General features: G+C 59.8%; 49 protein-coding genes, 1 tRNA gene and 1 pseudogene (1 of these 51 running past the window's edge). 18 read left to right on the plus strand and 33 right to left on the minus strand.

Annotation, left to right across the window (positions count from 1 at the left end; genetic code table 11):
* Positions 1-708 carry the 5' portion of a multidrug efflux RND transporter permease subunit gene (locus tag BFP89_RS11620; protein ID WP_065885650.1) on the minus strand. 2,433 nt of this gene lie to the left of the window's left edge, so the window shows 708 of its 3,141 coding nt (coding positions 1-708); the start codon lies at positions 706-708; its stop codon lies off the left edge, out of view.
* 15 nt (positions 709-723) lie between these two features.
* On the minus strand, positions 724-1,770 hold the full coding sequence (locus BFP89_RS11625) for an efflux RND transporter periplasmic adaptor subunit (RefSeq protein WP_256097346.1): 1,047 nt from the start codon (positions 1,768-1,770) through the stop codon (positions 724-726).
* A 459-nt stretch (positions 1,771-2,229) separates the two neighbouring features.
* Between BFP89_RS11625 and BFP89_RS27410 the strand changes: the two genes are divergently transcribed.
* A complete protein-coding gene (locus BFP89_RS27410) occupies positions 2,230-3,180 on the plus strand; it encodes a helix-turn-helix domain-containing protein (RefSeq protein ID WP_141689079.1) in 951 nt (316 codons plus the stop codon).
* Positions 3,181-3,257: 77 nt separating this feature from the next.
* On the opposite strand, the gene BFP89_RS11635 is transcribed toward BFP89_RS27410, so the two are convergent.
* The 4 genes from BFP89_RS11635 to BFP89_RS11650 all read right to left on the minus strand — a co-directional run bounded on the left by BFP89_RS11635 (position 3,258) and on the right by BFP89_RS11650 (position 7,553).
* Positions 3,258-4,208, minus strand: coding sequence for an HlyD family secretion protein (locus BFP89_RS11635; RefSeq protein ID WP_065885653.1), 951 nt, complete (start codon positions 4,206-4,208; stop codon positions 3,258-3,260).
* A complete protein-coding gene (locus BFP89_RS11640; protein ID WP_256097347.1) occupies positions 4,205-4,882 on the minus strand; it encodes an ABC transporter ATP-binding protein in 678 nt (225 codons plus the stop codon). Before BFP89_RS11640 ends, BFP89_RS11635 begins: the two co-directional genes overlap by 4 nt.
* 80 nt (positions 4,883-4,962) lie before the next feature.
* Positions 4,963-6,093 carry an ABC transporter permease gene (locus BFP89_RS11645; protein WP_065885655.1) on the minus strand — a complete coding sequence of 377 codons (1,131 nt, stop codon included), beginning with the start codon at positions 6,091-6,093 and terminating at the stop codon, positions 4,963-4,965.
* Positions 6,093-7,553: an efflux transporter outer membrane subunit gene (locus BFP89_RS11650; RefSeq protein WP_065885656.1), complete on the minus strand. Its 1,461-nt coding sequence runs from the start codon at positions 7,551-7,553 to the stop codon at positions 6,093-6,095. The genes BFP89_RS11645 and BFP89_RS11650 overlap by 1 nt, the downstream gene beginning before the upstream one ends.
* Positions 7,554-7,830: 277 nt before the next feature.
* On the opposite strand from BFP89_RS11650, the gene BFP89_RS11655 reads away from it, so the two are divergent.
* Complete coding sequence (locus tag BFP89_RS11655; RefSeq protein WP_065885657.1) at positions 7,831-8,424, plus strand: GNAT family N-acetyltransferase; 594 nt, start codon at positions 7,831-7,833, stop codon at positions 8,422-8,424.
* 76 nt (positions 8,425-8,500) lie between these two features.
* On the opposite strand, the gene BFP89_RS11660 is transcribed toward BFP89_RS11655, so the two are convergent.
* Positions 8,501-8,677 carry a DUF3606 domain-containing protein gene (locus tag BFP89_RS11660; protein ID WP_065885692.1) on the minus strand — a complete coding sequence of 59 codons (177 nt, stop codon included), beginning with the start codon at positions 8,675-8,677 and terminating at the stop codon, positions 8,501-8,503.
* A 415-nt stretch (positions 8,678-9,092) separates the two neighbouring features.
* On the opposite strand from BFP89_RS11660, the gene BFP89_RS28485 reads away from it, so the two are divergent.
* Positions 9,093-9,293, plus strand: coding sequence for a hypothetical protein (locus BFP89_RS28485; RefSeq protein ID WP_141689080.1), 201 nt, complete (start codon positions 9,093-9,095; stop codon positions 9,291-9,293).
* A 78-nt stretch (positions 9,294-9,371) separates the two neighbouring features.
* Positions 9,372-10,115 (plus strand): hypothetical protein, encoded by a 744-nt coding sequence (locus tag BFP89_RS29705; protein ID WP_370671213.1) that lies wholly within the window; start codon positions 9,372-9,374, stop codon positions 10,113-10,115.
* Between the two features lie 158 nt (positions 10,116-10,273).
* Here BFP89_RS29705 and BFP89_RS11670 read toward each other — a convergent pair.
* Both BFP89_RS11670 and BFP89_RS11675 read right to left on the minus strand, forming a co-directional pair.
* Positions 10,274-10,360 (minus strand) — tRNA-Leu (locus BFP89_RS11670).
* A 105-nt stretch (positions 10,361-10,465) separates the two neighbouring features.
* Positions 10,466-11,023 (minus strand): DinB family protein, encoded by a 558-nt coding sequence (locus BFP89_RS11675; RefSeq protein WP_065885658.1) that lies wholly within the window; start codon positions 11,021-11,023, stop codon positions 10,466-10,468.
* 123 nt (positions 11,024-11,146) lie between these two features.
* On the opposite strand from BFP89_RS11675, the gene BFP89_RS11680 reads away from it, so the two are divergent.
* Positions 11,147-11,836: a tellurite resistance TerB family protein gene (locus BFP89_RS11680; RefSeq protein WP_065885659.1), complete on the plus strand. Its 690-nt coding sequence runs from the start codon at positions 11,147-11,149 to the stop codon at positions 11,834-11,836.
* Between the two features lie 82 nt (positions 11,837-11,918).
* Here the strand turns inward: BFP89_RS11680 and BFP89_RS11685 are convergent.
* From BFP89_RS11685 to BFP89_RS11705, 5 genes and pseudogenes are all read right to left on the minus strand, one after another.
* Positions 11,919-12,227: pseudogene (locus tag BFP89_RS11685) on the minus strand (hypothetical protein); the annotation flags it as partial.
* A gap of 19 nt (positions 12,228-12,246) precedes the next feature.
* The gene (locus BFP89_RS11690) at positions 12,247-12,594 is read right to left on the minus strand and encodes a DUF2493 domain-containing protein (protein WP_065885660.1); all 348 of its coding nucleotides are present in this window, start codon (positions 12,592-12,594) and stop codon (positions 12,247-12,249) included.
* A gap of 61 nt (positions 12,595-12,655) precedes the next feature.
* Entirely contained in the window at positions 12,656-15,373 is a 2,718-nt protein-coding gene (gene mgtA / locus BFP89_RS11695) for a magnesium-translocating P-type ATPase (protein ID WP_065885661.1), read from the minus strand.
* A gap of 234 nt (positions 15,374-15,607) precedes the next feature.
* Positions 15,608-15,901 carry a hypothetical protein gene (locus BFP89_RS11700; protein ID WP_065885662.1) on the minus strand — a complete coding sequence of 98 codons (294 nt, stop codon included), beginning with the start codon at positions 15,899-15,901 and terminating at the stop codon, positions 15,608-15,610.
* 474 nt (positions 15,902-16,375) lie between these two features.
* Entirely contained in the window at positions 16,376-17,659 is a 1,284-nt protein-coding gene (locus BFP89_RS11705; RefSeq protein ID WP_065885663.1) for an arsenic transporter, read from the minus strand.
* A gap of 348 nt (positions 17,660-18,007) precedes the next feature.
* Between BFP89_RS11705 and BFP89_RS11710 the strand changes: the two genes are divergently transcribed.
* The 4 genes from BFP89_RS11710 (at position 18,008) to BFP89_RS11725 (ending at position 19,823) form a co-directional block, all read left to right on the plus strand.
* Positions 18,008-18,223 (plus strand): hypothetical protein, encoded by a 216-nt coding sequence (locus tag BFP89_RS11710; RefSeq protein ID WP_065885664.1) that lies wholly within the window; start codon positions 18,008-18,010, stop codon positions 18,221-18,223.
* Between the two features lie 71 nt (positions 18,224-18,294).
* Positions 18,295-18,990 (plus strand): AzlC family ABC transporter permease, encoded by a 696-nt coding sequence (locus BFP89_RS11715; RefSeq protein ID WP_065885665.1) that lies wholly within the window; start codon positions 18,295-18,297, stop codon positions 18,988-18,990.
* On the plus strand, positions 18,987-19,298 hold the full coding sequence (locus BFP89_RS11720) for an AzlD domain-containing protein (protein WP_057722326.1): 312 nt from the start codon (positions 18,987-18,989) through the stop codon (positions 19,296-19,298). Before BFP89_RS11715 ends, BFP89_RS11720 begins: the two co-directional genes overlap by 4 nt.
* A gap of 171 nt (positions 19,299-19,469) precedes the next feature.
* Positions 19,470-19,823 (plus strand): hypothetical protein, encoded by a 354-nt coding sequence (locus tag BFP89_RS11725; protein ID WP_065885666.1) that lies wholly within the window; start codon positions 19,470-19,472, stop codon positions 19,821-19,823.
* A 155-nt stretch (positions 19,824-19,978) separates the two neighbouring features.
* Here BFP89_RS11725 and BFP89_RS11730 read toward each other — a convergent pair whose 3' ends face one another.
* From BFP89_RS11730 to BFP89_RS11775, 11 genes are all read right to left on the minus strand, one after another.
* The gene (locus BFP89_RS11730; RefSeq protein ID WP_065885667.1) at positions 19,979-20,683 is read right to left on the minus strand and encodes a YoaK family protein; all 705 of its coding nucleotides are present in this window, start codon (positions 20,681-20,683) and stop codon (positions 19,979-19,981) included.
* 66 nt (positions 20,684-20,749) lie between these two features.
* A complete protein-coding gene (locus tag BFP89_RS11735; protein ID WP_065885668.1) occupies positions 20,750-22,384 on the minus strand; it encodes an ATP-binding cassette domain-containing protein in 1,635 nt (544 codons plus the stop codon).
* Positions 22,385-22,508: 124 nt separating this feature from the next.
* Positions 22,509-23,558, minus strand: coding sequence for a DNA topoisomerase IB (locus BFP89_RS11740; protein WP_065885669.1), 1,050 nt, complete (start codon positions 23,556-23,558; stop codon positions 22,509-22,511).
* A 75-nt stretch (positions 23,559-23,633) separates the two neighbouring features.
* A complete protein-coding gene (modC, locus tag BFP89_RS11745; RefSeq protein WP_065885670.1) occupies positions 23,634-24,713 on the minus strand; it encodes a molybdenum ABC transporter ATP-binding protein in 1,080 nt (359 codons plus the stop codon).
* 5 nt (positions 24,714-24,718) lie between these two features.
* Positions 24,719-25,399 carry a molybdate ABC transporter permease subunit gene (modB, locus tag BFP89_RS11750; protein ID WP_065885671.1) on the minus strand — a complete coding sequence of 227 codons (681 nt, stop codon included), beginning with the start codon at positions 25,397-25,399 and terminating at the stop codon, positions 24,719-24,721.
* The gene (modA, locus tag BFP89_RS11755; RefSeq protein ID WP_065885672.1) at positions 25,400-26,152 is read right to left on the minus strand and encodes a molybdate ABC transporter substrate-binding protein; all 753 of its coding nucleotides are present in this window, start codon (positions 26,150-26,152) and stop codon (positions 25,400-25,402) included. It abuts the gene before it with no gap.
* Positions 26,153-26,257: 105 nt separating this feature from the next.
* Positions 26,258-27,316, minus strand: a complete 1,059-nt coding sequence (locus BFP89_RS11760; protein WP_065885673.1) for an NAD(P)H-dependent flavin oxidoreductase — start codon at positions 27,314-27,316, stop codon at positions 26,258-26,260.
* A gap of 109 nt (positions 27,317-27,425) precedes the next feature.
* On the minus strand, positions 27,426-28,472 hold the full coding sequence (gene ada, locus BFP89_RS11765) for a bifunctional DNA-binding transcriptional regulator/O6-methylguanine-DNA methyltransferase Ada (protein WP_065885674.1): 1,047 nt from the start codon (positions 28,470-28,472) through the stop codon (positions 27,426-27,428).
* Positions 28,473-28,547: 75 nt separating this feature from the next.
* Positions 28,548-29,213, minus strand: coding sequence for a DNA oxidative demethylase AlkB (alkB, locus tag BFP89_RS11770; protein WP_065885675.1), 666 nt, complete (start codon positions 29,211-29,213; stop codon positions 28,548-28,550).
* Positions 29,214-29,216: 3 nt separating this feature from the next.
* Positions 29,217-29,381, minus strand: a complete 165-nt coding sequence (locus BFP89_RS28930; protein WP_163001619.1) for a hypothetical protein — start codon at positions 29,379-29,381, stop codon at positions 29,217-29,219.
* 30 nt (positions 29,382-29,411) lie between these two features.
* On the minus strand, positions 29,412-29,714 hold the full coding sequence (locus BFP89_RS11775) for a DUF1883 domain-containing protein (RefSeq protein ID WP_003173824.1): 303 nt from the start codon (positions 29,712-29,714) through the stop codon (positions 29,412-29,414).
* Between the two features lie 213 nt (positions 29,715-29,927).
* Here BFP89_RS11775 and BFP89_RS11780 point away from each other — a divergent pair, with 213 nt between their 5' ends.
* Positions 29,928-30,278 (plus strand): hypothetical protein, encoded by a 351-nt coding sequence (locus tag BFP89_RS11780; RefSeq protein ID WP_065885676.1) that lies wholly within the window; start codon positions 29,928-29,930, stop codon positions 30,276-30,278.
* 245 nt (positions 30,279-30,523) lie between these two features.
* Positions 30,524-30,754: a hypothetical protein gene (locus tag BFP89_RS11785; protein WP_065885677.1), complete on the plus strand. Its 231-nt coding sequence runs from the start codon at positions 30,524-30,526 to the stop codon at positions 30,752-30,754.
* A gap of 9 nt (positions 30,755-30,763) precedes the next feature.
* On the opposite strand, the gene BFP89_RS11790 is transcribed toward BFP89_RS11785, so the two are convergent.
* Both BFP89_RS11790 and BFP89_RS11795 read right to left on the minus strand, forming a co-directional pair.
* Complete coding sequence (locus tag BFP89_RS11790; RefSeq protein ID WP_065885694.1) at positions 30,764-31,045, minus strand: hypothetical protein; 282 nt, start codon at positions 31,043-31,045, stop codon at positions 30,764-30,766.
* Between the two features lie 162 nt (positions 31,046-31,207).
* Entirely contained in the window at positions 31,208-31,393 is a 186-nt protein-coding gene (locus BFP89_RS11795; protein WP_003173828.1) for a hypothetical protein, read from the minus strand.
* A 299-nt stretch (positions 31,394-31,692) separates the two neighbouring features.
* Between BFP89_RS11795 and galU the strand changes: the two genes are divergently transcribed.
* Together galU and gorA are read left to right on the plus strand one after the other, a co-directional pair.
* Positions 31,693-32,532, plus strand: a complete 840-nt coding sequence (galU, locus tag BFP89_RS11800) for a UTP--glucose-1-phosphate uridylyltransferase GalU (protein WP_003230743.1) — start codon at positions 31,693-31,695, stop codon at positions 32,530-32,532.
* A gap of 106 nt (positions 32,533-32,638) precedes the next feature.
* On the plus strand, positions 32,639-33,997 hold the full coding sequence (gene gorA / locus BFP89_RS11805) for a glutathione-disulfide reductase (RefSeq protein ID WP_065885678.1): 1,359 nt from the start codon (positions 32,639-32,641) through the stop codon (positions 33,995-33,997).
* Here the strand turns inward: gorA and BFP89_RS11810 are convergent, their stop codons facing one another.
* The gene (locus tag BFP89_RS11810; protein ID WP_065885679.1) at positions 33,998-35,005 is read right to left on the minus strand and encodes a DNA-binding protein; all 1,008 of its coding nucleotides are present in this window, start codon (positions 35,003-35,005) and stop codon (positions 33,998-34,000) included.
* A 171-nt stretch (positions 35,006-35,176) separates the two neighbouring features.
* On the opposite strand from BFP89_RS11810, the gene BFP89_RS11815 reads away from it, so the two are divergent.
* The 3 genes from BFP89_RS11815 to ahpF all read left to right on the plus strand — a co-directional run bounded on the left by BFP89_RS11815 (position 35,177) and on the right by ahpF (position 38,506).
* Positions 35,177-36,109: a site-specific integrase gene (locus BFP89_RS11815; RefSeq protein WP_065885680.1), complete on the plus strand. Its 933-nt coding sequence runs from the start codon at positions 35,177-35,179 to the stop codon at positions 36,107-36,109.
* Between the two features lie 145 nt (positions 36,110-36,254).
* Complete coding sequence (gene ahpC, locus BFP89_RS11820; protein ID WP_005788226.1) at positions 36,255-36,818, plus strand: alkyl hydroperoxide reductase subunit C; 564 nt, start codon at positions 36,255-36,257, stop codon at positions 36,816-36,818.
* 122 nt (positions 36,819-36,940) lie between these two features.
* Complete coding sequence (gene ahpF / locus BFP89_RS11825) at positions 36,941-38,506, plus strand: alkyl hydroperoxide reductase subunit F (protein WP_065885681.1); 1,566 nt, start codon at positions 36,941-36,943, stop codon at positions 38,504-38,506.
* A gap of 108 nt (positions 38,507-38,614) precedes the next feature.
* Here the strand turns inward: ahpF and gloA are convergent, their stop codons facing one another.
* Positions 38,615-39,136 carry a lactoylglutathione lyase gene (gloA, locus tag BFP89_RS11830; protein WP_065885682.1) on the minus strand — a complete coding sequence of 174 codons (522 nt, stop codon included), beginning with the start codon at positions 39,134-39,136 and terminating at the stop codon, positions 38,615-38,617.
* Positions 39,137-39,315: 179 nt separating this feature from the next.
* Here gloA and BFP89_RS11835 point away from each other — a divergent pair, with 179 nt between their 5' ends.
* The gene (locus BFP89_RS11835; protein WP_065885695.1) at positions 39,316-39,846 is read left to right on the plus strand and encodes a DUF4946 domain-containing protein; all 531 of its coding nucleotides are present in this window, start codon (positions 39,316-39,318) and stop codon (positions 39,844-39,846) included.
* A 102-nt stretch (positions 39,847-39,948) separates the two neighbouring features.
* Here the strand turns inward: BFP89_RS11835 and BFP89_RS11840 are convergent, their stop codons facing one another.
* On the minus strand, positions 39,949-40,314 hold the full coding sequence (locus BFP89_RS11840; RefSeq protein WP_065885683.1) for a histone-like nucleoid-structuring protein, MvaT/MvaU family: 366 nt from the start codon (positions 40,312-40,314) through the stop codon (positions 39,949-39,951).
* A gap of 199 nt (positions 40,315-40,513) precedes the next feature.
* A complete protein-coding gene (locus BFP89_RS11845) occupies positions 40,514-42,055 on the minus strand; it encodes an EAL domain-containing protein (RefSeq protein ID WP_065885684.1) in 1,542 nt (513 codons plus the stop codon).
* Between the two features lie 395 nt (positions 42,056-42,450).
* Between BFP89_RS11845 and hppD the strand changes: the two genes are divergently transcribed.
* Positions 42,451-43,527 (plus strand): 4-hydroxyphenylpyruvate dioxygenase, encoded by a 1,077-nt coding sequence (gene hppD / locus BFP89_RS11850; protein WP_065885685.1) that lies wholly within the window; start codon positions 42,451-42,453, stop codon positions 43,525-43,527.
* Between the two features lie 47 nt (positions 43,528-43,574).
* Here hppD and rarD read toward each other — a convergent pair whose 3' ends face one another.
* Both rarD and BFP89_RS11860 read right to left on the minus strand, forming a co-directional pair.
* The gene (gene rarD / locus BFP89_RS11855; protein ID WP_065885686.1) at positions 43,575-44,456 is read right to left on the minus strand and encodes an EamA family transporter RarD; all 882 of its coding nucleotides are present in this window, start codon (positions 44,454-44,456) and stop codon (positions 43,575-43,577) included.
* Positions 44,457-44,604: 148 nt separating this feature from the next.
* Positions 44,605-45,615, minus strand: coding sequence for an aldo/keto reductase (locus BFP89_RS11860; RefSeq protein ID WP_065885687.1), 1,011 nt, complete (start codon positions 45,613-45,615; stop codon positions 44,605-44,607).
* Positions 45,616-45,916 lie beyond the last annotated feature (301 nt).

Raw genomic sequence — 45,916 nt, forward strand, 5'->3', positions numbered from 1 at the left:
CACGGTCAACGGGATCGTCAGGCGCTGGCCGGGCAGTGTGGGTTCGTCACCCAATCGACCCGGGGCGATCTGCGCATTCTGCTGCTCGACTGCCTGGGCCACATCACTCATGGTCAAGCCGAACGCCGTCAGCTTGGCGGGCTCCACCCAGATACGCATGGCCTGCTCAGCGCCGAATAACTGCACGCGACCCACGCCTTTGATCCGTCTCAGCTCCTGCACCACGTTGCGCGCCAGGTAATCGTTGAGCGCGAGTTCACCGAAGCGCAAGTCGGGCGATGTCATGCCGATCATCATCAGGAAACCCGACGCCGCCGACTCGACCTGCATGCCGTTCTGACGCACCACCTGCGGCAGGCGTGTTTCCACCGCCTTGACGCGATTTTGTACATCGATCTGGGCCATTTCGGGGTTGGTGCCAGGCACAAAAGTGGCGCTGATCTGCGCGGTGCCCGATGCGTCGACGGCGGATTCGAAGTACAGCAGATTCTTCACGCCTGATAGCTCACGTTCAATCAGGCTGACGACCGAGTCGTTAAGCGTTTGCGGCGAAGCCCCCGGATAACTGGCCGTCAGGCTGACTGACGGAGGCGCTACCGAGGGGTAACGCGCGATCGGCAGTTGCGGAATGGCAATAAGGCCGAACAATACAATGAACAACGCGATCACCCAGGCGAACACCGGGCGATTGATGAAAAACTGAGACATCACGGGGTTCTCTGCCTAACGCGCAGTGGCGTTGAGTGGGAGCGCAGCGGCATTCGCCTGCCAGGAGGCGGCGCTGACTTGCGCGTTTTCGGTCAGGCGCTCCAGACCCTCGATGACAACAAGCTGTCCAGCGCTGAGCCCGGACACGACGCGGTAGCGGCGATCGACCAGTTCCCCCAGTTCGATTGCGACAGCGTGTGCCTGCTCCTTGGCATCTATCACCCACACGCGTGCCTGGCCGCCGCTACGCAGTACGGCTTGCTGCGGTACGCTCAGCGCCTGCGGATAATCGGCCAGTGGCACCCGCGCTTGTACAAACAGGCCTGGCAGCAGCTGACGGTGGGGGTTGTCGACCAGTATGCGGAGCAACACGTCTCCGGTACCCGCATCTACGTTGATCCCGGAGAACAGGATGCTGCCGTTGAGGCCGGTGGGGTTGCCGGAACTGTCGAGAATCTCTACGGGCAAGCCAGGCGCGCGTTGACCGTCCTGGGCGCTGAGTGATTCACGCAGCGAGCGCAGTGTCGATGCGGTTTGACGAACATCGACATACACTTGGTCAATCTGCTGGATTCTCGCCATCGGTGCGCTGTCAGTTGATGATACAAGCGCGCCTTCGCTCACCAGGGTCTGGTCAATGCGTCCGGCAATCGGCGCGTCGACTGTCGCGAACCTCAGGTCCAGCCGGCGTCGAGCCAGGGTTGCCTTGGACTGGGCAACATCCGCCTCGGCCTGATCGCGCAGTGATATGGCATCGTCGTAGGTTTGGCGGCTGACTGCCTCGGCGTGCATCAAAGGCGAAAGCCGTTCGGCCTGGATACGTGCGCGTTTCAATGCGGCCTGCGCTTTGAGCACCAGCGCTGCGGCGCTATCGACTTCGGCTTTGAAGGGGGCCGGGTTAATCTGAAACAAGGCCGTGCCGGCAGTCACTTCAACGCCCTGATCAAATAGACGCTTGTGCACGATGCCGCTGATCTGCGCGCGAATGTCGGCAGTGCGAACTGCCGAAACACGGCCAGGCAGTACCTCGCTGACTTTTATGGAAGCGGGTTCAAGGGGCATTACGGAAACCTGTGGGATAGGCACGTCGTCGGCGACTTGCCCCTCGGGGTGACACCCGGTTAAGGCGAACATAAAAAGCCCGATCCATAAGGGACACGGTCGCCCGGATCTGAAAGACATACCTGAATAACCTCATTAAAAATATTGCCAGGCTCAAGGCCGTGGCGCTCGAATGGAATGTTCAACTAAAAGAGTCGGGATTCATTCGACGTTATGTGTAGGTAGTGTGGATTTTGAAACTAACGTGGCGGGCGGTAATGATGTTCGGAGTATCCGAAAACAGTAGCGTGGTTCAATCTCCATCAAAACTCCATCGTTTCTCCACACGGTCTTGGCATTGTTCATGGAGCATGCGTTATATATAAAGAGCCCCTGAAAACCTGGCGCTGAATCGATCTGGGTGTTCACAATAATGGTTGAGTCAGGGTGCGCAGAGGCAAGTTGGCACAGGTCGATATAATGAAATTTGATGGTTTTAATCAGCGGCTTAGACAGGCGATTGGCGATGCAACAATCTATTCATTCGCGAAGAAAAGTGGTGTTTCCGAACCCTTGTTGCGCAAATACTTGAGTGGTGAATCTGTCCCGAGTCTGGAAAAAGCCTGGAAAATGGCCGTCACGGCCAATGTCTCGCTTGATTGGTTGGCGGGGAAGGGAGACCCGCACGTTATCCAGCAATCAAGCAGTACAGTATCCCTGAATCACAACTCACAACGTTTGAGCATTCCTCCTGGCGACGGCGCTGTCAAAGAGTTTGGCGGGTTCAGCGCACGCTTGAAAAAAGCGCTGGGCGGTGAAACACCCCACGCATTTTCAAATAAATGCGGATTCGCTAACAGTTCGCTATACAGTTATCTAAAAGGACGGGTCGTACCTAATATTGAAAGGGCCTGGAAAATGGCTGTCGTCGCCAACGTATCACTTGATTGGTTGGCGGGTGGGCGCTGTAAGGAGAGTCAGCCCGATCAAAATGGAGCAGGCAGTGGGGATAACGACGCCTACGTCTATATTCCACTTTACGAACCTGTTTTGCATGGCCGTAAGGGTCCAGGAAATCTCAGCGCAAACGTTCTCACCCACCTGGTGTTCCCCGCTGACTCATTGCACAAACAGAAACTGTGCCCGCAGCAGCTTCTAGCGATTCCAGTAATGGGTGATTCGATGGCTGGAATATTGAATGCGGGCGATATCGTAATGATTGACCTGGAACGCAACCAGCTCGATGCCGATGCCCTCTATGTGATTCGTTTGAACGACCAGTTGTATGCCAAGCGGCTGCAGCGACTTTCGGACGGTTCGGCATGCATCATTAATGAAAACAAGGCATACCGCGATGTGCTCGTAACAAAGGCTCAGGTCAATGATATTGACATCATGGGCCGTGTGATATGGACCTCCAGCTGGATGTAGGCGCTCAATGTTGGGAAGCCTGCGCAGCGGCGTTGGCGCACAAGCGACACGCCGCAGTAAAGTCAGAAGCGAGTGCGTTATTCCGCATCAGCGGGAAAAGGGCTATGGAAGCGTTTGCGCTGGCTGCGATCAACGCCAAAATGTACCAACATCCTTTGTCCTATACGTACGGAAGCGGGCACCGCCTGATCGAGCACCAATATGCATTCGACGGTACGCAGATTACCGCGTGTCTGCGGATCGTCCTCAAGCGTGCTATTACCAAACACAGGGCTGACACGCAGTACATGGGCAGATATGGCCGGTAGTCCGCTGCCGGTATCATCGGTGACTTGTGCCTTCATACCCGGGACAACGATGCCGATAAATGACTCGTTCAACTCGGCCCGTATGATGCGCTCTGTAGTGGGCAATAATATGAATGCGGGTCCTGATGACGCGGAGAGGGACGCGCCCAGTTGAACAAAACTACGAACAATCTGCGCATCCGCGGGTGAAACAATATTGCGCTGTTCCAGTTCATAGCGCGCACTGGCCAGTTTTCTCCTGGTGACGGCTGCGTCCGCGTCATTATCTTCAATTCGATCGTGCAACTGCTGCGCAGCTTCACGCGCATCGTCAGCACTCTGTTGATCGCCGGCGCCGACGCTTGCAGCGGTCGTCAACCGTTTGGCCTTTAGGTCAGCGGCCTTGAAGTGTCTGGCCAATTGCTTGGCGCGAACCTCGAGTTGTTGTTGCTCGGCCTGCGCCGCACTGACGGCCAGTTGCGCAAGTTCGCTGTCCAGGGAGGCTAGCAATTGGCCTTTACGTACCTGATCGCCCTCGCTTACCCCGATTTTTTTCACGACTCCCTCTCGCTGCGTGCCAAGCTTCAAGACCCCGCCTTCAACATCGAGACGGCCGCGCGCGATGGCCAGGTAGGGAGGGGCGGCAGGCACTGCGCCTGAAGAGGTGTCTTCCATACCGCAGCCGGTAAGACCCAGGGCGAGAACCAGTGCCAGCAATGGCCGAAACGAACCCGGATTCATAACACATGTTCCTTTTTACTGGCGATGTTGATTGCGTGGGAGAAAGAGGCGTGGTCAGCCAGGATTCGACCGTCTTCAATGGTCAAGACACGGTCGCTATGATTTATCAGTCGTGGGTCATGGCTTACGCACAACACCGTTGTGCCTCGATTGCGCGCAATCTTGTGCAGTATGTCGATAATGATCTGGCCGTTGGCCGCATCCAATGCGCTGGTGGGTTCGTCGGCGAACAGCAGTTCAGGTTCCTTTGCCACGGCTCGCGCAATGGCGACGCGCTGCTTTTCACCGCCGGACAACTCGGAAGGACGCAGGTGCATGCGCGGCCCCAGGCCAACGTCTTCCAGGGCTTGGGTAGCACGTCTGGTGACGTCCCTGGCCGAGAGCCCGAGGTAGCTCAGGGGCAGCTCGACCTGTTGCAGCGCATTCAAGGCAGGAAACAGATTGAAACCCTGGAAAATAAATCCCGTGTGTTGCAGGCGAAATTTTTCCAGCTCATGGGTATCGAGTTTCCCAAGGTCATGCCCCAGCGCGGTAACGCGGCCTTGTTCCGGCCGTTGCAAGCCGCTGAGAATTGCCAGTAACGTACTCTTGCCACAGCCGGACGGTCCTGAGATCAACGTCAGCTCGCCTGGCCTTATCGCCAGATTGACATCATGCAGCACAGCCGTAGTCACGCCACCCGCTATAAAGGATTTGCGAATATTGCTTGCCTGAAGTGTGGCTGGAATTGCTGATCTTAACGGTTTCATAAGGCCTATCTCAGAAGACTCGCCGGATCGGCTTGACGTAAGGTTCGAATGGCTGCCAGTCCGGATACCAGCGCCAGAATCATGCTTAGCAGCAGGCAAGCCCCCACCGCAGCGGGTGAAATTTCCACGGGAACGTTGAAATGCCAGGCGATGGCGAACAGTCCGCAAGCCAGGATGCTGCTGCCCAACAGGCCGATCGCCCCGACCCAGAACGCCTGCTCCATCACTACTTTGCGCAGCGCGTTCACGCCGACGCCAAGGGCGTTCAAGGTCGCGTATTCACGAATGGAACCGGCCACGGCGGCCACCAGGGTTTGGCTGGTAATCACCGCACCGACCAAAAATACGATGGCGGCCATGAACAACACCCCAGCCCCGGCCCCGGTATCGAAAATCCAATACATCTGTGAGCGATGAGCAAATTGCTCTGCAGTCCAGACCGCGTAGCTGCCGAACGCCGTCGCCCCTTCGAGACGACCGGCAACCGCATCCGCCTGGGCCGGATCGCGCACTTTGGCCACCAGGTAGGTGGTGCGGTCACTGGCGATGGCGGTATCGAGTAGCCGGGCGGTGGACAACGACGTCAGCACATTCACACCCCCCAACGCCCGCAAGCCGCCGGTGATGCCCACGACGTGTACGCGACGGCCGTTAATGGTGGCCACGTCCCCCAGATTGACGCCCAGGGTGACCAGGTCGGCGCGGTCGACGATGACGGCTCCCGGCTCGTTCAAAAGTGCGCGTAGCGGCGTAGCCAGTAGTTGCTGAAACATCAATCCACGTGGCCCAGCCTCAATACCAGAGACAAATACCGAGACACCGCCGGTATCGCGTGCGCCTCGCCAATCGGCATCCAGCCATTGAAATTGTTCAACCCTGGTGATGTCGGGATCCATGCGCAGACGCATCTCCACGCCGGCGTCTATCGTTCGGCCCAGGTTGACGCTTTGAGTGCCTGGGAATCCCACCCAGACATCGGCGGCGGAGCGGGTGATATAAACACTGGCACTACTGAAGATTCCCGTCACCAGACCCACTTGGAGCAATTGCAGCAATCCGGCAAAACCCACCGCAATGATTGCGGGAAGGAACCGGCGCCATTCGTAGAGGAGCGTTTGACGCGCAAGGGCAACCATCAGTCAATGTCCTTCAGGGTATCTGCCGGCAATGGCGCACCGCCTAATGCTTTGTACAACGTGATATAGGCGATACCTCGCTCGGCGTTGGCGCGAGCCACCTGTTGCTGGGCGTTCAGCTTCTCAATCCGGGCATCGTCGATGTCCAGTTCACTCAGCAAACCCAATCGGGCGCGTTGCTCCAGCGCGTCAAGGTAAGCTTGAGATTCGGTCAACGCGTGCAGGGACGACTGTTCATACACACGCAACTGTTCGAGGTCTCCCAACGCGGTTTCGGTTTCAGCGACGCCCTGTAATACGGATTGTTGATAGGCCAGGACTGCGGCCTGCAGTTGATGGTCCTTGGCCTGTGCATTGGCCAATCGCTGACCCCAGTCGAACAACGGGATACTTATCCCGGGTCCGGCCGAGAAGATGCTGTCGCCACTACGCGTTCGTTTGCGGTTGCTGGCAATATTGACTGACCACTGCAATGACGCACCCAAACTGATACGCGGATAGATATCGGCCCGACTCATACCCAGTTCGCCCGCTGCAATGAGTACCTGAGCTTCGGCAATACTGATCTCAGGCCGCGTTCGCAACAGGTCAGCCGGTAAGCTGGTCAGTTGCCAAGGCCCCAGTTTTGGTGGGGGGCCGGGCTGCAGCCACAGCGGATCCGGCTCGCTTTGTCCGACCAGTAGCGCTAACTGTTGCGCGCTTCGGTTTATGGTTTGTCGTGGTGCATTCAGCGCCATTGCGCAACGCGCCAGTTCGGCCCGAGCCTTTGCAATTTCAGTCGAGGCGGTGAGATTCAGGTGCTCGCGAACAAGCAATAATTCCAGCTTTTTACGTTGCACTTGCTCAATGGCGCTCAAGGTGGCTTCAAGCTGCTGCGCCGCGCGCAGTTCAATCCAACGACTGCTCACTTCTGCGACCAATGACACGCGTACCGTGCGTAAGTCGCCCGTCATCAGCGCTTCATGGCCATGGGCAAGACGATCGGCACTCTGTTTTGCCCCAAACAACGGGAGTTCCCATTGTGCGTCGAGCCCCAGGAGCAAGTAAGAGGTGCTGGTGTCGGGGCTGACGGCATCGGTGGTCTTTATTCCCAGTGCGGGCAAGTAGGGCGACTGCGCGCGTCGACTGAGTATTCGTGTTGCCCGTAATCGCTCTGTTGCCTCGGCAACATCCAGGTTTTTCTGTAAGGCGCGAATCACCAATGCGTCCAGCTCGGGATCACCGAACGCATGCCACCACTGCTTGAACTCCGGGTGTGCAGGCGCGGTATAGGCGCGTGAATTACGCCATGCGTCAGGTGCCGCCGGGTTCAGCGGAGGCAGCGGCGCCACGGAGCAACCGGCAAGCACCAATAGCACTATTAGCGAAAGAGCCAACCTAGTCCTACTTGTTCTAAGTCTGATAAAAGGCTTGATGTTCTTCACCTGGTAGTAAATGGCTGTTCGAGGCTTTAGGGGCATGTGGTTAATTGCAAGAACCGCATCGTAGGCTGCGGTTCTGTATGGTTATTTTATTTTTTCAATAAGGATGGATCTTGTGAGCGCAGAGGTAGGGTTTTGCCCGCATGCTGATAGTTGGGTTTTAAACATCATATTTGGAAATGGCGGATACCCCGCAGCGGATGCAATGGTACTCACCCAATGTGTGCTTTTGCCCAAGGGTTGATGGAGAGTTTGTGGAGAAAGCGCTTTTGATTAGCGAGACGGTGTAGTGATATGGGTATTACGGGAAACCGGCATGGAGCCGCGTCAGAAAAAAGTGAGCCATAAATTGCCTGAAGAATTTCCAGAATTCTCGCTCAGGAGAATCAAACTGAGAAAAGTCCGCCCTGGGGATGTTGCCTCTGTTTACGCAGGACTGTCGGATCCCCGTGTGGTCGCGCAGTACGGTGTTTCCTATACAAGCCTGGCTGCTACCGATGAGCAGATGAGGTGGTTTGAGCACATAGTCGTGCAGAAGACAGGAATATGGTGGGCTATCGCCCTGAATACCGATGACTCAATGATCGGAGCATGCGGCCTGAATGATTGGTGCCACAAGCACCGCAAGGCTGAAATCGGCTATTGGTTGATGCCAGAGCACTGGCGACAAGGCCTTTTGACTGAAGCTCTGCCGTCAGTTGTGCGGTACGGCTTGCGCAATATGGGACTCCATCGTATCCACGCAGACGTAGAGCCCGATAACGAGCCCAGCTGCGCGCTTTTGAAAAAACTTGGATTTCACCTTGAAGGAACGCTTCGTGACGTTGAGCTGAAGGAGGGCAAGTTTTTAAGCCTCCACCAGTTCAGCTTGCTTGCATCAGACGCGGGTGCAGGGCGGTTCCTCTTTTAATTGGCGAGACGGGTTATGGTGGGTGAAATTGGGTTTGCCTAAAAAGCCCCGCAAAAAGGGCGGGGCGTTACCATTTTCATTTACCGAGTTTTTTACGCACGTCGGCGACCATTGGGCCAACAGCCTTCACTGCATCCTTGAGCTGTTGCTCAGTCACGCCAAACTCTTTCGTCCAATGCTTCAGCTCCCAGGCTTCGGAGGTATTTACTCGAGCACGGTCTTGCGGGCCACGGTTGTTCAGATCGTCAGACATATTCAGCTCCCTGCGGGTTGACCTGGAAACGTCCAGGAGTCTTTCGATAGAGCGTTGGTAGAGGTGGGTAGTTCGGTCGGAATACAGCGGTGGGGATTTCGTTCGGCAGAACGCCGCAGCGGGCCCATCTTTCCTGGCCATGATTCGATCAATCACAACCTTCAGCTCAGCCGTTATCTCAATTCTCCTGCATGCGTCTTGCCTTGCTTTACGGACACCCCGTTGTCGCGGATGTCTCGCTCATCCATTTTCACGGTGTCAGCGATGCGCCGCCCGGTCAGGTGGAACAAATCGAGCGCATCCCGTAGCGGCTGTTCAGCGTGCTTATACACCAGGCATAAGGGATCCGCGCAGGCTGGCGTGATTCGTTTAAGTAGGTGATATGCTTTGCTGCTTTTCAAACAAGGAGGTGGTGATGGCTGGTAAAAAGCTTGAAGCGTTCCGCGAGTGGTTCACGCCGCGTAAGCGGTTATGGGCAAGTGTGTCTTTCCTTGTGGTCGGTGCATTCGGGCCGTTTTTCTATCCAAGTACAAATGGTTATTGGGCTTGCTTGATTGGTCCTGGGGCCATACTTCTCGGCAGCACATGGAATCCCAATCCTCACGATAAGCGCTGAACTCCTCGCCGGCTGGCGCTGTTCAGTGACATAGGGTATTACGGGTGACCGGCATGGAGCCAGCCCACGGGGGCGAAAATGAAGCTTGGTTTTGAAGAGTTTAGCGGCGTCAAATGTTGGCTGTCTGCCTCCAAGAAAGGCGATAACCCATGGCGCGGCGAGGCAAACGTGCGAATAAAGGTAGGAGCCGAATATGGACAAAAAACCATCTCTGCGCCTGAAACCTTTCGAACCGGAGAGGAAGCCATGGACGGCGCGAGACAGATGTTGCAGGCGCTTTGCTTGAGTGGCGCCCTTCGCAATATGCTGCCAAACGCCTACGAAGTGATTGAAGGGGAAAACGGTTCCAAACCCGCAAATGCCGGGTGGTCTCCCGGCAAACCAGGGACGAAAACGATGAGATTGATTGTTGTGATGCTGCTAATGGTTAGCGGCTATGCCTTTGCCGGCTGCGACAGCATTGGCGATTCGGACCAGCGTGCTTACTGCAAAGCCAAGGAAGGCCGTGGTAATTGCGGTTCGATCAACGATAGGGACTTGCGCTATGCCTGCAATGCGCAAACCAATGGAGGCAGTTGCAATAGCATTGACGACCGCGACCAGCGCTATCTATGTAATGCAAGAACCAACCGTGGCAGTTGCGGTTCGATCGACGATAGGGACTTGCGCTATGCCTGCAATGCGGAAACCAACGGAGGCAGTTGCAATAGTATTGACGACCGCGATCAGCGCTATCTGTGTAACGCAAGAACCAACAACGGTAGTTGCGGTTCGATCAACGATCGGGACCTACGTGCACAGTGTGATGCTTTGAAACACTGATTGAAGATGAAGAGCGCGGTTTTTCTTCGTGAAAAAGATGGCTTGGGAGACAGGTCGGCAGGACGCCGAAAGAAGGTAATTGCGCAGCGAATTCTAAAATTACGGAGCAAAAACGATAAGGGCCTGCCCAGGTTTCCCCGGCAAGCCCTTGATATCTATGGTGCCCGAACCCGGAATCGAACCGGGACGCCCTTACGAGCGGGGGATTTTAAGTCCCATGCGTCTACCAGTTTCGCCATTCGGGCGGTAGCGCGGTGCAGCAGGGTTGCGAATATATAGATCCAGACGCTTCGGTGCAACCTCGATGCATCCTTTCCTGCACAAACACAGGTCTGAAAAAACCTGCCAGATCAGTGATCTACGCTGCGGGGCAGGCTCCGCTCAGTCATCAGCGCGAGCAGGTCGGTATCACCCACGTCCACGCCGGCCTGACTCAATAATGTGGTCACCTGGCCGCGATGATGGGTCTGATGGTTGAAGAAGTGCATCAGCAGGCCGAAAAACGGTTTTTCAGACGCTACGCCGCCCATGGTGTGATAACTCAATCGCAGGTCCAGGTGGGCGTCGTGCAAGCTGTGGGCCCAATCGAGGATGAGTTGATCCAGCCAGGCCCGATGGGTTGAGAGTTCACGGATGTCTGCGAACGCCAATTGCCTGAGGTCGCCGGGTGTGGCGATGGCGTTCAAGGGCGCCAACGCGCTGAATCCCGCCGGGTGCTGGGCAAAGCGTTTGAGCCAGACGGTGTCGCCCAGCGCCAGGTGATTGAGGGTGCCGAGGATCGAGCCGAAAAATGCCTGGCGGTCCGCAGTCAACGCTGCGTCTGTGAGCGTGCCGGCAGCCTCATAGACCTTGCGATTCATCCATTGATTGTAGTTGGCCATCAACCCGATGTGCTCGATGCGGTTCACCTGGGTTCTCCCTTGAGGTTGTTGTGGCGCCATCATAAAGCTTGCCCGCCCGGCGGTCATGGTGTTCCATCAAGGGCGGACTAAGGTTGATTAACGCCACTACGTACCTGGGAGGGCGACACCATGAATACCGGCGATTTACTGGAGCAACTGTTGCGCGGCGCAGGGCAGGGCGGCGCTTCTTCGAGCGGCGGTTTGGGCGGGGTGCTTGGAGGACTGCTCAAGGGCAACCGCGCCGGTAATGCTTCGGGCGGGGGCCTCGGCGATTTGTTGGGTGGGCTCGGCGGCATGCTGGGCGGTGGCGCGGCTACGCGTCCAACACAAGGGCGCGCGGGCGGGATGAACTATGCCGCGTTGGCGTCTCTCGGGATGATGGCCTACAAAGCGTATCAGGCCTGGCAGAGCCAGCAGGCGAGCCAGGCACAACCAGCGTTCCAGACGGCCGACCAGCTCTCGGGCGCGCAAGTCGAAGCGCACAGCCATGCAGTGCTGCGCGCACTGATCGCTGCCGCCAAGGCCGATGGCCACATTGATGAAAAAGAGCAGCAGCTGATTTCCAATGAGCTGGGCAAGCATACTGACGACCCGCAATTGCAGCAGTGGCTCGACGCTGAAGTCGCCAAGCCGCTGGATGCTGCGGATTTCGCCGAGTTTGCCGCAGACCCGGCGGTGGCGGCCGAGGTGTATCTGGCCAGTGTCCTGTTGGTCGATGACCAGCAGGATGCAGAGCGCAATTACCTGGACGACCTGGCGGGGCAGCTGCACATCGATCCGCAGTTGCAACTGCACCTGGAGCAGCAGGCCAAGGCTTAAAACCTCAGGGTTGCCGCCGTGGTCAGCCACTGGTCACGCTCACCGATCAGGCTGCGCCCGAGTACCAGGTCCACGTCGACACGCTTGCCGACGTGGAATGGGTACCGCCAGCGTGGCGGTTGGCGGTGTGCCAGGCGTCGACGTTGCATTCGCCCGGGGCATTGATGGCGCCATCGTCGACCACATAGGCGCCGCCTGCCGCATGAGCCTTGGCAAAAAACACCATGAGCAGGACAACGCCCAGGCTCAGCCCGATAAATATCAGATTGCGCTGCAGCGCCCGGCGCCTGGCCGGCGGCAACAGCAGCAGGCTGGAACGTACGGGGCGCGAGTGACGCGCGCGGTATTTGGCAAACCCGTCCGCCTGCTTTGGTTTGTGAGGGTTGTGCATGATGCACCTCGCTTGAATTTCAGCTTTCTACGCTCAGCGCCGAAATGCCGCTGGCTTTGGCCTGGCAGACCAGCTCCGAGGTGTCATCACCGCCCGGCAGGGCGATGATTACGTCGGGGCGGCTGTCGGCCAGCATGAAGTGATTGCGCTGGCGTTCCGCCTGCTTGCCGTGGCGTTGCCAATTCGGCGGATAGCGCACCACGTCAATCGCGTTTTCGCGGGCCCATTCCTCGATGTCGCTGCCCAGGAACTGGTTGCCCCCATGGATCAGCACCTGCACCGGGCGCAGGCGGTGGTAAGCGTCCAGCACCTGGCGGGACTTTTTGCCGTCGGCGTAATGCCGACCTGCACAGATCAACACGCGCATGAGTAAATCCTTGTGTTGCACGGTGAGGGCCGGGCGGCCTTCACCGTTTGAACGGAGGGGGTCAGTACCACTGCTTGAAGCGGCGGATGTAGATCGTCTTCATCAGTTGGGCGACGCAGCAGTAGGCGAGCAGGGTGCCCACCAGCCATGGGAAGTACGCCAGCGGCAGCGGTTGCAGGCCCACCAGGGTGCCCAGGGGCGAGAACGGTACGTAGATGCCCAGGGCAATGACGATGCAGGTCATCATCAATACCGGCCAGGCGGCCGTGCTCTGGAAGAACGGGACCTTGCGGGTGCGCAGCATATGCACCACCAGGGTTTGCGAGAGCAGGCCCTCGATAAACCAGCCGGACTGGAACAGGGTCTGCATTTCCACGCTGTTGGCCGAGAACACGTACCACATCAGGGCAAAGGTGGTGATGTCGAAGATCGACGAGGTTGGTCCGATCCAGATCATGAAGCGGCCGATGTTCTTCGCATCCCATTTACGTGGCTTGGCCAGGTATTCCTTGTCCATCTTGTCCCACGGCAGGGCCAGCTGGGAGATGTCGTACATCAGGTTTTGCAGCAACAGGTGAATCGCCAGCATCGGCATGAACGGAATGAACGCACTGGCCACCAGCACCGAGAACACGTTGCCGAAGTTGGAGCTGGCGGTCATGTTCAGGTACTTCATGATATTGCCGAAGGTCTCGCGGCCCTTGAGCACGCCTTCTTCGAGCACCATCAGGCTCTTTTCCAGCAGGATGATATCGGCCGACTCCTTGGCGATATCCGTGCCGCTGTCCACCGAAATGCCTACGTCGGCATCGCGCAGGGCGGGCGCATCGTTGATCCCGTCGCCGAGGAAGCCGACGGTGTGGCCGTTGGCTTGCAGCGCCTTGAGCACCCGCGATTTCTGCAGCGGCGTGAGCTTGGCAAACACCGTGCGTTGTTCCACGCAGCGCAGCAGCGTCGCGTCGTCCATCGCCTCGATTTGCGGACCCAGCAGCGGTTGACCGGGTTCGAGGCCGACCTGGCGGCAGATCTTGCTGGTCACGACCGCGTTGTCGCCGGTCAGCACTTTGATCGCCACACCGATTTGTTGCAGCGCTGCAATCGCCGGGCCGGCGGTTTCCTTGGGTGGATCAAGGAACGTCAGGAAGCCATGGATCACCAGGTTGCGTTCATCGGCGGTGGTGTACTGCTGGCGCGCCAGCGCTGCAGGGATAGTGCGGGTGGCGACGACCAGTACGCGAAAGCCGTCTTCGTTGTAGTCATTGGCGATCGCCAGCAACTGCTCGCGGCGGCGCTCATCCAGCGGTACGGCGGCGCCGTTTTCCAGGGTGTGGGTGGAAATGCTCAGCATCTCTTCCACGGCGCCCTTGCACACCAGCAGATGATCGCCGGCGGCGTCCTTGACCATGATCGACAGGCGCCGGCGGACGAAATCGAACGGCAATTCATCGACCTTGCTGTAGGCAAACGGCACTTCGAACCTGGGATTCTGCGCAGCGAACTGCACCACGGCCTGATCCATCAGGTTCTTCATGCCGCTCTGGTGAAAGCTGTTGAGCCAGGCCAGGGACAGCACCGCATCATCGCGCTGGCCGCAGGCGTTGACGTGATGCTCGAGGATAATCTTGTCCTGGGTCAGGGTGCCGGTCTTGTCGGTGCACAGCACATCCATCGAGCCGAAGTTCTGGATCGCATTGAGGCGCTTGACCACCACTTTGCGCCGGGCCATGGCCGTGGCGCCCTTGGCCAGGTTGGCGCTGACAATCATCGGCAGCATTTCCGGGGTGAGGCCTACGGCAACGGCAAGGGCGAACAGGAAGGCATCGCCCCAATCGCCTTTGGAGAAGCCGTTGAGCAAGAACACAATCGGCACCATCACCAGCATGAAGCGGATCAGCAGCCAACTGACGCTGTTCACGCCACGGTCGAACGCGGTTTGCACCCTTGAGCCGACAATCGCCTTGGCCAGCGAGCCGAAATACGTGCGCGGCCCGGTGGCGACCACCACGGCTGTCGCCCGGCCGCTGACCACATTGGTGCCCATGAAGCAGATGTTCGGCAGGTCCAGCAGGTTGTCCGGGTCGGCAGACAACGGGGACGCGGACTTTTGCGTGACATCGCCCAGGGTGTCGTATTTTTCCACCGGCAAGGCTTCGCCGGTGAGCACTGCCTGGCTGATAAACAGGTCGCGGGATTCGATCAGGCGGATGTCGGCGGGGATCATGTCGCCGGCCGACAGGTGCACGATGTCACCGGCGACCAGCTCGCGCATCGGCACTTCGCGCAGGGTCGGCCGGGCGCCCACCTGTTCGCGGCGCAGCACCGTGGCGGTGGTGCGCACCATGGCCTTGAGCGCCTCGGCGGACTTGGCCGAGCGGTGTTCCTGCCAGAAACGCAGCAGGCTGCTGAGCAGCACCATGGTCATGATAATGATGACCTTGGTCGGGTCGGCTGCTTCGCCGTCCTGCATCGGCAGCCAGCAATCGGTGATGAAACTGATGCCGCCCAGGGTCAGCAATACATAGATAAACGGATTGTTCAGTGCCTGCAGGAACTGGACGAGGGCGTGAGGCGGCTTGTCATGGGCCACTTCGTTGTAGCCTTCGCGATGCAGGCGCGCCGAGGCGTCCAGCTCGGTCAGGCCATCCTGGGTGGCGCGCACGTTGGCCAGGGTGGCGGACAGGCCGTTGCGGGCCTCACGGGCGGCGCGCATCGACAGTTTGGGGGTGCTGCCGTCGCTGCCTTTTTTGTGCTGCAGTGGCGTGTTTTTTACGGCGCTCATGGTGTGTACTCCTGTCGCCAACTCTCGACGCAACATGCCCGGTACTTGCCTGATAACAGGCGAGCGAAAGCACGCCGAGCCGCGAATTTTGCGATCGGTTTAAATAGGATCTGGATAATCCATAACAGTGAATACTGACGGCGCGCTGATTAACGTGCGCGCAGCCATCCACGACTGGGAAAGTTCATAAGGAACTCCAGTGCGTCAATAAGAAAGTTGCTGTTTCCAGTCAGGTCAGGCGGCGCGAGCGCTCAAGTAAAAACCGAGCATCACGGCAGCCTGGGCCAGGCTGGAAACGATCGGTCTCTGCGGGTCCTGAGGGTCTGCGTGATCCCACTGCTGCACCAATTGGCCGCTTTGCGGGCAGACACGCCAATGCGCCAGCGGACGGGCCGGACGCACTTGGAGGGAGGATGAATCAAAGGCCGCGCGGGCAGGGCGCAAGCCGGTGGGCGCACGACGCAGCTTGGCGCGCAGGGCCGCGGCCAGGGTGCATACATCAGGTAAAACAAGGGTTTGCAAGGTCATAACACACCTCGGGACCGGACACGCGACCGGCGAGGCAGTTACGGTGGAGCATCAAGCTCTAGCGCAGCTTACCGGGCCTGGAGGGCAAGTCCCGTCATGTTCTGGATTTGGCGCCCGACGCCCGCTGAGGCGGTGCTCGGACAGCGACTAGATACTGTGTCCATTGGCTTCTTTTGTGAGGTTTAAAAAAGGCCCCTGTTGCGGGCAGGGGCAATTTACTCAGGCAGTTACAGAATGTCAACGCATGGTTAATTAAATGATCGGGTATTCAGAGTTGGTTCAGATAAGTGCGCGCTCATTTAACTTCAAATATCGCGTGCTGCAATCGGCCCATTGAATGAGTGCCGCACTCTGTGGGAGGGGGCTTGCTCCCGATAGCGATATATCAGTCAAGTATGTGTACCTGATGCACCGCCATCGGGAGCAAGCCCCCTTCCACATTTTCAAGCTTCACCCACAGCCTTACAGCATTCCTCAGACACTCAGGCGCAAGGCGAGGGCGGCGAGGGTGATCAACAGCACCGGCACGGTCAGCACAATCCCGACCTTGAAGTAGTAGCCCCAGGTGATGGTGATGCCCTTGCGTGCCAGGATATGCAGCCACAGCAGGGTGGCGAGGCTGCCGATAGGGGTGATTTTCGGGCCCAGGTCGCTGCCGATCACGTTGGCGTAGATCATCGCGTCCTTGACCACGCCCACGGCATGGCTGGACTCGATGGACAGCGCGCCGATCAACACCGTTGGCAGGTTGTTCATCGCCGAGGACAACAGCGCGGTCAGCACGCCGGTGCCCATGGCCGCGCCCCACACGCCGTGGGCGGCGAAGGTGTCGAGCCAGGTGGCCAGGTAATCGGTCAGGCCGGCGTTACGCAAGCCGTACACCACCAGGTACATGCCCAGGGAAAAGACCACGATTTGCCATGGCGCGTCTTTCAAGACCTTGCGCGTGGAAATCGTGTGGCCCTTGGCGGCGATCACCAGCAACAGCACGGCGCAGACCGCGGAAATCGCGCTGATGGGAATGCCCAGGGGCTCCAGCGCGAAGCAGCCGACCAGCAGAATACCCAGCACCCACCAGCCGGCGCGAAACGTCGCACGATCGTGGATGGCACTGTCGGGTTGTTCCAGGTCGGCCGGGTCGTAGCTCTGCGGAATATCGCGGCGGAAAAACCACAGCAGCACCGCCAGGGTCGCGGCGACGCTGACCAGGTTCACCGGCACCATCACGGCGGCATATTCGTTGAAGCCGATCTTGAAATAATCCGCCGAGACGATATTCACCAGGTTCGACACCACCAGCGGCAGGCTCGCCGTGTCGGCGATAAAGCCTGCGCCCATGACGAATGCCAGCGTCGCCGCCGGAGAAAAACGCAGGGCCAGCAGCATCGACATCACAATCGGGGTGAGTATCAACGCCGCGCCGTCGTTGGCGAACAGCGCCGACACCAGTGCGCCGAGCAGCACCATATAGGCAAACAGGCGCCGGCCTCGGCCACGCCCCCAGCGCGCCACATGCAGCGCGGTCCAGGCAAAGAACCCGGCTTCATCCAGCAACAGGCTGATGATGATCAAGGCAACAAAGGTACCGGTGGCGTTCCAGATGATGTGCCATACCACCGGGATGTCCGCCAGGCTGATTACCCCGCAGCCCAGGGCCAGGATCGCGCCCAGGCTGGCGCTCCAGCCCACGCCCAGGCCCTTGGGTTGCCAGATGACCAGCACGATGGTGACAAGGAAAATCGCAATTGCGACAAGCATGAATTAACGCTCCGATGGCTCAGCAGCAAGTGCTGGCCGGTTATGGTCTGTCGCCCAGTGCATCCGGACGCGGCGCGTCGTTCTGCCAGCAGGGCCGGCTGTCATCCAAGGCATGGATCAGTTCGCCTGCGTAAAGTTCGCGCACGCGCAGGATTAATAGCGTCAGCCGTGCCCGGGCGGCAGCGGCCAGCATTTGAACAGGATTGCGGATAAAGGGCCACGTAGGTCAAATCCTGATTTCGTTTGACGTGGATCAACTGTCCGATGATCGACCACAAGTGATTGAAATTAAAATGAAACATCAATGTCCTAAAGTGCCCGCCCATTGCTGATGAAGGAAGCTCCCGCGTGACCCGAGCCACTCGTAACCTGCGCAAAACCCTGGATTCCGTCGCGGATAATAACGAAACCGCGGCGTTTGACCTGATGCGTGCCGTCGAAAAACTCGGCGATGAAGTGCTGCGCCAGCGCCTGCTCAACACCATCCACCGGTTGAACCAGGACGCCTACGAACTGCGCGAAGCGCGCGACTCGGTGGAGATGGTCTCGGTAAAACTGGCCTGAGCAAGATCGTTCAAGACAAGCCCCCGCGTGCACCGGCATGCTGGCCGACTGTTTGTCGACGAGCCCCGTCCATGCCTGCTGCCCTCCCTTATGACGCGTTCACACGTGGCGCAATTGCTGTCATTCCGTTATCCCTGGCCTGCGCCCCCTGGGGGTTGCTCGCCGGCTCCATGGCCATCGATGCGCAGTTCACGCCGCTGCAAGCCCAGGGTCTGTCCGCCATCGTGTTTGCCGGCGCGGCCCAACTGGTGGCGATCGGCATGGTCAAAAGCGGCGCCAGCCTGATCTCCATCGTGCTGACCACCTTGCTGCTGACTTCCCAGCATTTGCTCTACGGCATGCACATGCGCCCGACGCTGTCCTCGCTCAACACCCGCTGGCGCATGAGCCTGGGTTTTCTGTTGACCGACGAGTTCTTTGCCCTGGTCAACCACTATGACCGCCAGACCTTCAATCGCTGGTATGCCCTGGGTGTGGGCCTCACGTTCTATATCATCTGGAACCTGTTCACCCTGGCCGGCATTGTGCTGGGCAAAAGTATTCCCGGCCTCGACCAACTGGGGCTGGAGTTTTCGATTGCCGCGACCTTTATCGCGCTGATCACGCCGGTGGTGCGCGACGTGCCAACGGTGGTCTGCGTCGCCGTCTCGCTGTTGTGCTCGGTGTGGCTCAGTTACCTGCACTGGGAATCGGCGGTGGTGGTCTCGGGCATATTGGGGATGAGTGCAGGGTTCGCCTGCAAACGCCTGGGAGTCGGGCAGCGATGATCTACCTGATGATTGTGGCAATGGCGCTGGTGGTGTTTTTCAACCGCTACCTGTTTATCGAGCCGCGCCTGCCGGTACGGCTCAATCGGGGGACGCGTGAGTTCCTCGGGTTTGCCGTACCGGGCATGCTCACCGCGATTTGCGGGCCGATTATTTTCATCAAAGACCACCAGCTCAACCTGAGCCCGAGCAACCCCTACCTGCTGGCCGGGATCTGCGCCGTGGGGTTGATGCTGTGGACGCGCAGCGTGCTGGTCACGGTGCTGTCGAGCATGGCGCTGTTTTATCTGCTGCGCTGGTGGTTGTGAACCGCAGGCGAAAAAAAGCCCGCGGGAGGGCGGGCAGAAGGGAGGCTTCTAAAAATGAGCGTGACCACTATAAGCGGCCGGCTTTGCCTTTACAGTGAAACAAAGTTCATGGGCGCGTCAGTTGGCGGCGGCGCAATGGTAGAGTCACGTTTTTTCCAAGGAAGCACAGGCATGTACAAAGTGGTGATAGGCGCGGTGGTACTGGCGACGCTGGCCGGCTGCGCGGGTTCGAAGATGAAGGAGGCGCGCGCGGGCAGCCCTTACAAGACCATGGCGTCGGACAAGGCCACTCTGGTGGTCGCCCAATGCATTCAATACGGCTGGCAGGACGAAGGCGTGTTCGGCGTCGATGCCGGCGGCTTCAAGGAAGCCACCGAGGCCGGGGGCTTTACGGTGTACACCACGGGCGGTGATTACTTTGTGGATGTGCTGAGCACGGGCGCAGGTTCTACCGTCAAGTATTACGCTGCAGACGACACGATGCCCGCCAAACGTCGTCTGGCTGCGCTCGCCACTTGTCTGTAATACCTTGCCTTAGTCATATTCAGAAACGCCCGGCGGGACAGCCGTCGGGCATTGGCTTATTATTCACCGGCTCGCCCGACGTGATGGCTCTTTACCGGTACACGGATGTCGAGGCCGAAACGTCGGGCGGGCACCTTTTTCCCATACCCTGCTGTTCAGCGTGGCATGAAACCCAACTGCCAGCGCCGGGGTATCGCCAGGGTCGCCAGGCCCAGTGACCCCGCCAGCGCGCCACTGACCCACAGCGCGCGCAGCCCGATCTGCTGTTCCAGCAGCGCCCCGATCACCGCGCCGACAAACATCCCTGCCCACGGCACCAGCTGCATGCGCCAGCCACTGCGGCGTTCGCCCATCAACCAGCGGCCCAGCCCGCGACCGAAGCGTGAGAGCGCCCCGGTGACATAGGTCAGCCCCACGGGCACGCCATTGACTTGCTCGACAGCCGCGTTAAGCATGCCCATGGCGATAATCGCCGCCAACAGCGCGGGCAGCGTATCGGACCATGGCAGCAGTGCCGCACCGCAGAGCAGGGCGCCGATGCTGAGCAACAGGGGCAGCGCGTGGCGCTTGCTCAAGCGGCTGATAATCACCCCCAACGCGTTGCCGATGATGAACGTGGCAACCAGCAATACCAGGCGTGCGGTCAGCCCCCCGTCGCCTGCACTGATCGCGACCGCCAGGCGCGTGGTGTTGCCGCTCATGAACGAGACAAAATCGCCGCTGGCCATGAAACCAATGGCATCGGTCATGCCGGCAAGTACCGACAAACCAGCCACCAGCAGCAGGCCCACGCGTCCACGCCAGCGTTGTCGATGGGCGAGCGCGGCATTGGCGTAAGGCTTGACGGGTGAAGGCAGCATCGGCCGGTTTCCAGTGAGATTATCCGGCCACTACCCTAGGACGCTTTGCGACGGCGTGCAATCAGATCACACAGGCTCCAGGCGCCACCCGGTGCTGTACCAGCGCAAGTAATGGCTGGGTTTGATCGCCTGCAGGAACGCCTCGTCGTGGGACACCGCCATCAGCGCGCCAGTAAATCCCTGCAAGGCCTGTTCAAAGGCCATCAACGTCTCCAGGTCCAGGTGATTGGTCGGTTCGTCCAACAGCAACAGTTGCGCCGGTGCCCCGCGCCATAAAGCGATCGCCATCGCCGCCTTCAACCGCTCGCCACCGCTGAGTTGCCCGGCGGGTTGGGTCACGCGCCGGGCATCCAGCTGCAGCAAGGCCAGGCGTGTGCGCAGTTCGGCTTCCATCAGCGGCGTGTCGAGCAGGTTGAGCTGTTCGACGATGCTGCGCTGGTCGTCCAGCAGCGTCAGGTGCTGGTCGATATAAGCGCAGGGCACCGTGACCGCGCAGGTGCCACTGACGGCGTGCCATTGCCCGGCAAGCAACTTGAGCAAAGTGGATTTGCCGCAACCGTTCGGCCCACGCACTGCCACGCGCACCGGTCCGGTCAGGTCCAGGCTCAGGTAGGTCGAAGGTGCACGCGGGTCCAGCCAGGGCAACTGCGCCTGGTGCAGGCTGACCACCTGGCGACCGTTGGCCAGCGCCGAACCGGGCAGGGCGAGCAGGGTCGGCGTCTCGTCCACCACGCGTGCGTAGGCCTGGCGCACCTGCGCGTCGAGGGTGTCTTTGTGATCGCGATGGGCGCTGCCCCGTGCACTGACGATTTGCGTGGCGGCGCTCTTCCAGCGCGCCCTGGTAAAGCGGTCGACGTTGGCGGTTTCTGCCTGTTTACGTGAGCGCGCCGCGTGGCGCTGCAGGCTGTCATGGGCCTTTTGCAAGCGTTGACGTTCGCGGCTGCGCTGCTCGCGGGCGTATTCCCACGCTGCGGTAGCCGCCTGCTGTTGCGCGTCGCGTTGCTCAAGATAGGCGGCGTAGTTGCCGCCGTAAGCCTGCACACCGAGGGGCGACAGTTCGATGATCCGGCCCATGGTGTTGAGCAACTGCCGATCATGGCTGACCACCACCAGGCCACCGCGCCAGGCGGCCAATTGCTGCAGCAGCCAGGCCCGCCCGCCACTGTCGAGGTGGTTGCTGGGCTCGTCGAGGATTAGCAACGGCGGCGCCGCCAGCAACGCGCCGATCAGCGCCACCCTGGCCAGTTGGCCACCGCTGAGTTGATCGACCCGGGACGCGGCGCTGAGCGATGGCAACCCCGCCGTATCCAGGGCCGTGCGCAGACGTTCGGCCAGGTCCCAGCGCTCATCGATCAGCGCCAGGTCGCCGGCCACACCCACGCCCTGATTCATGCGTTCAAGGGCGGCCAGGCACTGGGCGGTACCGGTGAGGTCCGCGACGCTCGCGCCGGGCCGCACCACCACCGCCTGAGGCACATACACCACATGGGCCGGGGCCTTCAGCGTACCGGAGGTGGGCTGCAGGATGCCGGCCATCAATTGCGCCAGGATACTTTTGCCGCGCCCGTTGCGACCGACGATTCCGGTGGGGGTCCGGTCTATGGACAGATTGAGGTCTTCCAGCACGGTTTCGCCATTGGCGAACTGGAAACACAGGTGTTGCAGGGAAATCAATGCGGGCAGCCGGTTGACGTGAGTCATCAGCACCTCCAGGAAAATGTCGAACAGGCCAACGTGCGCGCCAGGCGGCTCGTTGCAGATACATTTTTGGAAGGCTTAGTTGTTCACGTCGGCAATCATCCCGAGAGTGATAGGGCTTCGCAGGCTAACCCGCCTTGGCGGGCTTGGGCAAGTCTGCGACCAGTTGCTCAAGGAACATCGCCAGGGCAACTTCCTCGGCCTTGAGGCCCTTGCGCACCCTTGGCTTGGGCAACTTGGACAGCTCACCCAGGCTGAAATGCTCGAGCACCGCCGGGTGGATATAGCACTTGCGGCACACCGCCGGCGTATTGCCCAGTTGCCTGGCGACGTCCTTGACCATCGCCACCACATGGCGCTTGGCGTCGGACTCCGGTTGCCACGCCAATTCGCGCAGCACCGCCAGCGCCATGGCCGTACCGGCCCAGGTGCGGTAGTCCTTGGCAGTGAAATCCTCGCCGGTCAGGCTGTGCAGGTACGCGTTGACGTCCTGGGAGCTGACGGTATGGCGCTCGCCGTTTTCGTCCAGGTACTGGAACAGGTTCTGCCCGGGCAGTTCCATGCACCGCTTGACCACACTGGCCAGGCGCCGGTCCTTGACGCTGATCTGGTGCTCCACGCCGCTCTTGCCGCGAAACTGGAATTTTATCTCGCTGCCCTTGATGTCCACGTGACGGTTGCGCAGGGTGGTCAAACCGTAGGATTTGTTGTCGCGGGCGTACTGGGTATTGCCGACGCGGATCAGCGTGGCATCAAGCAACATCACCACCGTGGCCAGCACCTTGTCGCGGGTGAATCCGGGCTGGGCGATCTGTGCTTCCAATTGTTTGCGCAACTTGGGCAAGGCCGCGCCGAATGCCTGCAGACGCGCGTACTTGTCGCTGTCACGCACCTCGCGCCAGCGCGCATGGTAGCGGTACTGCTTGCGACCACGGGCGTCGCGGCCCGTGGCTTGCAAGTGGCCACGCGGGTCGGCGCAGATCCACACATCGGTGTAGGCGGGCGGCACCGCCAGCGCATTCAGGCGCTTGATCTCATCGGCGTCGGTGATGCGCTCGCCGTCGGGACGGAAATACTGGAACTTGCCGCGCAGCTTTTTGCGGCGAATGCCGGGTTGGCTGTCGTCAACATAGTGCAGGTCGCGGGGCAGATCGGCGGGCAGCGAAGAGTCGGGCATGGTGCGGGTTCCTTGGCAACGGATCAGGCCGGTATGTCTGATTGACCGCGTCGCCCTGCGGTCGTGCCAAATGGTTTAGGCGAGCACCGCCACCGCCTTGATGTGCGCCCACAGCACTTGCCCCGGCTGCACATTCAGTTGGTCCCGCGAGAACCGCGTGATGCGTGCCAGCAACGGAGTGCCGGCGGCATCCAGGCGCACCAGTGCATGGGCGCTGTTATCCGCCGCGACGTCCTGGATGACGGTCACCGGCAGGCGGTTGAGGATGCTGCTGTGCGTGTGCGCCTGGTGGCTGAGGCTTACGTCCCGTGCCTGAATCTTCACCCGCAACTGTGTGCCCAAAGCCATCGGCGTGTGGGCTACGCGTATCTGCAAGAGGCAATCGGGCAGTTGCAGGGTGAGCAGCCGATAGTGCTCGTCATAGGCAATCACGCGGCCAGTGACGACCACACCGGCATCGTCGCCCCGCGCCAGGGGCAGATCGAGGCGCGCCAGGGTTTCGCCGATGGGGCCGCTGGCCAGGGCCTTGCCGTCGCCGAGCAGGACGAGGTGGTCGGCCAGGCGCGCCACTTCGTCCTGGGCATGGCTGACGTACAGCACCGGAATATCCAGTTCGTCGTGCAGGCGTTCGAGGTAAGGCAGGATTTCGTTTTTGCGCTGGCTGTCGAGGGCCGCCAGGGGTTCATCCATCAGCAGCAAGCGGGGACTGGTGAGCAGTGCGCGGGCGATGCCGACGCGCTGGCGTTCACCACCGGACAGGTGCTGCGGGTCGCGCGTAAGCAAGTGAGCGATACCCAGCAGCTCAGTGGCCTGGGCCATGTCCACGCGCCGCTGCGCACGCGGGATGCGCTTGAGGCCGAACGCCAGATTGGCCTGCACCGACAGATGAGGAAACAGGCTCGCCTCCTGGAAGACGTAGCCCAGGGCGCGTTTGTGCGGCGGCACGAACACCCCGTTACGGCTGTCTTGCCAGACCTCGTCGTTGATCTGCACAACGCCGTCAGTGGCGCGCTCCAGGCCGGCGATACAGCGCAGGCAGGTGGTCTTGCCGGAGCCGGAAGGGCCGAAAAGGGCGGTGACGCCACGGCCCGGCAATTGCAGCTCCACGTCCAGCGCAAAGCCTGTGTACTTCAGGTGCAGGCGTACCTCAATCATCGCGATCAGCTCCAGCCCATTTTGGTTTTACGGCTGGAGTAGAGTGCCAGCAATACAAGGAACGCGAACACCACCATCGCCCCGGCCAGCCAGTGGGCCTGCGCATATTCCATGGCTTCGACATGGTCGTAGATCTGCACCGAGACCACCCGGGTCTTGTCCGGGATATTGCCGCCGATCATCAGCACCACGCCGAACTCGCCGACGGTATGGGCGAAGCCGAGAATCGACGCGGTAATGAAGCCTGGGCGAGCCAGCGGCAGGATCACCGTGAAAAACGTGTCCCACGGGCCCGCACGCAAGGTCGCCGCCACTTCCAGCGGGCGCGTGCCGATGGCCGAGAACGCGTTTTGCAACGGTTGCACCACGAAGGGCATGGAGTAGATCACCGAGCCGATCACCAGCCCGGCGAAGCTGAAAGTCAGAGTGCCCAGGCCCAGCCACTGGGTGAACTGGCCGACGTAGCCATTGGGCCCCATGGTCAACAGCAGATAGAAACCGATGACCGTCGGCGGAAGTACCAACGGCAGTGCGACGATTGCGCCTATGGGGCCGCGCCACCAGGAACGGGTACGCGACAGCCACAGGGCGATTGGCGTACCGATCAGCAGCAGGATCACCGTGGTCAGTGAGGCCAGTTTGACCGTCAACCAGATCGCGGAAAAATCAGAACTCGTGAGCGGCATTTACAGCTCATAACCGTAAGACTTGATTACCGCAGCGGCCTTCGGGCCTTTCAAATAGTCGACCAGGGCCTTGGCGGCGGCGCTGTCCTTGCCTTTGGTGAGGATCACCGCGTCTTGTTTGATCGGGTCATGCAGGGACGACGGCACGATCCACGCCGAACCGCTGGACAACTTGCCGTCCTTGTAAATCTGCGACAGCGCCACGAAGCCCAACTCGGCGTTGCCGGTGGAGACGAACTGATAGGCCTGGGTGATGTTCTGGCCTTCGACGATCTTGTCCTTGACCTTGTCGGTCAGGCCTTCCTTGGCCAGCACCTGAGTGGCGGCCAGGCCGTACGGCGCGGTTTTCGGGTTGGCGATGGACAGGTGCTTGAACGCATTGCGCTTGAGCACTTCACCCTGGGCATCCACGTAGCCTTCTTTCGCCGACCACAGTGCCAAGGTGCCGACCGCGTAGGTAAAGCGTGAGCCCTTGACGGTATCGCCCTCGGCCTCGAGTTTTTGCGGGGTGGTGTCGTCGGCACTGAGGAACACCTGGAACGGCGCGCCATTCTTGATCTGGGTATAGAACTGCCCGGTGGCGCCGAAGGACGCGACCAGTTTGTGGCCGGTGTCTTTCTCGAAGTCGGCGGCAATCGCCTGGATCGGCGCGGTAAAGTTGGCGGCGACGGCCACTTGCACTTCATCGGCCTGCGCCGAACCCAGGGCGAAGACGGCGAGCAGGGGGGCCAGGCGCGCGGCGCGGATCATCATGAAGCGACTCCTTGAGGGTGTACGGCCGATTGCCGCTATGTACGAGAATATATAGCGGTTGGCGGGTGCCGGTACAGTGCGAAATTGCGCCACGCGCCGACAGGCCTAGCGCAGCCTGGCCAATGCCTGCTCGGCCAGGTCGCGCGTCAGGTCGTACGTCGAGCGGTCGTGCCCCAGGCGCAAGGCCTGGCCCGCCCACAGGTTGCTGAAGCCGGCTTCGTCCCTGGCCTTCAGCGGCAGCAATGCGCCACCGGCCCGTGGAAAGGCTGGCGCGGCGGGGTTGATCGCGCCCAGCTCGCGCATCACGCGGTTGACAATGCCCCGTGCCGGGCGCCCGGTGAACAGGTTGGTGAGGGCCGTTTCGCTGGCCTGGGCATGGCGCAAGGCATGGTGATGGGAAGCGCTGATACTGGCTTCGGGGGTGAACAGATACGCCGTGCCGATCTGCACCGCCGAGGCGCCCAGGGCAAAGGCGGCGAGCATTCCGCGCGAATCCGCGATACCACCGGCCGCGATCACCGGCACACTGACGGCGTCGACGACTTGCGGCAGCAGCGCCATCAAGCCGATCTGGCTGTTGAGGTCGTCACTCAGAAACATACCGCGGTGGCCACCGGCCTCAAGGCCCATTGCGATAATCGCATCACAGCCGTGCTGTTCCAGCCAGATCGCTTCCTCGACCGTCGTCGCCGATGAAAGCACCTTGGCTCCGGTGGCTTTTACCCGGTCCAGCAAGGCTTTTTCCGGCAGGCCAAAGTGAAAGCTGACGACTTCGGGGCGAAAGGTTTCGATCACTTCACACGCTGCCTCATTGAAGGGCCAACGATTGGAGAGCGGGGTTGGCGCATCAAAATCGGCGCTCAGCTCGCGGTAGTAGGGCTCCAGCAGCGCTTTCCAGCGCCGCTCGTGTTCCTCGTTCGCTGCGGGCGCCTGGTGGCAGAAGAAGTTGACATTGACCGGGCGGGTGCCGGCCTGGCGGATGGCGGTCAACGCCTCACGCAGTTGCTCGATGCTCAGCGCAGCGGCAGGCATGGAGCCCAGTGCGCCGGCCTGGCTGGCGGCAATCACCATGGCGGTGGTGGTCGCGCCCGCCATGGGGGCCTGGATGATGGGCAGGTCGATGCCCAGCAGGTCGAGAATGCGCGTGTCTGGCCAGGTGCTCATGGGGTGCGTCTCCAGCGTCAGTGAGGCTTTTCGCTGTTTTAGCAGGCCCCTTGGCACCCGGCCACTCTGTTTTATTCACTGGACGAGGGCAGTGCTTTATGCAGCTGGGTCAGTCCGAGGTTTCCCGCGCCAGCAGCGTGCGCTTGCGTTCTACGCCCCAGCGGTAGCCGGACAGCGCGCCGTCGCTGCGCACAACTCGGTGGCAGGGGATTGCCACCGCCAGGTGGTTGGCGCCACAGGCCTGGGCCACTGCGCGAAATGCCGTGGGCGCGCCGATACGCTGGGCAATCTGCGCATAGCTGGCCGTGCTGCCCACCGGAATATCCCGCAGCGCCTGCCACACCCGTTCCTGGAAGGCCGTGCCGCGTAGATCCAGCGGCAAGTCCAGGCCCAGGGCGGGCGCTTCGATAAAGCCCACGACCTGGGCAATCAATTGTTCGAAATCCCGATCCGCGCCGACCAGTTCGGCGTTGGGGAATTGGTCCTGCAGGTCGCGCACCAGTGTATCCGGATCGTCACCCAGCAAAATCGCACACACGCCGCGTTGACTCTGCGCCACCAGAATCGCCCCCAGCGAGCATTGGCCCACGGCAAAGCGAATCAGGTTGTTGGCACCGCCGGCCTTGTACTCCTGCGGCTTCATGCCCAGCACCTGGTCAGCCGCCGCGTAAAAGCGGCTGTTGGAATTGAAGCCGGCGTCGTACAGCGTATCGGTGACCGACTGCTGCGCCTTGAGCCCATCACGCACCTTGCGCGAGCGCAGGGCGCCGGCGTAGCCCTTGGGGGTGAGGCCCGTGACGGCTTTGAACACGCGATGGAAATGGAACGAACTCAAGCCGGCCTGGCGGGCGAGGGCCTCCAGGCTGGGCGGTGTTTCGGCCTGTTCTATCTGACGACACGCGTCGGCGACCAGCTTTGCATGGTGGGCGGCCAGTTGAGTCTGGTCGCCGGCGGCGCGGCGGCTGGGACGATAACCGGCAGCTTCGGCGTGTGCCGGGGTGTCGAAGAATTCGACATTTTCCGGACGCGGCAAACGTGAGGCGCTGCTGGGGCGACAGTACACGCCGGTGGTTTTCACAGCGTAGACAAACAGTCCATCGGCCTTGGCATCGCGGGCAACGATGGCGGCCCAGCGTGGGTCTAGTGAGTGGTTCATGGCCTGCACTCTTGAGTGGTGATCGGCAGATTAACCCGACAGTTGGCGCTCGACACTCCGAAGCTTGCGGTCAAATCAGCCGGCGGTGCGAAAGGTCAGGTTAATGCGTTGCGGCCCCATGATCGGGTGCTCGCCTTGCTTGATCGGCATCACGCCATGGAAGCGCAGGCGATCCACCCCACCCCAGACCACCACATCACCGTGGAACAGCGAGACTTTTTGCGTCTTGTCACTGCGCTGATGGCCGCCGAACAGGAAAATCGCCGGCAGGCCGAGGGACACCGACACCACTGGCGCGTCATAGCGCTGCTCGTTCTTGTCCTGATGCAGCGACATTTTGGCGCCGGGTACGTAACGGTTGATCAGGCAGGCATCCGGCGAAAAATCGCTGAAACCCGCCGCGTTCGCTGCCGAGATGGCCAATTCGCGCAGCGCGTCGGGCATTGCCGGCCAGGGTTGCCGGCTGCGCGGGTCGAGGGGGCTGTAGCGGTAGCCGCGGGTGTCGGTGGTCCAGCCCAGCGCGCCACAACTGCTCAGCGCGGCCGACATGGTAAAGCCGCCGGGCGTGACCATTTGCCGAAACGGCGACTGGGCCAGGACACGCCGCAACTCGGGTAATAAACGCTCAATCCAGGGCAGGGCGTAACCTCCCAGGACGTAAGACTCTTCACCAATCTGTTCGCGCCTTGCCGGTTGCTGCAAGGCCTCATCGGCGAACAGGTCAGCGGTAGGCCCGGCCATGGCTTACAGCGCCTTGCTCACGTTGATGTCAGTGATTTCGTCGCTGGCATCGTGGATTTTCGCCAGGGCCTGCCGGGCCTCCTCGACGCTGTTGCTGGTCAATTGGGCAAATTCGAAGCGACGTTCGCCGTTGAGCTTGTACTTGATGACGTATTTGGTGGTATTCACAGCTTTTTTCCTTACGGTGTTCAGCTCAGCTCAGCTCAGCTTGGTGCTGGTGCGACGAACGATGCGAATCTTGTGGGACAGCGCCGGTTTGCGGGTAACGCTGATGGCGCGGCGCGTGACCACATCCAGGGTGATGTTCCAGAAACCGGTGCTGGGCGCGGTGATTTTCGCCGGGAATTTATCGAAGGCGCCACCATGGTAGGTATGCCGCCCCCCGTTCTTGAAACTGCGAAAATTCGCATCGCTCATTAGACGAATATTACAGGTCTGTGAGCATTCGATGACGACAATGTCTCCTTCGTTGAGGTGCTCACGCTGGTGGATGAATTTCATGGGGTGTCTCCAGAAGGGCTTTTTCTGAAAAATCAGAACGATACGTAGGTTAAGATGGAGTTTATCAGCCCCAGCGCGTTTATTATCGGGCCGTCGTCGACGACTTCGACAATTTAAAACAGTTATTTACCGAGTTTTTAGAGATAAATCCTACATTTGCGGGAGAAATTTCCTATGCCCGCTGTCGTAGGGTCTTTATCGGAGGTTTTAGTTATGAAGTGGAGTGTGTTGGTGCTGGCCTTGGCAATCGCTGGGTGTGCTTCGGTTGCAGATATCAAGCAGACCCCACCCACGTTGGTGGTCATTTCCGGGAAAAAGCCGCAGGAGTATGCGGCGTGCGTCGTGCGCAAGCTGGAGGCGACACGTCGTCCGCCACAGATCGAACCGCATAAGGAAGGTATTCAAGTGATCGTGCCGCAGAAATTTTCGTCCGATCCGTCAGCGATATTCGAAATCGAGGACCGCTCCAGCGGCAGCAGCATCAAGCTCTATGAAAGCATGTCCAACGTGCCGATTCGGCCGGGCGACGTGAAGAAAGCCGGGGAGGATTGCATTTCCGGTTAAGCCAGGGCGTATGTCCACGAACTGAATCCGATGAGAACCCCACCCGGCAGGACGAGCCTCTTCGCTCCTGCCCGGTGGGGTTTTTTATGCGTTATTCGGTATTGAGCCTATAAAGCCGATCATGCTGACGGGAAGGCCCAATGGCGTGTCGATCGGCAGGGCATCCGTTAAACTGTCGGTCACTGCCTACACGAATGCCGCTCAAACCCATCTGAGCAGCATCGCACCGCCTGGAATGTCCCATTATGAAGCGAGAACACGTCAAAGCCCGCCATGCTGAAGGTCAGATCACGGCGACCCACGTCATCCAGAACCCTGCCGACCTGGGCGAGTGGATCGTATTCTTCAAGAAAAGTGACGGCCGCAGTTACTTCCTGGTGGACGATCAGGATGAGGTCGAGTCATTCCCGCGCCTGGATGACTTGATCGAAACCCTGCGCGGCCTGGGGATCAAATTCGCCGAAGTTCACCTGTAGCACCAAGGCTTACTTGCACACCACCACGACGCTGCGGCCTTTGAAATTGCCTACATCCTTGCCCAGGGTCTGCTCGCTTTCCTTGAGTGACGGGGTGCCGTCGGTGCCGACGATGCGGTAACCGGTGCCCGCGCAGGAGGCGTCGGCTTTCTCATAGCAACTGGCCCATGAATTGGCTTCGCCCGAGCAGTCGATGGTCAGGCCTTGTTCACCATTTTTCAGGTAAGTGTCGGAGGTGGTGGTGCAACCGGCCAGCGCCAATACCGCAGTGAGTGCCAGGATTTTGTTCATAGCCAGCATCTTGTTCATAGAGAGTCGTCTTCGAAGGTGTGGGGGAGAGCGCTGACACGGACGTGGGGCGTTGGCGGAAGATTATAGCGAACTGCCATCTAGGTACAGCCAAACACAAAAAAAGCCCCGCTCTGCGGGGCTTTTGCTGCAAGACCGCGTGGCTTACTTGCCCTTCGGCCGCTTGCTCGACGCGTGACCGGCTTCATCCACGAATACCTCGGCCACCGCAATGGCCATGCTTTCAGTCTCGAAAACGCCCGCGACGCTGTCGCCATGGAAGTTGATCAAGTGCCAACCGTCCGCACGCTGGGTGATCAGGTAGCCGTTTACGCCTTTGGGTTCTGACATCTAATTAGCAATCTCGTAAGCTGATTCAAGGGTGCAATGATAGCCGCAAATACCCCGCCGTTGCCCAAGTAATTCCAGCGCGGTGCCGGGCTTGGAAAAGCGTGCTACAAAGGATCAGGCTCTTTGGAAAATCAACACTTGAGCGCCGGCCAGCCTGCCGGTTGAAAGATCAGCGGAACTTACGCCGACATTTTTTCTCTATGATGACATCGCGGCGCCAGCAGGACCCATTGTAAGGTGACTGCGGCCTGATTAGACTGCGCCGAATTCCGTACGCACAGCCCTTTGTAAGGACTCATATGATCAAGAAATGCTTGTTCCCGGCAGCCGGTTACGGCACTCGCTTCCTGCCAGCGACCAAAGCCATGCCCAAAGAGATGCTGCCGGTGGTGAACAAGCCACTGATTCAGTACGGCGTCGAAGAGGCACTGGATGCCGGCTTGAATGAAATCTCCATCGTGACCGGCCGCGGTAAACGCGCACTGGAAGACCACTTCGACATCAGCTATGAGTTGGAAAACCAGATCAAGGGCACCGACAAGGAAAAATACCTGGTCGGTATTCGCAAGCTGCTCGACGAATGCTCGTTCTCCTACACCCGTCAGACCCAGATGAAAGGCCTTGGCCACGCCATCCTCACCGGTCGCCCGCTGATCGGTGACGAACCGTTCGCCGTGGTACTGGCCGATGACCTGTGCGTAAACCTGGAAGGCGACGGCGTGCTGACCCAGATGGTCAAGCTCTACCAGAAATACCGCTGCACCATCGTTGCGGTAATGGAAGTCAACCCGGCGGAAACCAACAAGTACGGCGTGATCGCCGGCGACGACATTGGTGATGGCCTGATACGCGTGCGTGACATGGTCGAGAAGCCAGCGCCGGAAGATGCACCGTCGAACCTGGCGATCATCGGCCGCTACATCCTGACCCCGGACATCTTCAAACTGATCGAAGAAACCGAGCCAGGCAAGGGCGGCGAGATCCAGATCACCGACGCCCTGCTCAAGCAGGCCAAAGATGGTTGCGTGATTGCCTACAAGTTCAAGGGCCAGCGTTTCGACTGCGGCGGCGCTGAAGGCTACATCGAGGCGACCAACTTCTGCTACGAGCACTTCTACAAGACTGGCAAGGCGTACTGATTTCACGCTTGCCGATCTGTTTCAACTGAAAGCCACCTTCGGGTGGCTTTTTCGTTTTTCAGCCCCATGTAAGTCGGTATGCTGGTGTCCTGCCGAGGAGAATGAAATGGCCTATGATTTTGACCTGTATGTAATTGGCGCCGGTTCCGGCGGTGTTCGCGCGGCGCGCTTTGCCGCAGGTTTTGGCGCCAAGGTGGCCGTGGCGGAAAGCCGCTACCTGGGCGGTACCTGCGTGAATGTCGGTTGCGTGCCGAAGAAACTATTGGTGTACGGCGCGCATTTTGCCGAGGACTTCGAACAGGCCAGCGGTTTCGGCTGGTCGCTGGGTGAGGCGAACTTTGACTGGGCGACCCTGATCGCCAACAAAGACCGGGAGATCAACCGTCTCAACGGTATCTATCGCAACCTGCTGGTCAACAGCGGCGTGACCCTGCACGAAGGGCATGCGCGCCTGGTGGACCCGCACCAGGTGGAAATCAATGGCGAGCGCTTCACCGCCAAGCATGTCCTGATCGCCACGGGCGGCTGGCCGCAGATCCCGGACATTCCAGGTCGCGAGCATGCCATTGGCTCCAACGAAGCGTTCTTTCTCAAAGAGCTGCCAAAGCGCGTACTGGTGGTAGGTGGTGGCTATATCGCCGTTGAGTTCGCGGGCATTTTCCATGGTTTGGGTGCGCAGACGTCGTTGCTGTATCGCGGTGACCTGTTCCTGCGCGGCTTCGATGGTTCGGTGCGCAAGCACTTGCAGGAAGAGCTGACCAAGCGCGGCCTGGACCTGCAGTTCAATGCCGACATCGAGCGCATCGACAAGCAAGTCGATGGCAGTCTCAAGGCCACCTTGAAAGACGGTCGGGTGCTGGAAGCCGACTGCGTGTTCTACGCCACCGGCCGGCGCCCGATGCTGGACAACCTGGGCCTGGAAAATACCGGCGTCACCCTCGATGAGCGTGGCTTCGTCAGCGTGGACGAGCTGTATCAAACCAGCGAGCCGTCGATCCTGGCCATTGGCGATGTGATCGGCCGCGTCCAATTGACCCCGGTCGCCCTGGCCGAAGGCATGGCGGTGGCGCGTCGCCTGTTCAAGCCCGAGCAATACCGTCCGGTGGATTACGCGATGATTCCGACGGCGGTGTTCAGCCTGCCGAATATCGGTACGGTGGGCCTTACGGAAGAGGAGGCGAAGAAGAACGGCCATAAGGTGCAGATCTTCGAGAGCCGTTTCCGGCCGATGAAGCTGACCCTGACGGACTGTCAGGAAAAGACCCTGATGAAGCTGGTGGTCGATGCCGACACCGACAAAGTGCTGGGCTGCCACATGGTCGGGCCCGATGCCGGCGAAATCGTGCAGGGCCTGGCGATCGCGCTCAAGGCCGGCGCGACCAAACAGCATTTCGACGAGACCATTGGCGTGCACCCGACGTCGGCGGAAGAGTTCGTCACCATGCGCACGCCTGTGGCGGACTGATCAGGTTTCGCCGGTTGCCTCTGGCGTCGTTGCAACGACGGCGGCCAGACGCAACGCTTCAATACTGGCCTGGGCCTTGAGAAGGTCCAGCTCCAGCGCCTTGTTGGCCTGCTGATGCTCAGTCAGCGCTGCCTGGCGTGACTGGCTTTCCAGCAGCGCCACCCGCAGGCGCTCCTGAAGCAGTGTGCGCTCGCTGTCGACCTGGCTGATCTTCTCGTTCAACTCAAGCTGCAAGGCCTGGTCTTTGCGCCGTTGCTCCTGCAATGCGTTCAGCTCCTTCGCGGTCACCCGGTGTTCGATCAACAAGCGTTCGTTGTCTCGATGCAATTGGGTGATTTCGTCCTGACGCACCAGCGCACTCTGCTGGGCCTGGCGCAGCTCGGCTTGTACCTGCTGCAACTGGCCTTCATGACGGCGCTGCTCCTGTTCACGCTGCTCCTTGACCGCATTGCGGTAATGCTCAAGGGCATCGCGGGCGTGCAGGTGCTTGTCTTCCAAGGAGCGAATCTGCTCGTCCTTGTCCTTGAGCCTCAATTCGTAATCGCTGCACGCCTGACTGAGCCCGGCGTTGCGCGTTTGCTCGGCCTGCAGGCTGGTGCCGGCGGTTTGCAGGGCGGCGCTTTCCTCGGCGAGGGCGGTGGCCTGGATATCGAACTGCTGTTGCAGCTGATCATGGGCTCCTTGCAACGTTTCAAGCTGAGTGAGCAGGGCGCTTTTGTGCTGCTCAAACTGCGCCAGGGCGAGGTCGATGGGCTCCTGGGCCTTCTCTTTCAGGCGCTGGGCGAGCCGTGCCACCAATTCGCCAAGCTCATCATCAATGGGGGCTTCGGTGATGGTCTGGCGGCTCTCACTTTCGTCCAGCTCCTTGAGATAGCGGTGAATGGTGGTTTTCGAGCCGGTATTGCCCATTTCGATGCGCACGGCGTCGATGCTGGGGTTTTCGCCACGGGCGAGGATCGCCAGGCGTGCCGTCTGAACGACTGCTTTGTTTATGCCACCACGAGCCATGGGGTCTCCGTCGATTTCGTACTGTGGTACAGGGTATGTATTTACATACTATATCACAGCTAAAAAATGCTTTAAATTCATGATTTAACAGATGGGATATTGGCGTATTATCTCGTGTCACCAGCATTTTTAGCGTCGAACCAGGCGTTCGCAGTACGAATAGGCCCTGCCATGAGTGATCTTGATCGTTACCTCAACGCCGCGACCCGTGACAACACGCGTCGTAGCTACCGCGCGGCCATCGAGCATTTCGAGGTCAGTTGGGGTGGCTTCCTGCCCGCCACCAGCGACAGCGTGGCGCGCTATCTGGTTGCGCACGCGGGCGTGCTGGCCGTCAACACGCTGAAGTTGCGGCTCTCAGCACTGGCGCAGTGGCACACCAGCCAGGGGTTTGCCGACCCGACCAAGGCCCCGGTGGTGCGCAAGGTACTCAAGGGTATCCGCGCCGTGCACCCTGCGCGGGAGCGGCAGGCCGAGCCGTTGCAGCTCAAGCACCTGGAGCAGGTGGTGGCGTCGCTTGAGCGTGAAGCCAGCGAAGCCAGTGACAAGCAGGACCGGCCTGGGTGGCTGCGCGCCAAACGCGACACGGCGCTGATCCTGCTGGGGTTCTGGCGTGGCTTTCGCAGTGATGAGCTGTGTCGCTTGAGTATCGAGCATGTCCAGGCGGTGCCGGGAGCCGGCATCAGCCTGTACTTGCCGCGCAGCAAAAGTGACCGCGACAACCTCGGCAAGACCTACCACACCCCCGCGCTGCTGCGCCTGTGCCCGGTACAGGCCTACAGCGAATGGCTCAGCGCCTCGGCACTGGTGCGCGGCCCGGTGTTTCGCGGGATCGATCGCTGGGGCAACCTGGGGGAGGAGGGGCTGCACCCCAACAGCGTGATTCCACTGCTGCGCCAGGCGCTTACGCGCGCAGGCATCCCGGCCGAGCAATACACCAGCCATTCCCTGCGACGCGGCTTCGCGACCTGGGCCCATCGCAGCGGCTGGGATCTGAAGTCGTTGATGAGTTACGTCGGCTGGAACGACATGAAATCGGCCATGCGCTATGTTGAAGCGACGCCTTTTCTCGGCATGACGCTGGCGACCCAACCGCTGCTATGAGATTTCTTCTATTAATACAGTCATCTGATAGAGAAACCCAATCGTCAGCATCAGGTTTGCCAATGAGCCATCGTCACAGAGAGTGGGTAGGATTCACCCCATCAACTTGTTAAGCCCTTCTACAAACCCTGACGGAGAGTCAACGATGCCTATCATCAACAGCCAAGTAAAACCGTTCAAAGCCACCGCGTTCAAAAACGGCAGCTTCCTCGATGTGACCGACGCTGACCTGAAAGGCAAGTGGTCTGTGGTGTTCTTCTACCCAGCCGACTTCACCTTCGTTTGCCCAACCGAACTGGAAGACCTGGCTGACAACTACGCCGAATTCCAGAAACTGGGCGTAGAAATCTACAGCGTGTCCACCGACACCCACTTTGCCCACGCTGCCTGGCACAACACTTCGCCAGCCATCGGCAAGATCCAGTACACCATGATCGGTGACCCGACCCTGACCATCTCGCGCAACTTCGACGTGCTGATCGAAGAAGCCGGCCTCGCGGACCGCGGTACGTTCGTGATCAACCCGGAAGGCCAGATCAAGATCGTTGAACTGAACGACGGCGGTGTTGGCCGTGACGCGTCCGAGCTGCTGCGCAAGATCAAGGCCGCCCAGTACGTTGCTGCCCACCCGGGCGAAGTGTGCCCAGCCAAGTGGAAAGAAGGCGAGGCCACCCTGGCTCCGTCCCTGGACCTGGTCGGCAAGATCTAAGTCTGTGAAGTCTCAAGGGCGGGTATCCGCGCCTACCCAGTAAGCTGCAACCGCCCTCAAAAACGCCCGGGCGAGATTCGCTCGGGCGTTTTTTTTACCCAGAATTAAAGGAAATCGCCCGTATGTTGGACGCCAATCTTAAAGCTCAGTTGAAGTCATACCTGGAGCGGGTTACCCAGCCGATCGAGATCGTCGCCTCCCTCGATGACGGCGCGAAATCCCAGGAAATGCTCGCTCTTTTGCAGGACGTAGCCAGCCTCTCCACGCTGATTACCCTGCACAGCGATGGCAATGATGCGCGCAAGCCGTCGTTCTCCATCAACCGCCCGGGTGCCGAGATCAGCCTGCGTTTCGCCGGCATCCCCATGGGCCATGAATTCACGTCCCTGGTGCTGGCCCTGCTGCAAGTCGGTGGCCATCCGTCCAAGGCCAGTGTCGAAGTGATTGAACAGATCCGTGCCTTGAAAGGCGAGTTCAGCTTCGAGACTTACTTTTCGCTGTCGTGCCAGAACTGCCCGGACGTGGTCCAGGCGCTGAACCTGATGGCCGTGCTCAACCCCAACATCCGCCACGTGGCCATTGACGGCGCGCTGTTCCAGGCTGAAGTCGATGAGCGCCAGATCATGGCGGTGCCCAGTGTCTACCTTAACGGTGTGAACTTCGGCCAGGGCCGCATGGGCCTGGAGGAAATCCTCGCCAAGCTCGACACCAGCGGTATCGAAAAGGCCGCCGAGAAAATCAGCGCCAAGGATGCCTTTGATGTATTGGTTGTCGGCGGTGGCCCGGCCGGTTCATCGGCTGCGATCTACGCTGCCCGCAAAGGCATTCGTACCGGTGTGGCCGCCGAGCGTTTTGGTGGTCAGGTACTGGACACCATGTCCATCGAGAACTTTATCTCGGTACAGGAAACCGAAGGCCCGAAACTGGCCAGTGCCCTGGAAGCCCATGTACGTCAGTACGACGTCGACATCATGAACCTGCAGCGTGCCAGCAGCCTGGTGCCGGCGAAAAACGCCGGTGAGTTGCACGAAATCCGCTTCGAAAGCGGTGCGACGCTCAAGTCCAAAACCGTGATCCTGGCCACCGGTGCGCGCTGGCGTGAAATGGGCGTGCCGGGCGAGCAGCAATACAAGGCCAAGGGTGTGTGCTTCTGCCCGCATTGCGACGGCCCGCTGTTCAAGGGCAAGCGCGTAGCGGTGATTGGTGGCGGTAACTCAGGCGTCGAAGCCGCCATCGACTTGGCCGGTATTGTCAGCCATGTCACGTTGCTGGAGTTCGACAGCAAGCTGCGCGCCGACGCTGTGTTGCAGCGCAAGCTGTACAGCCTGCCGAACGTCGACGTAATCACCAGCGCATTGACCAGTGAAGTCAAAGGCGATGGGCAGAAAGTCACCGGTCTTGCCTACAAGGATCGCGACAGCGGTGAGTTCAAGACCCTCGACCTGGAAGGCATCTTTGTGCAAATCGGTCTGTTGCCCAACACCGACTGGCTCAAAGGCACCGTGGAACTGACGCCTCGCGGCGAGATCATCGTCGATGCACGTGGCGAGACCTCATTGCCGGGTGTATTCGCCGCCGGTGACGTCACGACTGTGCCGTACAAGCAGATCGTGATTGCCGTGGGCGAGGGCGCCAAGGCTTCCCTGAGTGCGTTCGACCACCTGATCCGCACGTCTGCCCCTGCGTAAAATCCGAAGCGCAAATAAAAAACCCCATGAGTGATCATGGGGTTTTCTCGTTCTCGCTCCCACGCTCCGCGTGGGAATGCATACCGTGACGCTCTGCGTCACACGGCGTTACATCGGTGCTGGCTGAATGATTTCAACCCAGTACGCATCCGGGTCCTTGATAAAGGCCAGGCTTTTCATGCGGCCATCGCTCAGGCGCTTCTGGAAATCGCAGCCCAGGGCTTCGAAGCGTTCGCACGCCGCAACGATGTCCGGCACCGAGATGCAGATGTGGCCAAAGCCACGAGGGTCGGTGTTGCCGTTGTGGTAGGCGAAATCGGCATCGTTTTCGGTGCCGTGGTTGTGGGTCAGTTCCAGGATGCCAGGGATCGACTTCATCCACTGGGTGCGCTCAGCCGCGTCAGCCGGGATCTGGGCCTTGTCCACCAGGGCGAGGAAATACAGGCTGAATTCGGCTTCCGGGAAGTCACGTTTTTCAACCAGGGAAAAACCCAGTACGCGGGTGTAGAAATCCATCGACTTGGTGATGTCCTTGACCCGCAGCATGGTGTGGTTGAACACGAAGTTTGCGGTGGCGGTATCAGGTTGGGCAGTAACGCCGGGGAAGGTGTTCAGTTCGTGCAGGCTCATGGGCCCTCCAGAAAAAAATGGGGCAAAGCGGTCCCTTGGCTTGCGGCAAGCATCCGTGCAGATGGGCCATGATACGCAAGGCCTGCCGGTCACGCCAAATGAAAAAGCTGACGCAACCCTTGCGAGCTGTGGGTCCGGGGCCGCAAACTTTGGTGCTGGAACCCTGGATGCTTTTTGCAATGATCGAGTTTCGTAAAGCGCTGTTGAGTACCGTGTGTCTACTGCTGGCGTGCCCGCTCGTATGGGCGACCGACCCCGAGATCCATTGGCCCAGCGGTTGGCAGGTGGAGGAAGTTGAACCCGACGCCGCCGGAAAGAGCCAGGCCGTGACGCGTCAGCGTGCGATCAAGAATGACGAAAATGGCCAGACCTTGATGGTGATGGAGTTGACCGGTACGCCAATTGAGGCCGGGCACCAGGTCAATCTTCAAGGCGTGTTGCTGGAGATGCGCAAGTCCATTCAAAAAGATTTTGCCCAGGGCGGTTATCAAAGCGTGTGCACCAAAATGCACGCCGCTACATTGAGCCGCCTTGACGCGCTGGAAACTACCTGCGTGATTACCGAGAACGGTCGGCATGTGCTATCGCAGACACTAGTGGGTGCGGTGGATAAGGAAAAAGCCTACGTGTTTTCATATGCGGGCCAGGCGCAAGCGTACGAGGCCAGTCAGGATGAAGTCAATTCAGTACGTGACAGTCTCAAACTTTGAATGGGTGTATGCGAAAGAAAGTGAACTTTAATTTAAGTTCGCTTGCGAACCTGAAAACGAAAAAGCCCCGCGTGAGCGGGGCTTTCTATTAGTGCATGTTAATCAACCGCGAAGCCACGAATCTACAGTGGCAGCGCCGTGCTCTTCTTTCCAGGCTTTCAGGCCACGATGGTTGCCGCCTTTGGTCTCGATCAGCTCACCGGTGTGCGGGTTCTGATAGACCTTGACCACGCGGGCGCGGCGCTGTTTCGGTGCGGCCGCGGGGGTGGTGCCGCGCTTGGCCGGGTTTGGATCAAGGATGGAGATCACATCGCGCAGGCTCTTGTCGTAGCTGCCCATCAGTTTTTTAAGTTTTTCTTCAAATTCGATTTCTTTCTTGAGCCCGGCGTCGTTCTTCAGGGATTCCAGCTGGGCAAGCTGCTCTTGAAGGGCTTTTTCTGCTGCGCGAAATTCGGCGAGTCTGGACAAAATCTGTACTCCAATAGTGTAGTTAGCTGATATCTACTGCGAAGAAAGCCTTAAGCCAAGAGGGTTAAGCTAACTCAAACGAAAACACCTGACTGTGAGTGTATCGCCGGCAAGAAAAATTGTAGTAGTTAATCCACTTCGAGTAAATCATGTCTTTTGTCTAAATAACATGCTGGCCGTGAAAGCAGTCGGTGACTGTTCACTGACGGGTCACCGACTTAATGAACTCATCGCCGGGTAATGGACGGCCGAACAGGTAGCCTTGCAGGAAGTCCACGCCTTTTGCGACGAGGTAATCACACTGTTGCGCTGTTTCCACACCCTCGGCCACGATGCCCAGGTCGAGTTTGACGGACAGTTCGATGATGCTGTCCAGAATATGCCGTGAGAGGGCATCCGCACCGATCATGGCGACAAAGCTTTGATCGATCTTCAAGTAGTCCACATTGAAGTGACGCAAGTAGCCCAGGCTGGAATGCCCGGTGCCGAAGTCGTCTATGGCGATCATCACGCCCAACTGGTGCAGCGCGTCGAACAAGCGCCGTGTGATGTCGGTGGGCTCGATCAACTCACGCTCGGTCAGTTCCAGTACCAGGGTTATCTGGCCGGGCGGGAAGGCCGCAAGGAACGCTCGGCAGTCGTCCACCAGCTCCAGGTCCTGGCAATGACGCGCGGTGACGTTCACGCCGATATGAAACCCCGGGCTGAAGCGCTCGGCGTGCGGCGCCAGTTGCGCGGCCGTCTGGCGCAGCAGGGCGCGTGTCATGGGCACGATCAACCCGGAGTGCTCGGCCAGGGGAATGAACAGGTCCGGTCGCACCAGGCCTTCCTTTGGGTGTTGCCAGCGCATCAGCACCTCGCAACCGGCCCATTGGCGTGTGTCGCCGCGCACCACCGGTTGAAAATACGGGATGAACTCATCGGCGCCCAGGGCACGTTGCAATTCGTGGGTAGGCGCCGAAGAGCGCTTTTGCAGCCAATGGGCAAGGAGGCCGGCCAGCACACCAAAAAACACCACCAGGCTGAACACGGCCGGATAGCGCGCCTGCATGTAACGCCAGACCTCACCCTCGGGCATGCCCACGTCGACGCTGTATTGATAGCGGTTGGAGGCCAGGAAGTGAGGGGCTATGGCAAACTTCGGCGGCGCGTCGGTATGGACCTTGCCGTCGGCGTCCAGCCAGTTGGGGCCCACCTTTAACACCAGGGAGGCGTAGCGGCTGATCAGGCGCAGGGCATTGGTGAGGTGGTAACCGTCAATCGAGGCAAACGCGCCTCGATCACCGTCGACCAACCGGTACACCAGCAGTGCGGTATCCGGCGTGACGGGGTTGCCGTTCATCAACCACAAACGCCCGCCAACGTAGTCGTCCGGGTTGACCGGCGAATCGTAGCGGCTGCCGAACAATGAGCTGCAATAAATGTTTTTCTGCCAGGACAAGGTGGTGGCGCGCACGAACGGCCGGCGGGTGACCTGTTCACGCAGTGCCAGCGTTGCCGCGTTGTCACACGGCAAGCCAGCCAGCGGCAACAGGTCCTGGGCGGCGAGGGCGGTGTTGTCGAGCATCAAGTCGAACTGACGCACCGCTTCCCTGGCCGTTTGTGCAGTGCTTTGTTCTAGCGTGCGCTCGGCTTGCCAATAAAGAATCACGACCCCCAATAAAACGGGGAGCAGGCCGCAGACGATGCTCAGGCAATAACGGGCAACTCGGCTTCGTGGGCCTTGGGATGTAAAGGGCATAGAGGAGCGGCCGTGCAAAAAAAAGAAGGGGACAATGCCGATGATAGATGGCATTCACACAAGGCGCTCAGCAAAACGTAACAGCGTCTGCCCGGGTGACAAATCCCTTGCGCGCGGCAAGGCAATGGGGATTTGATAAGCGTACGGGCAAATAGAGCGCGGACAAAAAGTGTTACGCTGTGTAGAATCGATTTACGCATACAAGAATATGGACTTGCGCTCACGCAAGCCTCGCCGTCAGAGACTGATGACACCATGAAGCAACTCGGTTCTCCCCTGATTTTTGGTGACTTCCTCGCCCGCAGTGTGCGAGGCCTGTCCTGTGCGCCACCCGCCGACCTCATCCTTGCCGGTAAATAACCAGTTGTTACTCCAAGCATGATGAGGCACCCGACATGACCGACCAATACGAAAACCCGATGGGCCTGATGGGCTTTGAATTCATTGAGTTCGCATCGCCGACCCCGGGCATCCTGGAGCCGATCTTCGAGATCATGGGCTTCACCAAGGTGGCGACCCACCGTTCCAAGGACGTGCAGCTGTTTCGCCAGGGTGAGATCAACCTGATCCTCAATAACGAGCCCAACAGTCTGGCCTCCTACTTCGCCGCCGAACACGGCCCGTCGGTGTGCGGCATGGCGTTTCGGGTGAAGAACTCGCAGCAGGCCTACCAGCGCGCCCTCGAACTGGGGGCCCAGCCGATTCATATCGAAACCGGTCCGATGGAACTGAACCTGCCGGCGATCAAAGGCATCGGCGGTGCGCCTCTGTACCTGATCGACCGGTTTGGCGAGGGCAGCTCGATCTATGACATCGACTTCGTCTACCTCGAAGGCGTAGACCGCAACCCTAAAGGCGCCGGCCTCAAGGTCATCGATCACCTGACTCACAACGTCTATCGTGGCCGCATGGTCTACTGGGCCAATTTCTACGAGAAACTGTTCAACTTCCGTGAAGCGCGCTACTTCGACATCAAGGGCGAGTACACCGGCCTGACATCCAAGGCCATGAGCGCGCCGGATGGCATGATCCGCATCCCGTTGAACGAAGAATCGTCCAAGGGCGCAGGCCAGATCGAAGAGTTCCTGATGCAGTTCAACGGCGAGGGCATCCAGCACGTGGCGTTTCTCACCGATGACCTGGTCTCGACCTGGGACGCGTTGAAGAAGATCGGCATGCGCTTCATGACCGCGCCGCCGGACACTTACTACGAAATGCTCGAAGGCCGCCTGCCCAACCACGGCGAACCGGTGGACCAACTGCAGGCCCGCGGCATTTTGCTGGACGGCTCGTCGATCGAAGGCGACAAGCGCCTGTTGCTGCAGATCTTCTCGGAAACCCTGATGGGCCCGGTGTTCTTCGAGTTCATCCAGCGCAAAGGCGACGATGGGTTCGGCGAAGGCAACTTCAAGGCGTTGTTCGAGTCGATCGAGCGCGATCAAGTGCGTCGCGGCGTATTGACCGCCGACTAGGCAAAAAATAAAGCCCGGCTTCGGCCGGGCTTTATTTTGCCTGGGATTCAGGCTCTGCGCTGACGCACCAGGTGCTTGAATCCTTCATACATCAGCACCATCACCGCCAGCCAGATCGGGATATAGGTCAGCCATTGCCCGCCCTTGATGCCTTCACCCAGCAGTAGCGCTACGGCGAGCAACAACACCGGCTCCACATAGCTGAGCAGGCCGAACAGGCTGAAGGCCAGCAATCGGCTGGCGATGATGTAGCTCACCAGCGCCGAAGCACTGATCAAGCCCAGCATGGGAATCAACGCGTACAACTTCGGCTGCGCATCCAGTACCGCGAAGCCCTGCTCGCCGCTTTGTACAAACCACCAGGCCACCGGCAACATCAGCGCCATGTCCAGCCACAGGCCGCCCAGATGGTCGGTGCCCAGGTACTTGCGCACCACGAAGTACACCGGGTAACCGATGATCACCACCAGCGTTGCCCAGGAAAACCCGCCAGCCTGATACAACTCGTTGAGCACGCCCAACGTGGCAAACACTACGGCGATCTGCTGCAAGCGCGACAACTGCTCGCCGTAGACCAGGCGTCCGGTCAGCACCATGGTCAGCGGCAACAGGAAATACCCCACCGACACGTCCAGGCTGCGCCCATTGAGCGGCGCCCACATGAACAGCCATAACTGCACGCCGAGCAGCGCGGACGACAGCAGCACGCCGCCGATCAAGCGCGGCCTGGTCGCCAGCATGCGCAGCAACTCCCACGCCCGTCGCCATTCGCCGCTGACCACCATGAAGACGGTCATACAGGGCACGGTCAGCAACATGCGCCAGCCGAAAATTTCCAGGCCGCTCAGGGGGGTGAGCAGCGACGTAAAGTAATACATCACGGCAAACAACACCGAGGCCGATACCGATAACACAACACCTTTAGACACGCAGTCCTCACGAAAGCCGATTTGAGATAAACAGGAAGAATCGAGAGGCAGATTATGGTGCTTTTGGTGGCTCAGGTGCGCTGATTTGGGGCAAAAGGCGGAAAAAGGCTGAAAATGGTCGTTTTACACGCTTGGGCTCAAGGGTTGCCTATGAGCGCACCGTACGACCCGAGACAAAGTGACTCACATCATTGAACCCCGGCGTGGACGAGTGCCCAGGGGTTACCAGCGAATCGATGAATGCTTCATCTTCCGCGCTGATCTTCACCTCGAGTGCGCCGGTATAGGCATCCCACTGCGCCTCGGTGCGCGGGCCGACAATCGTCGAGCTCACCGCCGCGCTATTGAGCACCCAGGCAATCGCAAACTCGACCATGCCCACGCCACGCCCCTGGGTGTATTGCTGGAGCTGCTGGGCGATGCGCAGCGATTCGACGCGCCATTCGGTTTCCAGGATGCGTTTGTCCTGGCGTGCAGCGCGGCTGCCAGGCTCGGGCGTCAGGTCGGGCGCGTACTTGCCGCTGAGCACGCCCCGCGCCAGCGGGCTGTACGGCACCACGCCCAGGCCATAGGCGGCAGCGGCGGTGATCTGCTCGACTTCGGCCTGGCGATTGACGATGTTGTACAACGGCTGACTGATGATCGGCCGGTCAACGCCCAGGCGTTCGGCCACGCGTATGACCTCGGCAATACGCCAGCCGCGGTAGTTGGACAATCCCCAATAGCGAACCTTGCCCTGGCGAATAAGGTCGCCGATCGCTGATACCGTGACCTCCAGCGGAGTGTCGGGGTCCTCGCGGTGCAGGTAGTAGATGTCCAGGTAGTCGGTGTCCAGGCGGCCCAGGCTGGCCTCCAGCGCGTTGAACATACGCTTGCGGCTCAGCCCGTTGCGGTTGGGCATGCCATCCGCCGGGCCCATCCCGACCTTGGACGCCACCACCCAGTCCTGTCGGTTGCGCGCGATGGCCTCGCCGACGATTTCCTCGGAGCGTCCGCCGGTGTAGACGTCGGCGGTGTCGATAAAGTTGATGCCTTGATCCCAGGCCTTGTCGATGATGCGCAGCGAGTCGTCAGTGTTGGTCTGTTCGCCAAACATCATGGTGCCCAGCGTCAGGGCGCTGACTTTCAATCCGGACTGGCCCAATGTGCGGTAAATCATGCAGAGCTCCTCATGGCAGGCAAACGTGTGTCATGCAATACCAGACACGAGCGGTTTGGAACAAGCGCTGTGTGTGTTTCTTCATGCACTCAGCAGGGGCTGGCAGCGCTTCTGTAAAAACCGCTGCGGCATTTTCATCCGTTCCGAGACTGGCAGGCGGTGGGGACACTTCAGGTTGAGCGGCGCCGGCTGACGGATGCTTCACAATCCAAATGTGGGAGGGGGCTTGCTCCCGATGGCGGCCTCAGGGCCGACCAGGATGCTGGATCAGACCGAGTACATATCCGTTTCTTCGGTCACG

This window comes from Pseudomonas sp. 31 R 17 (assembly GCF_900004915.1).
GTDB classification, from domain to species: Bacteria; Pseudomonadota; Gammaproteobacteria; order Pseudomonadales; family Pseudomonadaceae; genus Aquipseudomonas; species Aquipseudomonas orientalis_A.

Excerpts from the sequence above, each read along its gene's own strand:
- BFP89_RS11625 (WP_256097346.1), bottom strand. The coding sequence starts at position 1,770 with ATGCCCCTTGAACCCGCTTCCATAAAAGTCAGCGAGGTACTGCCTGGC.
- BFP89_RS28485 (WP_141689080.1), top strand. The coding sequence starts at position 9,093 with ATGGCTGGTAAAAAGCTTGAAGCGTTCCGCGAGTGGTTCACGCCGCGT.
- ahpC (WP_005788226.1), top strand. The coding sequence starts at position 36,255 with ATGCCTATCATCAACAGCCAAGTAAAACCGTTCAAAGCCACCGCGTTC.
- BFP89_RS11700 (WP_065885662.1), bottom strand. The coding sequence starts at position 15,901 with ATGACCTTGCAAACCCTTGTTTTACCTGATGTATGCACCCTGGCCGCG.
- BFP89_RS11720 (WP_057722326.1), top strand. The coding sequence starts at position 18,987 with ATGATCTACCTGATGATTGTGGCAATGGCGCTGGTGGTGTTTTTCAAC.
- BFP89_RS11795 (WP_003173828.1), bottom strand. The coding sequence starts at position 31,393 with ATGTCAGAACCCAAAGGCGTAAACGGCTACCTGATCACCCAGCGTGCG.
- BFP89_RS11760 (WP_065885673.1), bottom strand. The coding sequence starts at position 27,316 with ATGAGCACCTGGCCAGACACGCGCATTCTCGACCTGCTGGGCATCGAC.
- BFP89_RS11740 (WP_065885669.1), bottom strand. The coding sequence starts at position 23,558 with ATGCCCGACTCTTCGCTGCCCGCCGATCTGCCCCGCGACCTGCACTAT.
- BFP89_RS11655 (WP_065885657.1), top strand. The coding sequence starts at position 7,831 with ATGGAGCCGCGTCAGAAAAAAGTGAGCCATAAATTGCCTGAAGAATTT.
- BFP89_RS11635 (WP_065885653.1), bottom strand. The coding sequence starts at position 4,208 with ATGAATCCGGGTTCGTTTCGGCCATTGCTGGCACTGGTTCTCGCCCTG.
- BFP89_RS11790 (WP_065885694.1), bottom strand. The coding sequence starts at position 31,045 with ATGAACAAAATCCTGGCACTCACTGCGGTATTGGCGCTGGCCGGTTGC.
- BFP89_RS11810 (WP_065885679.1), bottom strand. The coding sequence starts at position 35,005 with ATGGCTCGTGGTGGCATAAACAAAGCAGTCGTTCAGACGGCACGCCTG.
- BFP89_RS27410 (WP_141689079.1), top strand. The coding sequence starts at position 2,230 with ATGAAATTTGATGGTTTTAATCAGCGGCTTAGACAGGCGATTGGCGAT.
- BFP89_RS11845 (WP_065885684.1), bottom strand. The coding sequence starts at position 42,055 with ATGCCCTTTACATCCCAAGGCCCACGAAGCCGAGTTGCCCGTTATTGC.
- mgtA (WP_065885661.1), bottom strand. The coding sequence starts at position 15,373 with ATGAGCGCCGTAAAAAACACGCCACTGCAGCACAAAAAAGGCAGCGAC.
- BFP89_RS11860 (WP_065885687.1), bottom strand. The coding sequence starts at position 45,615 with ATGATTTACCGCACATTGGGCCAGTCCGGATTGAAAGTCAGCGCCCTG.
- BFP89_RS11645 (WP_065885655.1), bottom strand. The coding sequence starts at position 6,093 with ATGGTTGCCCTTGCGCGTCAAACGCTCCTCTACGAATGGCGCCGGTTC.
- galU (WP_003230743.1), top strand. The coding sequence starts at position 31,693 with ATGATCAAGAAATGCTTGTTCCCGGCAGCCGGTTACGGCACTCGCTTC.
- BFP89_RS11775 (WP_003173824.1), bottom strand. The coding sequence starts at position 29,714 with ATGAAATTCATCCACCAGCGTGAGCACCTCAACGAAGGAGACATTGTC.
- BFP89_RS11690 (WP_065885660.1), bottom strand. The coding sequence starts at position 12,594 with ATGCGCGTGTTGATCTGTGCAGGTCGGCATTACGCCGACGGCAAAAAG.
- modA (WP_065885672.1), bottom strand. The coding sequence starts at position 26,152 with ATGATGATCCGCGCCGCGCGCCTGGCCCCCCTGCTCGCCGTCTTCGCC.
- BFP89_RS11650 (WP_065885656.1), bottom strand. The coding sequence starts at position 7,553 with ATGCCCCTAAAGCCTCGAACAGCCATTTACTACCAGGTGAAGAACATC.
- BFP89_RS11785 (WP_065885677.1), top strand. The coding sequence starts at position 30,524 with ATGAAGCGAGAACACGTCAAAGCCCGCCATGCTGAAGGTCAGATCACG.
- gloA (WP_065885682.1), bottom strand. The coding sequence starts at position 39,136 with ATGAGCCTGCACGAACTGAACACCTTCCCCGGCGTTACTGCCCAACCT.
- BFP89_RS11780 (WP_065885676.1), top strand. The coding sequence starts at position 29,928 with ATGAAGTGGAGTGTGTTGGTGCTGGCCTTGGCAATCGCTGGGTGTGCT.
- BFP89_RS11725 (WP_065885666.1), top strand. The coding sequence starts at position 19,470 with ATGTACAAAGTGGTGATAGGCGCGGTGGTACTGGCGACGCTGGCCGGC.
- modB (WP_065885671.1), bottom strand. The coding sequence starts at position 25,399 with ATGCCGCTCACGAGTTCTGATTTTTCCGCGATCTGGTTGACGGTCAAA.
- BFP89_RS11735 (WP_065885668.1), bottom strand. The coding sequence starts at position 22,384 with ATGACTCACGTCAACCGGCTGCCCGCATTGATTTCCCTGCAACACCTG.
- hppD (WP_065885685.1), top strand. The coding sequence starts at position 42,451 with ATGACCGACCAATACGAAAACCCGATGGGCCTGATGGGCTTTGAATTC.
- BFP89_RS11680 (WP_065885659.1), top strand. The coding sequence starts at position 11,147 with ATGAATACCGGCGATTTACTGGAGCAACTGTTGCGCGGCGCAGGGCAG.
- gorA (WP_065885678.1), top strand. The coding sequence starts at position 32,639 with ATGGCCTATGATTTTGACCTGTATGTAATTGGCGCCGGTTCCGGCGGT.
- ada (WP_065885674.1), bottom strand. The coding sequence starts at position 28,472 with ATGAACCACTCACTAGACCCACGCTGGGCCGCCATCGTTGCCCGCGAT.
- BFP89_RS11730 (WP_065885667.1), bottom strand. The coding sequence starts at position 20,683 with ATGCTGCCTTCACCCGTCAAGCCTTACGCCAATGCCGCGCTCGCCCAT.
- BFP89_RS11815 (WP_065885680.1), top strand. The coding sequence starts at position 35,177 with ATGAGTGATCTTGATCGTTACCTCAACGCCGCGACCCGTGACAACACG.
- BFP89_RS11715 (WP_065885665.1), top strand. The coding sequence starts at position 18,295 with ATGCCTGCTGCCCTCCCTTATGACGCGTTCACACGTGGCGCAATTGCT.
- BFP89_RS11660 (WP_065885692.1), bottom strand. The coding sequence starts at position 8,677 with ATGTCTGACGATCTGAACAACCGTGGCCCGCAAGACCGTGCTCGAGTA.
- BFP89_RS29705 (WP_370671213.1), top strand. The coding sequence starts at position 9,372 with ATGAAGCTTGGTTTTGAAGAGTTTAGCGGCGTCAAATGTTGGCTGTCT.
- modC (WP_065885670.1), bottom strand. The coding sequence starts at position 24,713 with ATGATTGAGGTACGCCTGCACCTGAAGTACACAGGCTTTGCGCTGGAC.
- BFP89_RS11705 (WP_065885663.1), bottom strand. The coding sequence starts at position 17,659 with ATGCTTGTCGCAATTGCGATTTTCCTTGTCACCATCGTGCTGGTCATC.
- BFP89_RS11835 (WP_065885695.1), top strand. The coding sequence starts at position 39,316 with ATGATCGAGTTTCGTAAAGCGCTGTTGAGTACCGTGTGTCTACTGCTG.
- alkB (WP_065885675.1), bottom strand. The coding sequence starts at position 29,213 with ATGGCCGGGCCTACCGCTGACCTGTTCGCCGATGAGGCCTTGCAGCAA.
- ahpF (WP_065885681.1), top strand. The coding sequence starts at position 36,941 with ATGTTGGACGCCAATCTTAAAGCTCAGTTGAAGTCATACCTGGAGCGG.